Raw genomic sequence first — 57671 nt, 5'->3', positions numbered from 1 at the left:
GTAGCCGCACCCTTGAGTCTCACCGAGGACCAAGTCAGACTGGCTGTGCTTCAGCGATACTCGTGGATTCGCAAGCAGCAGGATCAATTTCGGAACGCACCTCGTCAATCTGAGCGGGAGATGACAACCGGCGAATCCCACTATGTATGGGGCCGTCGGCTGCGCCTCGCTGTGATTGAGCGACCGGGGCGGCCACACTTCGAGATCAGCGGTGATCGGTTGTTGCTCTACACCAATGGTGAGATGTCGCCCGATCAACATCGTCAGCTACTCGACCAGTGGTACCGACAACAACTCCGACACGCTCTGCCTCCGTTGATCGATACGTGGGAGAAGCGTCTCGATGTCGCCGTCCCCAGATGGAGCGTGCGACGGATGAAGACCAAGTGGGGCTCCTGCAACCGCGAGACTCGCCACATCTGGTTCAATGTTGAACTTGCGAAGAAGCCACCAGAGTGCCTGGAGTACATCGTCGTTCACGAGATGACCCACTATTTCGAGCGTGGGCACGGACATCGATTCATCGAGCTCATGGACGCTGAATTGCCCGAATGGCGTAGCCGCAGAGCCTCGCTTAACGCAGCCCCGCTTGCGGATGAGGAGTGGCTGCCCGGTGTGAAGTCCAGTCAGACTTGACGCCGGGCACTCCGGGCCGCATGCTGCTGCGTACTCGTGCGAGGTCCGCTTGGAGGTTAAACCAGTGGTCCAGCAAGCCACTAGTCATGCTTGGCGAAGAATCCGGGCGGCATCGAAGCCCGTAACGAGCGGTATCGTGATGCCGTTCGCTCGACCTCCTCGCCGAAGCTAATGAGTTCCGGATGCACGGGAATCGCCGACCTCGCGGCTTCGTCCGCAGATCGTTGGATCTCGGCGATTCTCTTAGTCTCGTCCTTGGGGAACAACCCCCGGGACGTCAGATAGTCCTTGATGCTGTTGCCGGAGACGGCTGGGTCATCATGTTTGCGCCACTCGTGAATGAGGTTGTCCCACTTGGGCAGCTTCTTGCGTGGTGGAAACAGCTTTTCCTCGGGCAGGTAGCAAACGATGTCGGGGCGCGTGAGGCCGATGATGCGAAGACGGTTTAGGCAGCCGTTGGACAGGGCAAGGTCACCGAGTTGGTGTAGGTACTTGCGTTCGCTGTTCTTGCCACCCGTGCGAAGCACCGTCAAGTTTCTTTGTGCGTCTTCGATTGCGCCGATTTCAGCAAGATCGACTGCCTGTTGCCAGAGGGGGGCGATTCGCTCATGGTCGAGGTTGTCCAATACGACCAGGATATCGACATCCGTGCCGTCGAGCAGGAGCCGTGCTTCCGCGAGAGAATGCGCTGCTTTGGCACCATGCATCGGGAATAGGCCGGCGATCGCTCGGTCCAGCGAATCCCGCAGCAGGCTCCGGAAAACGATCTCGTCATGGGTCCCTTCGACCACTACGGCGACGTTCATGAGCGTATTGAGTTCCGGTGCAGACAAAGACAGTTCAAGTTGAGTACGCTGTCGGGATTCCGAGTCGAGCACGCTGAGTGTTGTCGGACGTATTGCGGTGGTGCCACCACTTCGGTCGGCGTGGACGGCGTGTACGCGAGGGTTGGCGAGCATGTAATGGGAGTGAGTCGAGACGACGAAGGCCATCCCCTCGCGTCGACCGATCCTTGAGAGGATTTCAGGCAGATTTCGAGCAACTTGGACGTGGAGGCCCCGCTCAGGTTCATCGCACAGGAACAGCATTGGCGCATTGGACGACCGCAGTAGTGCTACGTCAGTGACCAGCGACGCCCAGCGGTGCTGTGTGTCTGAGAGCGCGGAGAGGGGCAGGGTCCGCTGGCCGTCGGTCGTGCCGCTCACCCATTGAGGAGTCTGTCCGGTGAACCAGTCCGGTGGACTGCCAACGTGGAACTGGAGGTTGATCCCGGGAAAGAAATCCCCCATGTCGGTGCGTGCGCGATCCTCGATCCGGGCAAATTCTTCAAGAAGGTCTTCGGCGACACTGCCTTGCTCGTCGATGGCAGGTCGGGATTCGGGTATTCGTTGGGCGAGTACTGTTTGGATAGCGGCGCCTGGGGACTTTGGGGCGTCGTGTAAGCCACCGCCCACTATGTCGACTACCGGAATCGAGATGCTACAACCCAACGGAAATAAGGGAAATGGTAGCCACTCGGGGACGTGCTGGCGGTCGAGGTCGACACGCTGCGCGTAGTCATGTGCGATTAGAAGGGCTTGTGGGTAAGTGAACTCCGTAAGGTCGAGCTTCTCACCGCGCGCGGTATCCTCGATCGCCCAACGCATTTCGGTATCCAGGATGCTGGATATCCAGACGTCCCAGGCGGGGTTTTCGGCTGTTCCGGTGGCGACTAGTGTGTACACACCCTCGTCGCACACGGCGACCAACTGATCTACGAATTTCTTGCCGGCCGGGCTGCTGAGCCGACCCGCACGCAATCGAACGTAGCGCTTGGCCAGTTCCGATAGCCAGGCGGTCTCAAGCGCGTCCTGGTCGGGATCGAACAATTCCTCGACGGGTGCATCTTGCGATGCGAGTTGTTCGCCGCGTTCCGCCGCCAAAGCAGCCATGAGTCCTTCCCATATCGCTCTCGTGAGCGCGCAGCGGAACACGTCGTCATCATCAAGGTCCGTCAAGTAGAAGTGTGTATGTGCAACGGGGAGGGGCATCAGCTTTCCCAGTGCAGTGTCGGGCTCGTGGGTGTCGAGCCGGACCCCTGTGAGCGCCGACTGGATCAACTTCAGTATCCACGTTTTGCCAGCGCCATTGAGACCGTACACAGCCTGGACACCTTCATTGAGTTCGATGTGAACGGTGTTCTCCACAGGTCCGGCATGTCCAACGCTTACCCCGAGTACTTCATAGTGTTGATTCCTGATGGACATTGCTGCTTTCTCCTTCTCGGCCTGGGATCTGGCCAATGTGGCCCACAAATAATGGACAGTTGTCAGGGCCGGCCTGCTGCGGCCCGCGGCTAGGTCTCGCGACTTCTCCGCTTGCCCGCGACCTTTTTCGTGGCCCGCCGTCCACCGGAGCGGCGTCCGTCCGTTGTTGCTGATTCTGAAGCGGGTTGGACCCGGAGCACAGAAGAAGCGAAGATCAACCACGCTTCGGCGTTGGCACCTTCGAGATCGTCAGTCCACATGAGGGTGCCCCGTGGTCCGCCGCCTTGGTCGTGGGGGAGGATGCCGTTCTCGGCGTACCACGTCTTCTTGAGCTCCCACTTGCGTGCGTAATCGGGCATGTCGAGCATGCCGGCGTGCTCCCAGTACACGACCTGTCCGTTGCCGAGCGCGATGGTGAAATCTGGGTGGATGACGCGGCCGTCGCTTCCCGAAAGGGGCTCCTCGTAGACCCACCGCCCAGGGACAAGTCGGTCGAGCAGGCTCGCGATGATCACCTCGTTCTTCGAGGCCATCGGTATCCCGTTGGCCGAGATATGCATTAGTTTGCGATCGAAACGGCGCTTCTCACCGCGTAATTCGAGCTGAATCGGTTCGGGTGCCGTGAAGAGATCAGTGAGTCGGCGCGCGGTCTCCGACCGCGACGGGTGGGTGAGTTGGCGGAGGTCGTCGAGGGTCCCGTTATGGATGATCACGACGCGGTCCTTTTGTCGTGTCAGCGCAGTGTAGAGCAACTCGCGTGAGACGTTGGCGCGGGCGGGAAGCACGAGGAAGGTGGTGCCGAATTCGGAGCCCTGCGACTTGTGAACTGTTACTGCCCAGGCGAGTTCGAGCATAGGGTCGTCGCTCTTGGAGGGCCAGTAGGAGTAGTGGAAACCCGGCTGCGAGGAAAACTCGACGTTCAGAGGCAGCTTGTCCTTTGGGACTGTCGACGCGGGCACTGTGCGGCCGATTCCAACCCCGATCTCACCGTTGGCTACGTAGTTCAGCGCTCCTTCCTTCGGCCGAGCGGACAGCTTCCGGTTGATGGTCTGCATCACTTTGTCGCCGCGGACGATCAGTTCAGGGCCGATCGGTTTCGGTATATTGCCGCGCTTGGTATAACGGTGGGCCCAGGCAACGTCCTCGGCCCGGTAGGTCCGCTTGATGTGTCGGTTCAGTTCGACTGAGCCGAACGCCCTTGACCGCGTGGGTGAGAGAATCTGCCAGTTTTCACACCGCGCGCCGGCTCCTGGCTCCCAGTTGAGGTATTTCCCGTTGAGTACGGCGCCGTAGGTGAGGGCGAACGCTCGGGCGGGGTCGGGGTCGCCTGTGAGATCAAGGTTGCGTTCCAACTCGTCAGTGAGCGCCTGGATCGGTGTCCGTTCGCCCCATTGAACGTAGCGCACTGTGGGAAGGTCGGGTTGCTTGCTGAGTTGCGTCCAGATGGACTCGTCGGCTGCTCCCTTGGTGTTACCGCCGAACCAGGCAGCGAGTTCGAGGTCATGGCGGTCGCCGTGGCTGCCGTCTGGGAGTTGTCGACGCGGCACCTGAAGCTCGACGTAGCCGGCCGCGACATGTACCCAAGATGCAAAGCTCTCGGGCCGGATCTTGGTAACTAGGTCGACGAACGGTCTTCCTGCCCCGATGGGCGGAAGTTGGCGGGGATCGCCGACGAGGATGAGGCGGTCTACATGTGCCAGTGAGTCCAGGGTTGCCGCGAGCATCTCCTCCGTCAGCATGGAAGCTTCGTCGATCACGACGAGACTGTGGTGATGCCGCGGTTGGTCGTCACCGCGCACTATGTACTGGCCAGTGTCGGGGTCGTAGCGGTGTGTGGGGAGTAGGTGCGATGCCAGGGTCTTGGCGGTTAGGCCCACCTTCGACGCGAGTTGGACCTTCGCCTTGCCGGTAGGGGCAAGCAGGAGAACGCTTCCCGGTGCCGGGTTGAGGTGCTCGACAAGGGCACGCAGGAGTGTCGTCTTTCCAGTACCCGCAGGACCGATTAGCACCGACAGCGGTGAGTCATGCAGAGTCGATAGACCCTCCGACTTCTCCGTCCGCGCGCGTTCTTCGAGGCTGTCAATCGCGCCGGAGACGGTCGAATTGCGATCGAGGGCCCGGTCGAGGGCCGCACGGGCGTCGGCGATCGGGCCCAGCGCTGCGTGCCCCTGCTGCTCGGTGATGCGGTCGCGGATCAGGTTTGCGGTCGCTTCGAATCGAACGAGCTTGAAGGCGGACGTACCGTCGCCCAGTTCGGTGGTGGTCAATGGTGACCAGATGCCCTGATCAGCATGATCATCGATGCCGTCGGCGTCGAGATCCAGCCCTGGCAGGATCGTGGTCGTCAGGTTCGGTGGCTGGGACAACTCTTCCGCGTTCGCCAGGTCAAGCGTCTCACCTTCTGGAAGAAGTGTGTCGCCTTGCGCTCCGGCCCGTTCGAGGACATCGGTGAGCAGAGCTTCGATGCGTCGGCGATCGAGATGGTCAGCGATCGAGACGCTGTCTGGGAGTGCCGGTGTCCAGGTGACGTGTGTGGGTGGGAAGAGTGCGCGGTCGATGGTCGTGAATGCGATGTGATCGGGTTGGCTGTAGGTGCAGATTGCCGCGAAGTATGGGTTGTCGAGCAATTCGGGAAGAGTCAGCTCGATGTCGGTGTCGCCAGCGAGCAGCATTTTCGCCTGGCCGGTGGAGATATCGAGCGCTGCCAGCAACTGGAGCGTGTCTTGGCGATCGCGTGGCAGCTTCTGCCAGATGCGAGCTTGCGTCTGACCGATGTGGCGGCGGACCGCTGCGCTGGTCGACTGGGGGTCGAGGAGGACCTCGTGGAGGACCTGCCAGGTGTCAACGCGGTCTCCTGCTTCGTCGAGCACGGCGCGTGCCCCCGCGTAGGGCTGCTGCACTCCGAGAATTGACAGCAGAGCAGGCAGGCCCGGGGTGGGCCCGCGCATCTGCCATAGTCGTTCGATTTGTTCGTCGAGCCACTGCAATCCCGACTCGGGCAGTTCAATGCCGAGTTCACGCATTCCTTGTGTCGCGGCCCGCAATGAGGACAGAGCTTCGATCGCTGCGTCATCGGATAGGTGCTCTGTGACGTAGGAAAATTCAGTGAGACGGCCCGCCGGTGCCCAGGCTAGTGCGGACTCGATGTTGACGCCATTGTCGTCGAGCGCCACGAGCTGCTGGTAGGGCAGCAGGATCCCGTCGGCCATCTCTGGGCGCAGGGAGTGTTCGACGATGGTCTCCCACATGGTTGAGGTGAACGGCGGCTGGCCGGCGCTTTGCCACATGCGCGGCGGTTTGACCGCGGTGACCCGGGCTGCGCCAACAAGTAGGCGGTCGGTGCGCTGGTCTTGGAGCGGAGAGTGCTTGAGGTAGGTGAACACCAGCGAGTCCCCGGGATTAACAGGTTCGAAGAACGCGTCGATGATCGCGCGCTGGTTGTTGCCGTCCATCACCCACACCGGCGAGCGGCCCAACGCGCGGTCTGCAGCGTCCTCGGCTTCCGGACTGAACCTCGGCACTCGTTCATGCCCGATCTCCTGGGCAAGGGACTCACGGCTCAGCCACCGGAACGGGACTGCCTCGAAGGCGTATCCGGGCAGGGAGACAGGGGTGTCGAGGAGTGTGCCCTTGAGGGGGCCGCTGTTGCGGTAGGGGTGTTGCTTGACGACGGTATAGCCGTCGGGGGACATGAACGTGGCGCGTTCACTCAGGCACGGCAATCGTCGCGTGTCGAGCCTTCCAATGTCGATTCCGGCATTGCCCCGCTCGTAGGCATCGTTTCGTTCGGCGCCGATCGACGTGAGCAATACACATGACGAGTTGTCCAGCGGATCGTCACACACAAACTGATCCCACGGCCGGTCGCGCCAGGGCACACGCATGGACAAGTGCTCAGTTCCTGCCATGCTGCTGTCTTTACCACGTCGAATCGGACTGTGTGGGGGTTCGGTGGTGCCCTCGGTAGTGGCAGGGGCGAAGTCGTCGTGCGGCGCCACGATTCGGATTCCCGGGGCTGGCGGGACGACGGTGACGCGAGCACTGTCTGCTAGTCGCAGATGTCCACACCGAAGTACTGCCACCAGTACTTCTTCTCGCCGTGGGTCGATAGATGTCGTAGGGCAAAGCTAACCTGACTCAGTCTCAGCTTCTGCCGATCCGCCATTGGAGTCCACAGTGCAACTCACCCGGTTCCGTGTCCGGAAGTTCCGCAACATCGTCGACAGCGACGACATTGTGGTCGATCCGCACGTCACGTGCCTCGTGGGTATGAACGAGGCAGGCAAGACCGCGATCCTCACAGCGCTACATCTCCTCAACCCCGTCTCAGACCAGACATTCTCGGTGCAGCGCGACTATCCTCGTTGGCTCAAGGCCAAGGATCAGCGATCTGGTGAGCTGGCGAATGTGCGGCCCATCGTTGCTGACTTCACGCTGACAGATGACGAACTCGCCGAGGTGGATGCGCGCTTCGGGGCCGGAGCCCTCGCGAGTAAGACCATCACTTTGTCCCGGGCCTACGACGATGGCAACCTCTATTACGTAGTCCAAGCGGAGGAATCCGCAGTGGTGCGCGCCCTGGTGGAGCGGCTCCAACTATCGAACCAAGTGACGAAGGCGAGCAAGAAAGCCGATACGTTTGATTCTCTACGAAGCGCCCTCGACGGTGTGGATAGCGAAGACGAGACCGTCGTAGCTGAGGTAGCTAGATTTCGCGATGAAATCACTGCGCTCGTCGGAGACGGTACAGCTGCGAAGGCGATCTGGAAGCACCTGTCGGCACTGGTCCCCAGCTTTTTCTACTTCGGTGAGTACAACCTGCTCGAAGGGCGAATCGACCTTGTGAAACTCGCCGGGGACGAGGAGACTGCGTCGAGCCCAGACCAGACCGCCCGTGCCCTTCTCGCTCTAGCCGACACCACGCCAGACGCACTCAGCGGAGACGACTACGAGGATCGGAAGGCTGAGCTTGAGTCCGTCAGTAATGAGCTGACGGACCAGGTCTTCGAGTACTGGAAACAGAACCCGCACCTGCGGGTGCGGTTCGACATCGACCGCACGATCGGAATGAACGTTCAAGGCAATCCGGTCGTGACCCAGAACTGTCTCGACATCCGCGTCGAGGACACGCGACATCACTTCACGAACAACTTCTCGCAGCGTTCGAGCGGGTTCCGGTGGTTCTTCTCGTTCCTCGCTGCGTTCTCGGAGTTCGAGCAGCGGGCGGACAGCCTCGTCGTCCTTCTCGACGAGCCGGGCCTGACATTGCACGGCCGGGCGCAGGCCGACTTCCTCAGATTCATAGACGAGAGGCTCGCACCGGCAGCCCCCGTCATCTACACCACGCACTCGCCGTTCATGGTCAAGACCGACCAGTTGGAGCGCGTGAGGATCGTCGAAGACAAGGGTCCGGAAGACGGGGCTGTGGTGAGTCAGGAAGTTTTGAACGTGGGCGCGAGCAGCCTGTTTCCCCTCCAGGCCGCCCTCGGCTATGACATCGCCCAGCACCTATTCATCGGCGGCGTCAACCTGTTGGTCGAGGGACCGAGCGATTTCCTGTATCTGGATCTGATCGGTAGGCATCTCGCGAGCCAAGACCGGCCCGCGCTGGACGAGCACCTACGCATCCTCACGGCTGGCGGCTCCTCGAACATCCCCGCGTTCGTAGCGCTGATTGGCCGCGAACTTGAGGTATCTATCCTCATCGACTCTGGTACCGAGGGTGCCGGCAAGTTGGACGCAGCTCTTGAAGCCGGCCACATTTCCAAGGGCCGGCTGGTGCGCGTCGGCGACGTTACCGCTTCGAAGCACGCCGACATCGAGGACCTATTCGCCATTGACGACTACCTCTCGCTGTACAACAAGGCATTCGGCAAGCGGGTCAAGGCAACCAACCTCGGCAACGGGGACCGCATCATCTACCGGCTGGAGCAGCTGCACGGCAAGTTCGACCACTACAAACCCGCTGAGGCACTGCTGCGTAACCCGGCGCTCCTCGATGAACTCAGCGCTGAGACGCTCGAAAACTTCGAGAAACTCATCCAGCGGATCAACGCGACCCTTCAGACGCAGACTCCGATCCCGCCATCGTGACTTCTCTTGACCGGGCCATCGGGGGACCTGACACAGCCGCAGGTACCTCTTAGGCTTCTCCGCCATACCTTGCAAGATGCCAACGAACAAGCGACAGTTGCTCTCTCAGAATGTATCCCATCTTGTTGTAACGTCCGGAGTGCTCGATTGCACGCTCCACTAGCTGGAGTCGGTTGAGAAGTTCTGAACGGGTTGCGGAGTATCGTTTCGCGCATCGATCTGAGCAATAAAGGCGTGGCCGGCCGACTTTGCCGCCCTTGTACGTGCAGAGTTCGTGGCAGTCGGGGTGTAGGCAGGTCGCGGGGGTATCGATGAGGTCTTGACTTGCGAGCAGGTCATCGACGGTGTGAGCAGGACTGACGCGAAGAAACGACATGATGCATCCCTATCCCCGTCCACCGACAAGATGCGGAGTGGTGGACGATTCAACAAGTGGGCTTCGATGTGTGTCTCAGACTCTACCGGAAGTCTGTGAGCTATCGGCATCGTGAAAGTGCTGCTGATCGCGGGGACACGCCGAAGCAATCAGGATGCTTTGCGAGCGAAATATGCAGCGATAGGTTGACGGCAGTGCCCAAGCTGCAAAGCGTCGGGGCGGAGGCAGACGCTGCGCCAACAGCGCCCGCCCCCTTCGGGCACCCGACTAGGAGGGAGCCCGCGTGGCTCATCGTAGTGCCGTCATGGCGCGCGTCCGCCCTGTGTTGGCGGTGACACCTGTAGGTGTGGCGTGGTGGTGCCCGCAACTGGGCATTCCCCCACCCATTCAAGTCGCGTCGAGTGATCGCGTTCAAACCCGACATTCGTCTGCATCACCTCTGTTCTGTGTCAGAACCGAGAGGTGTGTGCCGTGGGAGGGCCGGGGCCTAATCCGGCCCCCCACGGAGCGGCAGTAGCCGCCACCAAAAACCCTTTACTTGGAAGCTAGGAGACTTGGCATGTCTATTTCATCGTGCGCTCAGCACGAAAGCAATCCCATCCCGGTTGTGTCTCGGGGGTGGTGGTGATGGCGCGCAACGCCGGTGGGCCCATTCGGCCGCATCGCAACGACGGGGACAGCACACAGTCTCGTCGCAGTACCCGGACGGCGAGAACCGGTGAGGGCGAGGTCGTCGTGGCGGCGCTTTCCGCTGATCACCTCGATCAGGACCGGCTCCAGCGTTTGCGTGGGCTGGGGATCAAGGTCCGCCAGGCCGAGATCGGGGAGTTGGTGCGAGAGGACGCGGCACGCGCTCAAGCATCGGTCCCGTTTCGATCGGAGATCGTCGACCGCGACGCGTTCGGCTCGATTGTCCACCTGTTGGTGGCCTACTTCTACGACAATGGCCGGGTCGATCCGTTGCGCGCGCTTCGACGCAGCAATATCGACAGCTACCTGAGCACACGGGCCCGTCCGACCCGGAGAACGGTGCGATACCTGCTGTACGCGGCGGGACGCAGATTTCATCCGAATGAGTTCCCGCCGGCGTTGACTCTCGATGCGCCGCGCCAGAACCGAACGTCGCCCGCAACAAAAGAAGATATCGCAGCGTTGTATCGGGTGGCTCTCACGCTCGGTGAGAAGTGGGGCCCCGCACTGACCGTCCTTTTGGATCTGATGGTCGGGGCCGGAGCGCGACCCGAAGAACTCAAGCACCTGCGTCGCAGCGATGTTCGGATCGAACGGCACCACGGCCAGCGTTGGGTCATTGTCACTCTCCAAACGCCACGGACCGATCCCAGGGACGTTCCGATCATCGACGCAGAGATCGGCTACCGACTAGAGCGGTACGTCGCAGACGCACGTCATGACCATCTGCTCGCGTTCGGCAGCAATCCCACGGTGGAAAGAAACGGGATCAACCGCGTCAACGACCGTCTCGCAGAACGGGACCAACCTGAGCGCGTGAACAGCAAGGCCCTGCGGCACGCCTGGATGCGGGAGGCCGCCGGGGTATTTCCGGTGGACCAGTTCTGCTATTTGGCGGGTATCAGGAGTCTCAGCCACGTGGACGAACTGGACCTTGTCACGGACAGCACCGGCGCCGTCGACGAGATCACCTCCTACCTCGCGGACGGTGTCGAGTGAGCGTGCACCCGAGCATCAACCATCCCGAGGTCCATACCGGGGAGCGAATCTTCCTGCTGGCGGTGGGCATCGTCGAACGATCCGGAGTTACCGCCATGATCGAGCAGTGGCGACTCGAACGGATCGCAGCACCGCGAGGAGCGTTCCGGGGAGCACTGCCGTACACGGTCACATCGCTGCTCGTTGCACTGGCGTGCGTCCTGCTCAGGGGAGGTGCACCGACGATCCGCACGACGTTTCGGACGCTGCTGGATTTCGATACAGCGCAACTCGCTCAAGTCGGCATCGACGAGGCGGATCTGGTGGCGATCAGATCCGACGCCGACCGCGCGTTGAAGAGCTTCCGCAACTGGGTCGATCGCACCCTGGCCTGCCTGGACTCCGCACCCGACCAACCCGCCGAACGAATCCCTGTGGCAGAACATAAGGCGATCATTCGAACCCGCACACCCGAACAGGTCAGCCTCTACAGCACCGCGGCGCAACGACTATCGACCGTCGTCAACCGCATCCTCGCCGGCTCAATCCCCGCCGAGTACCAACAAGGTGGACGTGGTGACGTCGTGGTCGACGAGACGATCATCGACACCGCGGATGGCACCTACGAGCTTGGCGTCACCGACGACCGGAACCGGTCGGCCATCTACTTCGGTGGCTACTACCGCAGGGACTACCGCAATCGCGTCGACGCCGAGGGAGATCCCCTGACGAAGAAACGGGCGTGGGGAATCGGTGTCACTGCGGTCAGCAGCGTTGGACCTCCAGATGCCTTGCACAACCGGCCGATCCTGTTCACCGGCATAGCTATTCACCCACCGACATCGGGTTCGCTCGAAGGGCTCGACGAAGCCATCGAGCATCATCAGCGCAATGGGTTCGACAGTCGGCTCACAAGCCGCACCGCCCGATGGCCGCTGATCACCTTCGACATGGGGTATTTGAAGGACGGCCTTGACCGTTGGCAGTTCGACCGCAACTATGCTGCGGTCTACCGTTACCCCGACCACTGGCGGCGCGACTTCGAGAGCGTTCCGACGCAGCCCGGTGGCGTCAAGCCTGGCCCCGTGCAATTGTCGGGCGCTTTCTACTGCCCGACAGCTGCAGAGATCTCCATGGGTAAGGACTATGTCAAGCCCCTACGCGACGTGCTCAATAAGAACGAATGGGAAGCTCGAGAACGCCGACTTCGTCAACTCCTGCCACGGCTGATGGGCGTCGACAGGCGACTCATCGAGCGCAACACTCGACCAGGACGCCCCGCTGAAGGCGCCCAGCCCGACAAGGCGCTCAAGATGGTGCTGAGCTGCCCGGCCAGCCTCGGCAACGTCCGCTGTTCCCGCTGGCACAACCCGGACACCGAGGACCGGCTCGATCTACCCTACATCGGACCCGAGCCCGACATGCCGCTGTATCCGTGCTGCACACAACGCAGCGTCACGATCACGCTGACCGACGACCAACGCAAACGACAACAGCTCAGTCAGTGGGCACCCGGATCCAACGACCACGCGATCTACCACGAGGCCGCACGTGCGCTCACCGAGCAGAGGTTCAACTTGATCAAATCGCGGACAGTCGCCGGCCTTGTTCATCTCAAGTACGGGCCGCGGCGCGAACCGCTGGTCAAGCTCATCATCGCGATGGCCTTCGCCGTCGTGAACGTCCGCGAGATCGAGCGGTTCGAGGCATCGAACCGTGACCGTCCTGAATCAATCGCCGCGAAATGGCGCCGGCTCGAAGCGGACCTCGGACAGGCGCCGATCCGAATGCCCAACCGCACATGACCCCCTAACTCAACAACGGCAAACCTGACGAGGGCGGCCCCGAAGCCGGGGCCGCCCTCGTCGCGCTTCGGCTCGGAAACCAATCGAAGATTAACCGCCCATCCAGACGCCGGAACTCTGTGAGCGGCTCTGCGCCGGGCAAACCGCAGTACAGATTCCATGACCCCACCCCGGGCTATCTCCGCGACGACCAATCCAGGGCCCGCGGCCAGCACGCAAGGATCGGCTGGCCAACGGCCGAAAACTCGTCGGAGATTCGGCATAAACTAATCGGATATCAGCCCACGAAACACTACGACTGCAGGCATGATGAACTGGTCACCACGAGCGGTTCAGCTCACACACAACGCGGTCGGTTCTCACCGACGCGGTGGCTCTATCTTCACGCTTGCTTTGCAGTGACCGCGTGTATGCGGGAGCGCCGCGTCGACGAGAACCTCCCGCGTCAACGCTCGACGAGATCGACGCTTCTGCCGCTTCGCGCGGGTCCCGTTCGCTCACGCGGCGCCTGCCCACCCGCGCGGTCATTGCAAAGCAAGCGCGAGCACGGCAGCACCGCGTCGACGAGAACCACCCGCGCCGCCACGAAGTCCCGGGCCAACGACGCGAATCGCCGGATCAACCCACGACGATTGAGGCTGTGCGTCCACAGCTCGCGCGCAGAGGGCAAAGTGCGGAGTGCAGAGGGCAGAGTGCAGGCCACCCCGAAGGCGAACCGGTACGCCACTATCGCAGACCTCCCGTGCGCCGTCACGGAGGCCCGTTCGCGAACCGAGGTCAGCCGCCGTCGGGCGGTCAGGAGTGATCGTAGAACCCGCGGCCGGTCTTCTTGCCCAGCCGCCCGGCGCTGACCATGCGCTTCAGCAGCGGCGGCGGCGCGAGGTGCGGTTCGCGGAACTCCTGGTACAGCGATTCGGCGGTATCGAGGACGATGTCGAGTCCGACGGTGTCGCAGAGGGTGAACGGCCCCATCGGGTACGCGCAGCCGTTGATCATGCCGGAGTCGATGTCTTCCATTGTCGCGTAACCGCTATCGAGCATGCGGATGGCATTGACAAGGTAGGGCACCAGAAGGGCGTTGACGACGAAGCCACCGCGGTCGCCGGCCTTTGCGTGGGTCTGCGGCGTGCACGCCACCCAGTTCCGCTCGCGGCGGTGCGCAGAACCTCGGCGTGGCAGTCGACGTCGGTGAACTCGGAGAAGGCCCGGCGATGGACGTGCCGGTGTATGCCGCTTCGTGCGGCCGCGGATCAGCGCCATGCGCCGACGGTAGACAGCGAGAGCGCAGCTGCGTTGGACCCGCGCGTGAAGCCGGTACGCCATACTGTGTGTCCGACGTGTATTTCGTTCTGTGGAGGTTCCCATGGCCGGCGGCCTCGTTGCTCTGCTCGACGACATCGCAACCCTGACGAAAGCGGCCGCGGCGTCGATCGACGACGTCAGCGCTGCTGCAGGTAGGGCCAGTGTCAAGGCGGCCGGCGTGGTCGTCGACGACACCGCCGTGACGCCACGGTATGTGGATGGTTTCACCCCGGACCGTGAGCTGCCGATCGTCCGGAAGATCGCCATCGGGTCGATCCGCAACAAGCTGCTGATCATTCTGCCGGTGGCGATGATCCTCAGTCAGTTCCTGCCCGCGGCGCTGCCGTATCTGCTGATCGCCGGTGGCCTGTTCCTGTGTTATGAAGGTGCCGAGAAGGTGTACGAGGCACTCGGCGGTGGGCACGGCCACGACGATCCCGACGCCGCCGAGCCGGCCGCGGAGAAGGGTCCGGAGTTCGAGAAGTCGATGGTCAACGGTGCGATTCGCACGGACCTCATCTTGTCGGCGGAGATCATGGTGATCTCGCTGTCGTCGGTCGAATCAGAACCGTTCCTGACGCGGCTGGTGGTGCTCATCATCGTGGCCATCCTCATCACGATCCTCGTGTACGGAGTGGTCGCAGTGATCGTCAAGATGGACGACGTCGGGCTGTCGCTGGCGCAGCGTGAATCCTCGGTGAGTCAGCGCATCGGACGAGGTCTGGTCAAGGCGATGCCGAAGATCATGTCCACGCTCACCGTCGTCGGCATCGCCGCCATGCTGTGGGTCGGCGGTCACATTCTGATCGTCAACGTCGGTGAGGCCGGATTCCACTGGCCGGCCGACCGTCTACACGACATCGAGCATTGGTTCGAAGAACTCGCCCACGGATTCGGCGGCGTGCTGAGTTGGACGGCGGGGACGGTCGTCTCGGCGCTCGTCGGATTGGTGGTCGGTGCCGTCATCGTGGCGATCATGCACCTCGTTCCACGGCGCCGGCGCCGCCAGGCCAAAGACGTGGTCACCGATCCATCGGCGTGATCGACGTTCGGCCCCGCCGACCGTGGGGTCGTCCATCCCGCGGCTCCGTGTCGCAGCCATGCGGCTGACGTCCGCGACGAGACAACTCACAGCAGGAGTCAGCTTTCGGCGCCGCCCAGATGCTCACCGAAGAACGCGAACACGCGCTCGTACGCATCGGCGGTGGCCTGGGCGTCGTAACCGAATCCGACGATCCGGGCGATCGGCTGCCCGGGCATCTGATTGGCGAAGCTGTGCCCAACGCCCTTGTACACCTTGACGTCGTTGGGAATCCCCCTGCGGTCCAACGCTTTCGCGAGGCGCTTGCCGTTGCCGATGTTGAGCGGATCGCGGCTGCCGAAGCTCGCGACGATCGGGCACGCCCCCTCCACCAGCGTGTCGTAACGCGGAAGGATCGACGGATAGAACGGCGCCGACGCCCCAAAACCCCTCGGTGACACCAGAAGTGCGAATCCACCGCCCATGCAGAAGCCGGCGACGCCGATCTGTCCGGTGCAGTCGTCGGTCATGCCGGCGAGATGATCACGGGCGGCAAGGATGTCGTCGACGGACCGGCCGTTGCCGGCGATCAGATCCCGCATCACCGACCGTATGCACCGCGCGCGTCCGCCCCGCGAATACATATCCGGCGCGATGGCCAGATAGCCGGCATCGGCGAAACGCCGGGCGGTGTCGCGCAGGTCGTCGGTGACACCGAGGGCGTCGTGCACGATCACCACGCCGGGCCACGGACCGGGCGTCGACGGTGTCGCCAGCACCGCGTCGATGCTGCCGTTCGGCGTGGTCACCTGTGTGTCGGGCATGCCTTCTCCCACTCCGCCGAGGACTTGGTCAGTGCTCGCCGATCGTAATCGACATGGATGCACGGTCGGCGTGCTTTGCGGGACCGCCGGCGCCGCGATGCGACACACTCTTCATCGGAGCGCCTGGCGCGTGCCTCCCTGCGACATCAGTGCATCCCTGTCCACCAACCCATCCCGCGCATCGGGCAATCGCCGTGGTCGTTCGACCGCAGTAGCCGAACATCGTGCCGCCGGATTCGCTGATAGCTTCCCCGCATGGCCGCCCTTCACATCGACCAACCCACACCCGAGTCCCTGCGTCAACGGTGCCAAAGCCTGGCCATGCTGGACGCCGTGCTGGGCGCGAGCGCTGGGACCTCACGTTTCAGTGGACCAATCGACTACCTCGAACGATGGCGCCCGGGTGCCGCGCTCGTTCGCTGGGATGCGCAGATGGGTGCGGAATTCTCGATCGTCTTCGACGACACCGGTGTCTTCGTCCGGGGATTCGACCGCGACTCGTCCCACAATCCGTTCTGGGAGGGCAGGGAGAACGAGAGCATCGTTCCCGCAGTCCTCGAGGCCCTTCCCGCGCAGTTCGCCGGCTACCTCACCGATCCGGACGTTGATTCCTCACAGCGGTACGTGCCCGCAGAACAGCGAGTCCCGAACGTCACGGTCTGCAGCTGGTGGCTCGCCGGCACCCGTCGCTGGCAAGGCCTCGGAGATGAGTACCTCGACAGCTGGGACGACCCGTTCCGCGATGTCACCGACGACGACGAGGAAGTGGTCCAGGACTACCTCGACGTCCACTCGGCCGAGGTGGATCCGGACGTCGCGCTGCAGATCCTGAACCGAAAGCCGCTGACGTCGAGTCTCATTCGAGAGGTCAACCCCGATGCCGACATCGACGCGGTCTTCGCGGCGTGCATCGTCATCGGGTATCCGAGCTGAGATCGGATGGTCGTGGTGTCCCACGTGTTCCACGAGGCCACGGCGATATCGGTCACCACACGAGACAACACCACGCACCGCGGCCGCTTCAATCACCCCGAGATTTAGGAGTGCCTCACCTATAGTCTGACTTGACAGATATCGATAAGTCGGCGGAACCACCAGGTGGTGCACGTGAGCGTCGACACCGCGGAACCTGCGGCGCGGCCATCCGCGCCCTCATCCCCGGGCGCCCGGCTGGGATCGCTGTCGCATGCGGCGATCCTGCTCATCCTGATCGGCGTCGCGGTCGGCCTCACGTTCGTCGGCTTCTTCGTCGGATCCGGTGACTACACGATCGCCGACGCCTGGCACGCCCTGTTCAACACCGGCGACCCGACGACACTCGAGGTCATCCGCAACAACCGGGTGCCGCGGACCCTGCTCGCCCTGCTCGTCGGCATCGCCCTCGGCGCGGCCGGCACCATCATGCAGGGCCTGACCCGCAATCCGCTTGCCGATCCGGGCATCCTCGGCGTCAACGCCGGCGCCTACTTCGCGATGGTCGTCGCCACCGTCACGTTCGGGATCACCGGCACCACCGGCTACATGGTGGCGGGTGTGATCGGCGCCTTCCTGGCCGCCACGCTGGTGTACTTCGTCGGTTCCCGCGGCATGTCGGGCACCAGCCCGGAGAAACTCGTCCTCACCGGTGTCGCCGCCGGTTCCATCTTCAGCGGTATCGGCTTCGGGCTCACCATGATCCACCCGAAGTCCTTCGACACCATCCGCTCCTGGCAGGTCGGCACCCTCGACGGCCGCGGCTGGCCGGAGGTGTCGGCGGTCTGGATTCTGATCCTCGCCGCCGCGGTGCTGTCGATGATCCTGATCCCGTACCTCAACGGACTGGCGCTCGGCGACGATCGTGCCCAGGCCCTCGGTATCCCGGTGCGCCGGGTCCGCCTGGCCGGCTTCGTCCTGCTGACCGTGCTGTGCGGCACCGCCACCGCAGCCCTGGGCCCGATCACCTTCGTGGGCCTGATGGTCCCGCATGTCGTGCGCATCCTCTTCGGCCCGGACAACCGGTGGCTGTTGCCGGTCAGCATGGTGGTCGGCCCCATCGTGATGGTCGGTTCCGACCTCGTCGCCCGCGTCGCCACCGCCAGTGAGCTGCCCGTCGGCATGGTCACCGCCTTCATCGGTGCACCCGTCCTGATCGCGCTGGTCCGCAGGAAAGGAGGCACCGGCGAATGACGATCAAGGAGCCCGCACCCGAAACAGGGACGCCATCAACCGAATCCGCGCGATGGCCGCGACGCGTCCGGTTCATCCGAATCGCCGGGCTGAGCCTCAAGGTCGACATGGCGGCCCTGGCCATCTCCGTCTTCTTCGTCCTCGCGGCCCTGGTGGTCGCGGTGTTCTCGATGGGTGTCAGCACCACCGACAGCCCGAGCCTCGGTTTCGTCCAGACGCTGAAAGTGCTTGCCGGACAAGTCTCCGGCGCGCCCGCCGACCTCGTGGCCGCGGCCCTGCCCACCGTGGTCATCGCCATGGTCGGTGGCGCCGCACTCGCCCTGTCCGGGGCCATCTTCCAGACCATCACCCGAAACCCGTTGGGCAGCCCCGACATCATCGGCTTCACCACCGGCGCCTACACCGGCGCGCTCATCGCGATGCTGGTGATGAACCTCGACTACACCGGCGCCACCCTCGGCGCCCTCATCGGCGCGTTGATCACCGCCGCCGCCGTCTACTTCCTCGGCATGCGCGGCGGCACCAGCGGATACCGCTTCGTCGTCGTCGGCATCGGTATCAACGCGATGCTGGTCGCGTTCAACGGCTACCTCATCGCGACGGCCAACGTGCAGAACGCGGCGTCCGCGGCCGCCTGGGGGATGGGCAACCTGCACGACATCCGCATGTCCGACACCCTGCCCGTCATCATCAGCCTGATCATCCTCGTGCCGGTCCTCATCGTGGTGGCCCCGCACATGCGGATGTTCGAACTCGGCGCCGACTCCGCCCAGTCCAAGGGCGTCGACGTCGACCGCACCCAGGTGATCCTGCTGGTCCTCGGCGTCGGATTCGCCGCCGTCATCACCGCCATCGCCGGCCCCATCGCGTTCGTCGCGCTGGTGGCCCCCCAACTCGCGGCCCGCATCTCACCCAGTCCCGGCATCCCGCTGGTGACCTCGGCGGCGGTCGGTGCGGCGCTGCTGGTCAGCTGCGACGCCATCGCCCGCACCATCCTCGCGCCCACCGTGCAACTGCCCGTCGGCGTCGTCACCACCTCCCTCGGCGGGGTGTACCTGCTCGGCTTGCTCATCGCCCAGTCACGAAAGGCCCGGCCATGACCGCAGAACCGGCCGCACAACCGACCACCGCCGCGGCCACCGGGCGGCTCACCGGCGAGAACCTCGTCGTCGGCTACGGCGAGCACACCATCATCGACGGCCTCGACGTCGTCGTCCCCGACGGATCGTTCACCGTCATCGTCGGCCCCAACGCCTGCGGCAAATCCACCCTGCTGCGCGCGTTGTCCCGGCTGCTCGCCCCGATCGGCGGTGCCGTCCTCCTCGACGACAAGAACGTGAAGTCCTTCGGCGGCAAGGAGTTCGCCCGCGAGGTCGGGCTACTGCCGCAGCAGTCCATCGCGCCTGAGGGGATCACCATCATCGATCTGGTGTCGCGCGGACGGTTCCCGTACCAGACGATGTTCCGGCAGTGGACCGACGACGATCAGGCGGCCGTCGACTTCGCGCTCAAGGTCACCCGTCTCACCGACCTGTCCCAGCGGCAGGTGCAGGCCCTGTCCGGCGGTCAACGCCAACGTGTCTGGATCGCGATGGCATTGGCCCAGCAGACACCGATCCTGTTGCTCGACGAGCCGACCACCTACCTCGATCTCGCCCATCAACTCGAGGTGCTCGAACTGTGCACCACGCTCAACGGCAGTGGCACCACACTTGTCGCCGTGCTGCACGACCTGAATCAGGCCGCGCGGTATGCCACCCACATCATCGCCATGCGCAGCGGCGAGATCATCGCACAGGGACCACCGGGCGAGGTGATCACCGCGGAGATGGTGGAACGCACCTTCGGGGTGCGATCTCGCATCATCGACGACCCGGAAACCGGTACGCCGCTGGTCATTCCGCTCGGCGAGGGTGCGGTGTCCTTCGACGAGGTTCCCGGGGACACCGCGAATCTGCGTGCCAAATCCTGACATTCGTACCACCACATCGATCAGAGGAGATCACATGTTCCCATCACCACGACGGCTGCTGAGCCTGCTGGGAATCGTGCTCGCGGCACTGTTCGTCGTGACCGGTTGTGTGCAATCGGATTCGACCGAGAACCAGGTGTACTCGAATCCGTCGGAAACCCCGGACCTCGGCCTGCCGGACAATCCGCGCGTGGTGGCCCTGGGCTGGTCGGACGGCGAGATTGCGTTGAGCCTCGGTGTGAAACCGGTCGCCATCTACGACTGGATGTCCTTCGGCGAGGCCAACAAGGGTGTCGGAACCTGGGCGAGCGCCGAGTTCGGGGACTCGACGCCGACGATCATCTCCGCCGCCAGCGCCGGTGACTTCAACTATCAGCAGATCAAAGAACTCAACCCGGATCTGATCCTCAACGTCCGTGCCAAGGCCGACTCCAAGGTCACCGACAGCCTCAAGGCGATCGCCCCGGTGGTCACCGCCCCGGCCGATACCCCGGACTACGCGATCAACTGGAAGCTGCAAACCCAACTGATCGCCAACGCGCTCGGCAAGTCCAGTGAGGGCGAGCAACAGATCGCCGAGACCACCGATCTGCAGGCGCAGATCCGTTCGCAGAACCCGAACTTCGCCGGCAAGACCTTCGTCTGGGGCGCCAAGTTCGGTACCGCCTATGGTGCCTACCTGCCCGGTGACGCCCGCTTCGACACCATCGCCGAACTGGGCTTCGTCGAGTTCCCGCCGGTGAAGTCGCTGCAGGCACAAGGCTTCTTCGCCAGCGTCCCGGTGGAGAAGGTGTCCTCCCTCGATTCCCAGGTCGCGGTCTTCTCCACCATCGGCATGCCGCTGGCCGATCTGCAGAACGACAATCTGATCAACTCGTTGCCGGTGGTGCGCGACGGCCGGGCGATCGAGCTGGGGGAGACCGACCCGATCGCGCAGGCCATGTCGGCCGGCACACCGGAATCGTTGCGATTCGCGCTCAACGGATTGACACCGCAGTTGGCGGTGGCAGCGGCGAAGGTGCAGTAGGGCGCGGTGCAGTAGGGCGCGTCACCGTCCCGGTGTCGGTGGGCCACCGGGAGGGGTGTCCTTCGACGCCACACCGGGCCGGGCGATGAAGTCGGTCGCCGACGGGTCGGCTCGCCGGTGCGTCGGGGTCGCACCGGTCGGCGGGCCCGCGGGAGAACGTTCACTGCGATGCGTCGTCCAGCCACTGGTCTGCGGTGGGCGCGCGGATATGCGGGAGGCGGCATGGTGGTGGCCGACGGCCCGACCGCGGGTGTCGGTATCGGCGGCAGCGGAGCCGGGGCCGGGGGAGCGGGTGTCGGCGTGGGGGCGGGCACCGGCGGACCGGCAGCCGGGGAACTGGGCGCCGACGAGATGGGCGCCGGCGAAATGGGGGTCGGCGAGACGGGTGCCGGTGAACCGGGCGTACGCGACCGATCGACGAGCATCTGCGCCAGGATCATCTGGGCCATCGCCTCGACCTGCGGTCGTTCGACGGACGCCGCGGGTGCGGCAGAACTCTGGCCGCCGAAACTGCGAATCCGCAACCCCACCGATCCCGCGGTGACGATCATGATCACGCCCGCGATCCCGAAGAGGAGAAACATCACGACGCCGATCCCGTGCCCGACGCCGGCGATTCCGGGGAGGATCAGCATCAGCAATCCCAGGAGGATCGAGCAGGTTCCCCAGAACAGTCCCCGCGACGACGTGTGATTGCCGGCCGAGATATCGGAAATAGTGTGCAGCGGAACCGAATTCGCGTACCCGCCATGCGGTATCACCGCGAACAGGGTGTGCGGTTCGGACATGTACACCCGCTGATCGGTCAGGATCACCGTCACCTTGAGGTGCCGGAGGACCAGGCGAGGGGTGAACTCGGCATGGTGGATGACGCGTTCGCCGGGCAGTGGGGTGAAGATGGGAACCGACACGGGGCCTCCAGAAGTGCGATCGATGGAGATGTACTCCGGTGGCAGGGAGCGCCCGAAGAAGTATCACCCACGGATCGGTCGTCCGCGTGATAATTCCTTCGATCGGGGGAACGCCCGACGAGCCCTCCCGGTTTCCGTGCCGGCCTCCGCGCGAGACCGCCCGATCGGGCCACACGAGTAGTCCGCTACTCACATTCGGTGCAGGTCAGACCACGTCCCACAAAGAGATGAGTGAGTGGTGCGTCGAAGCGTGACCGCCTCCTACGGTGGGTGCACCCAACCACACCGAGCCCGAGAGACATCATGAGACCACCCCAGCAGCACCAGGGATTCCCGTCGTACCCGCTTCCCGGACGCCCAGTTCCCGGACTCGCCGTCCACCCGGCTCACGCCCACGGGGCCCAGCACAGTTGGTTCCAGAGCGGTGAGCCGACGGTCGTCGTCTCCCGAGCTGCTTCCCACGGCGCGATGGCCCAGCGATTCGACGCCCCACATCCGGCCGGCCCGATCCCGGCTGCGCGCGGCCACCATCTTCCGCCGTCGGCACCCGGCCTCACCGATGCGTCGCAACCTCAGGCGCCGGCAGCGGTGTCGCGGGCCGTCGGCGTGATCGCGTGGGCGATCGTCGGCGCGGGCCTGCTGACCGCCCTCGCCGCCTTCCTGCCCTGGGTCAGCGGCCTGATCACCGTCAACGGGATCGGCACCTCCGACGTCGGCGCCACCGACGGGATCATCACCCTGGTGCTCGGTGCCCTCGCCGCCGTGCTAGGCGTGGTGAGCGCCCTGATCCGGAAGCGATCGGCGATCCACCCGATCGCCGGCATCGTCGCACTGCTCGCGGGCGCGCTCATCGTCATCGTCGCGGTCGTCGACATCGGCAGCGTCGGAGATCTCGCCGTCCTCGGCGTGCACGTCGGGATCGGACTGTGGGTGACGGCGCTCGCCGGGATCGTCATGGCGCTCGTCGGGATCGGTGCCATCGTCAAACGACGGTGATCACTGCCAAACGACGGTGATCCTTCCCGCACCGAACCCTCGGCATCACGCCCCCACTTTGTTAGCGTGGCCTAAGTCGCTTCGGCGACGGACCACTGCAACGAAGATGGGGGCGTCATGTCACGTGGGTTCGGCGGAGCGGTCATGCGCGCGTTCGGTGCGCGCGACCATCTCGTCACGGTGACCGGAACCGAACAACGAACCTCGCACTGCATCCGGGTCCGATTCACCTCCGACACCCTCTTCGACGAGGCGCTCGCCGGCCCGACGTCGTGGGTCCGCGGCTGGTTCCCCGACGGCGAGGGTCGCGAGCACCAGCGCGGCTACACCTTCTCCGAGGCCGACGCCGACGCCGGGACCTTCGCCATCGACTTCGTCCTGCACGAACCGTCCGGTCCGGCGGCGCAATGGGCCCGTCAGGCCGAGCCCGGGCTGACGTTGTCGGTGACGTACATGAGTTCCACCCCGTTCGAGGTGCCCGAGGAGAACCGCCCCGCCGGCTACCTGCTCATCGGCGATTCCGCCTCCGTCCCGGCGATCAACTCGATCATCGCCGCCGTCCCCGACGACATCCCCATCGAGGCCTACCTCGAACAGCACGACCCGGCCGACCGTGACCTCGCCATCGTCACCCATCCGCGGCTGCGTCTGCGGTGGGTCGGTCGCGCGGACGCCTCCTCACTCGCCATGGCGCTGGAGAATCGTGACTGGTCCAACTGGTACGCCTGGGCCGGCCCGGAATCGGCCTCGCTGAAGGAGATCCGAAAGCGGCTCAAGGAGTTCGGCTTTCCCCGATCCGAGATCCACGCGCAGGCCTACTGGGCCCGCGGCAAGGCGATGGGCACCGACCGCAGTCCGGAACAACAGGGTCCGGAACAACAGGGTCCGGAACAACAGGGTCCGGAACAACAGGGTCCGGAACAACACGGCCCCGACACCAACGCTGACTCCGCCGGCGGCGACGTCGTCGTCGTGACGCCGGTGGTCGCAGCGGATGGTGCGCCGGAGGCGGCCGAGCCCGTCGTCGAGCACCCTGCACCCGAACCCGTGGCCGCGCAACCGGCGGCGCAGCAGGGTCAGTGGCGTGCGGCGGCAGCGGGCCGACTCCTCGCGCCGCTGCGGCCCACGCTGATGCTGGCCGGCGTGCTGCAACTGATCGTCACCCTCGTCCAGCTCGCGCCATACGTGCTGCTGGTCGAGCTCGCCCGGCGGTTACTGTCCGGCGCCGACACCTCACAACTGTGGTTCATCGGCCTGCTCGCGTTGAGCCTGCTGGGGGTGGGGGTGCTCCTGGAGACGGCGTTGCTGTTCTGGTTGCACACCGTCGACGCCCGGTTCAATCGTGATCTGCGACAGCGTCTTCTGACCAAACTCGCCCGAATCCCGCTGGGCTGGTTCACCTCCCGCACCGCGGGCTCCATCAAGAGCCTCGTCGCCGACAACACGCTCTCCCTGCATTACCTGGTGACCCATGCCGTCATCGACGCGGTGTCCGCGGTCGTCGCCCCGATCGCGGTGCTCGTCTACCTGTTCACCGTGGACTGGGGACTGGCCCTGATCCTGCTGATCCCGGTGCTGGGATACCTGATCACGCTGTACCGCATGGTCATCCAGTCCGCCGCCAAGATCCCGGTCTCGCAGACCTGGGTGGAACGGATGAACGGTGAGGCCTCGTCCTACCTGGAGGCGCAGCCGGTGATCCGGGTGTTCGGTGGCGTGATGGCCTCACGGTTCACAGAGCAGCTCAACGCCTACATCGAATTCCTGGAGGACTGGCAGCGTCCATTCATCAAGGCCAAGACGGTGATGGACCTCATCACCCGTCCCACCACCTTCCTGTGGCTCATCGCCGCCGTCGGAACCGGATTCGTCATCTGGGGCTGGATCACCCCGATCGATCTCATCCCGTTCCTGTTGCTGGGCACCACCTTCGGGGCGCGCCTGCTCGGCATCAGCTACGGTCTCGCCGGGCTGCGCGGCGGCATGATCGCCGCCCGCGACATCCAGAACGCACTCGACGAACCCGAACTCGCCACGCTCGAGCAGATCCCACCGCCGGCAGAGTCCGCCGCCGATCACGACGTCGTCTTCGACGGTGTCGACTTCTCCTATCGCCCGGGCATCCCGGTCCTCACCGACATCTCGCTCACCCTCGCGCCGGGCACGGTCACGGCGCTGGTCGGCCCGTCCGGATCCGGCAAGTCGACACTCGCCGCGCTGCTCGCGAGATTCCACGACATCGACGACGGCACCATCACGATCGGTGGACACGACATCCGGACGATGGACGCCGAGGAGCTGTACCGCCTGCTGGGATTCGTCTTCCAGGACACCCAGCTGGTGGCCGGCACCGTCGCCGAGAACATCGCACTCGCCGAACCCGACGCGACCCGCGAACAGATCGAACGGGCGGCGCACGCCGCGAACATCGACGACCGCATCCGCGCCATGCCCAACGGATATGACACCCTGCTCGGACCCGACGCCGCACTGTCCGGCGGTGAACGTCAACGACTCACCATCGCCCGCGCGATGCTCGCCGACCCGCCGGTCCTCATCCTCGACGAGGCCACCGCCTTCGCCGACCCCGAATCGGAGTACCTCGTGCAGCAATCACTGAGCAGGCTCGCCGTCGGACGCACCGTGCTCGTCATCGCCCACCGGCTGCACACCATCGCCGACGCCGACCGCATCGTCGTCCTCGACGGTGGTCGCATCGCCGAATCCGGCACTCACGACGAACTGATGGGATCGGCGGGCCGCTACCGAGCGCTCGTCGACGCGTCACCACAGGCAGGGGCGATCCGATGATCCGCACCGTCATCTCACTGCTTCCACCGGAGTCACGTTCGCGGGTCCGCCTTTTCACGCTGCTGACGATCGTGTCGGTGATCGTGCGTGCGGTCGGTGTGGTGATCCTGGTGCCGTTGGTGACCGCGTTGATCGACGGCCGGCACGGCGCTGCCCTGGCCTGGGTCGGGGCGTTGACGGTGGCGACGATCCTCGGGTGGGTCATCGACTGGGCCGGTTCCCGGGTGTCCTACGACCTCGGCTTCACCCTGCTCGACCGGGGGCAACGCACCGTCGCGCATCGGCTCTCCCGCACGCAGCTGACCTGGTTCAGTGCCGACCGCACCGCCGACGCCCGGCAGGCCATCGCCGCCACCGGTCCCGACCTGGTCGGTGTCGTCGTCTACATGGTGGTGCCGCTGATCGGGGTCATCCTGCTGCCGATCGTCATCGGGCTCGCACTGCTGCCGATCGCCTGGCAACTGGGTCTGGTGGCGCTGGCCGGTGTGCCGCTGCTGTTGGCGGCGCTGTGGGGCAGCGAGGCGATCAGTCGGCGCGCCGATCGGGCTGCCGACGCGGCAAATGTCGCCGTGACCGAGCGGGTCGTCGAATTCGCCCGCACCCAAACCGCTTTGCGTGCCGCCCGTCGTGCCGATCCGGCACGCGGTCTGGCCGGTGCCGCCGTCGCCGAGCAGCACGGTGCCACCCTGCGCTTGTTGCTCATGCAGATTCCCGGGCAGGTGCTGTTCAGCATCGCCGCGCAGGTGTCACTGTTCGCGTTGGCCGGAACCGCCGCGTGGCTGACCGTGAACGGAACGCTGTCGGCGGCCGAGGCGGTCGCACTGATCGTCGTCGCGGTGCGATACCTCGAACCGTTCACCGCCCTCGGCGAACTCGCCGGCGGACTGGAGACGATCCGGCTCACCCTGAACCGGATCCGCACGGTGCTCGACGCCCCGACCAACCCCGAAGGCTCCCAAAGCCATCCGACACCGAGCACCGCACCACGAATCACCCTCGAGGGGGTCGGTTTTCACTACGGCGATCCCGAGCAGCCGGTCATCGACAACCTCGACCTGGTCATCGAACCCGGATCCACGACGGCCATCGTCGGACCGTCCGGTTCCGGTAAGTCGACGATCCTCGGCCTGATCGCCGGCCTGTATCAGCCGACGTCGGGCCGGATCCTGTTCGACGACGTCGACGCCGCCGACCTCGATCACGATGCGCGGCAGGCACTGTCCAGTGTGGTCTTCCAACGTCCCTATCTGATCGAGGGAAGCATCTCGGCGAACATCAACGCCGGTGACCCAGCAGCTGATGGTGCCGCGGTCGACGCCGCGGCGCGACTCTCGCGGGTTGACGAGATCGTCGGCCGCCTACCCGACGGCGCGGAATCGGCAGTGGGGGAGGGCGGTTCGGTGCTCTCCGGCGGGGAGCGTCAACGCATCAGCATCGCCCGTGCGCTCCTCAAACCGGCGCCGGTCCTGCTCATCGACGAGGCCACGAGCGCACTCGACAACGAGAACGAACGAGCCGTCGTCGACGCGTTGTCGGCGGAGGACCGTCCCCGCACGCGGGTGATTGTCGCCCACCGACAAGCCGGAATCCGCCACGCCGACCGGGTGGTCGTCCTCGACCGGGGCCGCATCATCGAGGACGGTTCCCCCACCGAACTCCTCGCCGCCGGTGGCCTTTTCGCCCGCTTCGCCGAACACCAAGCCGCCGCGACACGCTGGAAACTCACCGACGCCACAACCTGAGCGCCGCCGACGTCGCTCCCGTTGGTCGACCAACCCGCGCTGGTCGAGCCGTCCCCACCCGCTGGCGAGCCGTCCCCACCCGCTGGTCGAGCCGCCTCGTGCGAGCTTGCGAGCCCGTGGCGTGTCCGCCGGGCCGAGCTTGTCGAGGTCGAGACCTCCGCAACGCGACAGCGAAACCAGCCAACCGCCAACCGAACACAGCTCAGCCGACAGTGACAGCATTCACCCCCAACCGATTCCGCGTCGGAGAAAGTTGTCGGTGGCCGTCGCTACACTTGACTCAGTTCAGTTGATCCGACCGAGCAGAGGAGGTGATCATTATGGCCACCAACACAATTGCCAGCTGCAAGGCGCCAGAACTGTCGATGACCCCCGACGACGCCGCCATGATCGATCACCTCCCCGCCGAAGCCGCCACCGCACTCGCCCGATCGTTGCAACGCCTTGAACGACAGGTCATCGCACGGAAAGTGTTGTCCGCGGCGCGGATCGGGCAGAGCGTCTTCCTCGACATGCTGACCTCGGGTCACGAAATCAAACTGCCACACCGACGACGGCGCCGACAAAGCCGCCACCAGCAAGATATCGACTGCCCTTGGGGTATCGGTCGCCAAGGCGAAAGCGTGGATGGCACTGAGCTCGGCGCTGTCGACGCTCCCGACGGTGACCGCAGCGTTCCTCGACGGTGACCACTCGTTGGAACGCATCCGCATCATCGCCGACGAGATCGTCGTCCTCTCCGACGACGACGTCCGCGCCTTCGCCGAAACCCGGGCGTTGGAGAGCGCCGAACGTAATCAGGCCGATACGACCCTGCGGGATCAGGTCGTCGAGATGGTGATCGCGCTCGATCCCGACGGTGCCGCGGACCGACGAGAAGAAGCCGCCGAACGTGACCAGAACGTACGGGTCAGTCGAGACACCAACGGGCACTGCAGCATCTCCGTCTACGCGCCCGGCGAAATGGGTGCACACCTGGCGGCACGGATCGCGAAGATGATCAACGCCCGCATCTGCGCTCGTGATCCGCGTCGTCGCGGTCAGCAGCGGGTCGCGGCGTTCGCCGAGATCCAAGGATTGCCCGGCGCGCATCTGTCGTGTGAGTGCGGACTCGACGATTGCCCGCGCGCGGTTCCGTTGCCGGAGGAACCTGCCGATCTCGACCCCGCCGGCGATCTGCCCGACGATGTCGATGCTGATCGCGCTGCGCAACTGGACTTCTCCGAACTCGACACCACTGGCAACGACGCCGACGAAGAGTCCGAGAGCGGCACCGACGGCGAGGCGGACTCGGACGACGATACCGATGCGCAGTTGCTTCTGGATCTGGCCATCGATCCGGTCGGGCAGCGCGAAGCCCGGTTGGCGGGCTTTGGGGTGATCGATGATTCCCATGCCGCTCACCTGATCCGCTCGGGATTGGTCAAGGTGTTCGAGTTCCCCGGGCTGGAGATCCCCCGGACCGCCGGCATCGTCACCTCGTTGGATCGGGTGCCCGCAGCGTTGCGCCGCCCCGACATCCCGTTCCCCGCGACACCGATCGACCCGACCGGACACGGCGGCTACCTCACCCCACCGAAGGGTGCACTCACCTACCGGATACCAGCCTGGTTGCGGGAGAAGATCATCGAACTCGATGGCACCTGCCGGTACCCACATTGCGGCCGGCCGGCCAGTGAATGCCAGATCGATCACGTGGTGAAGTTCGTGCACCGCGATCCGAGAACCGGTGGCTGGACCGTGGAATTCAACCTGATGCCGTTGTGCACCGCGTGCCATCAGCGAAAACATATGGGGTTGTTGATCCCCACCATGCTCACCGATCGGGCTGTCATCTGGCGTGACCCGATCACCGGGGACACCATCACGACCTATCCGCGGTAGGCGGCTTGCTGTCGGGTGGTGCTGTGCTCAATCGAGTTCCAGCGTCGTGGTGCGAAGTCTCGAGGCTCGTCGCCCAGGGGCTCCTCGCACCTCGACCGGCGGGAGTCATGTTGCGCTGCAGTCGGTTTCCAGCGTCACGTTGTGTGGTCTCGACCTCGACGAGCTCGGCCCGGCGGACACGCCACGGGCCCGCAAGCTCGCACGAGGCGGCTCGACCGGCGGGAGGGGTGCTGCTGCGCTATGGTCGGCTTCCACCGTCAAGTTGCGAGGTCTCGACGCTCGCCGTTTCGACGGAGTTCAACGCAAGGCCCCATGGGCGCCTCGCTTCTCCGGCCTTTTCGCTGGTCGAGCCGTCGCGAGCCCCCAAGGGCGAGCGGCGTGTCGAGGCCTCCGCAACGTGCGCTGCGATCGGTGTCCAGCTCCATGTTGCGAGGTCTCGAGGCTCGTCGCCCTATGGGCTCCTCGCACCTCGACCGGCGAGGAGTCACGTTGCGCTGCAATCGGTTTCCAGTGGGTTGCGTGCCTTGACCTCGCCCGGTGGATGGGGTCGCCTTGTCGGATGGGTCGCCTCGACTGGCGTGATGGGTCACCTGGACCGAGAGAGCTCACCCCCGCCGCGCGGCCCACACCCGCTCGGTCTCCCTCTTCCCGATCACCTTGACCAGTGGGATCCGGTCGATCTGGTCGACCGTCAGGACCGACTCGGGTCGCCCGATCCGGGACAGGTCCGCCGGCGACGGTTGTCGCACGTCGGCGGCGGCCTCGCAGAAGTCCCAGCCGGTGATGCTGTCGTGTACCCAGGTCCGGTCGTCCTCGGCGCGTTGATGATCCTCGGATACGAACCAATTCGCCACCAGCACCGCAGAATCCGGCAGCAGTGTCCACATCTTGATCCGGTCGATCCGCGGACGGGCATCCGGGCGGGAGATCGCCAGCCAGTGCACCGACTCGTCGTCGCGATCCAGGATCTGCCAGTACCGCCATTTGATGTCCACCACACGGCCAGCGTATTCACCTCACCATCTGGCACCCTGACTCCCATGCCCCCGCACGTGCCCATCCCCGACAACCCGGTCATCTTCGAGATCAACACCTGGCCGTGGCTGACCGGACTCGCCGCGACACTGGGCCGGCCGGTCACCCTCGCCACCGTGCCGGACAGCGTCTGGGATTCCATCGCCGCCGGGCCCGTCGACGTCGTGTGGTTCATGGGAGTGTGGCAGCGCAGTCCGGCGGGTGTTGCGATCGCCCTCGCCGACGAGCCGCTCATGCAGTCCTTTCGCGCCGCCCTTCCCGACCTCACTGACGCCGACGTGGTCGGATCTCCGTACTGCATCCGGGACTACACCGTCGACGACCACCTCGGTGGCCCTGATGGTCTCGCCGCCGCCCGCCGCGCCCTCGCCGACCGGGGCATCGCCCTGCTCCTCGACTTCGTCCCCAACCACCTCGCGACCGACCACCACTGGACCGTCGATCACCCGGAACGCTTCATCGCCGGAACCGACGCCGACATCGACGCACATCCCACCGAGTTCGTCCGCGTCGCCGCCGACGTGCTGGCCAACGGCCGCGATCCCTACTTCGCACCCTGGCGAGACGTGGTGCAGATCAACGCCTTTGACCCCGGTGCCCGGGCAGGTGCCATCGACATCCTGCACCGTGTCGCCGATCAGTGCGACGGCGTGCGCTGTGACATGGCCATGTTGATGTGCACCGACATCTTCGCGCGGACGTGGTCGGGCCGGGCGGGCGAGACCCCCGCCACCGAGTATTGGACCGAGATCATCCCCGCCATCCGTGCCGATCATCCGGAGTTCCGGTTCATTGCCGAAGCCTATTGGGGCACAGAGGGATTACTCCGCTCGCAAGGGTTCGACCAGTGCTACGACAAGGCATTCACCGACGCCCTCGAACACCACCCACGTGACATCGCCCGCATCATCGCCGACGCCTCTGACCGCGACGGCAAGGTGCACTTCATCGAGAATCACGACGAACCACGAGCGCAGGCGGTATTCGGCCAACGTCACCGGACTGCGGCGATCACCGCGCTCACCCAGCCCGGCGCGCGGCTGATCTACGACGGTCAGGCCGACGGCCGCACCATCCGCCTGCCCGTCCAGCTGCGCCGCGAACCCGACCACACCCCCGACACCGAACTCCGGGAGTTCTACCGGCGACTTCTCACGATCCTGTCCGAAACAGTGCTGTACACAGGCGATTTCACCGCGCTGCAGGTTCTGGGCTGGCCCGATGATCCCCCCGGACCGGGATTGGCCGCCTGGTCATGGAGCGGAGAAGACGCCCGCTGGCTGTTCGTGGTGAACCTCGACGACGCGCCCGGAGCGGGTCGCGTGCAGACGGCGTGGCCAGACCTCGCCGGGACCGCGGCCACACTCGTCGACCCGATCCACGAAGAGTCATTCGACCGTCCTGCCGATCCCGATCAGAACATCTTCGTCATGCTCGCCCCCTGGGCCGCCCACGTCCTGCGCGTCGACATCGAGAGCTGACCTCAGCTCCACCAGACGGGCACTGCGCGAGCACTCAGCAAGCCCCCGGAACGGAACTGTGATGCCCACCACCACGTGGGTGTACAGTCGTGCACACAAGCCACGCCGAGGGGAGCCCGATGAACCTTCTCCGCTGGAGCAAGCGGCCCGCGGCAGACGTCAGTGCCAAGAAACCGCAGGTCAACATCGTGCGGGGGCTGGTCGCGCGCGCCACCACGCCGCTACTGCCGGACGACTATCTGCACCTGATCAACCCGCTGTGGTCGGCGCGGGAACTGCGGGGACGCATCGTCGACGTCCGCAAGGAAACCGACGTCTCGGCCACCGTCACCATCAAGACGGGCTGGGGATTCCCCGCCGACTACAAGGCCGGGCAATATGTCGGCATCGGACTGGAGGTCGACGGCCGCTGGCACTGGCGCTCGTACTCGCTGACCTCGTTCGGGACCAACACCGACGACACCATCTCCATCACGGTCAAGGCCAACCCCGACGGCTTCCTCTCCACCCACCTCGTCGACGGCGTCGCACCCGGCACCGTCATCCGGCTGGCCGCACCGAAGGGCGATTTCCACCTGCCGGACCCGGTGCCCGACTCGATCCTGTTCCTCACCGCCGGCAGCGGCATCACCCCGGTGATGGGCATGCTGCGTTCGATGCGGGCCCACGCGCAAAGCCCCGACGTCGTGCACATCCACTCCGCACCCACCCGCGACGAGGTCATCTTCCTCGACGAACTCACCGATCTGCACGAGCAGGTGCCCACCTACGAACTCCAACTCCAACTCACCCGCGAGGACGGCAAGTTCTCCCTCGCCGACATCGACGCCCAGGTCCCCGACTGGCGGGAACGGACCTGCTGGGCGTGCGGACCGGTGGCCTTCCTCGACGACGTCGAATCCACCTACGAGGACGCCGGACTGCGCGAGCAACTCCACATCGAACGATTCGCCATCGCGCGCACCGACGTCGGCGGCGAAGGTGGCACCGTCACCTTCGCGAAGTCCGGAAAGACTGCCGAGATCGACGGCGCCACAACCCTTCTGGAAGCCGGCGAGAACCTGGGGATCCAGATGCCGTTCGGCTGCCGGATGGGCATCTGCCAGACCTGCGTCGTCCCGCTGGCGCAAGGGTATGCCCGCGACCTGCGCAACGGCGAGGAACGCCGCGAAGGGGAGCGCGTGCAGACCTGCGTCAGCTCCGTGTCGGGGGAGTGCACCCTCGACCTGTAGACCTCACCCGAGGGTGACGGTCCAGCCCACGGCCGTCGCGCCTCATCGTCCACCGAACCACACCCGAGGAGTCACATGGCGATCACCGACATCGACGAATACGCCCACCTCACCGAGGCCGACGTGGAAGCACTCGGCGCCGAACTCGACGCCATCCGCCGCGACATCGAGGAGTCCCGCGGCGACGCCGATGCGCGATACATCAAACGCATCATCACCATTCAACGATCTCTCGCCGCCGGCGGGCGGGTCGCCCTGCTGTTCAGCAACCGGAAACCGGCCTGGCTGCTGGGCACCGCGATGCTCGGCGTCGCCAAGATCGTCGAGAACATGGAACTCGGCCACAACGTCATGCACGGCCAATGGGATTGGATGAACGACCCCGAGATCCACTCGTCGTCGTGGGAATGGGACACCACCTGCCCGAGCGTGCAGTGGAAACACTCGCACAACTTCGTCCACCACAAGTACACCAACGTGGTCGGCATGGACGACGACGTGGGCTACGGCATCCTGCGCGTCACCCGCGATCAGCCGTGGGAATGGTGGAACATCGGCAACCCGATCTACAACCTGACCCTCGGCACGTTCTTCGAATACGGTGTGGCACTGCATCATCTGGAGACGGAGAAGCTGCGCAACAAGGAGAAGAGCTGGCGGCAGGCGGCCAAGGACCTGCGCATCATCGGACGCAAGGTCGGCAAGCAGGCCGCCAAGGACTACCTGATCTTCCCGGCACTGTCCGGGCCGAACTGGCGCACCACCATCACCGCGAACTTCACCGCCAACATCATCCGCAACTACTGGTCGTACATGGTGATCTTCTGTGGTCACTTCCCCGACGGCGCCGAGAAATTCACCGTCGCCGAGTACGAGGAAGAGGATCAGCCGCGCTGGTATCTGCGACAGATGTTGGGATCGGCCAACTTCCGGGCCGGCACCCTGATGCGGTTCATGAGCGGCAACCTCAGTCATCAGATCGAGCATCACCTGTTTCCGGACCTGCCGAGCAATCGGTACGAGGAGATCGGTGTGCGGGTGCGGGAACTGTGCGACAAGTACGACCTGCCCTACACCACCGGAAGTCTGCTGCATCAGTACGGCCAGTCGTTCCGCACGATCCTCAAACTCGCCCTGCCCAACGCGTTGCTCAAGGCGACGTCCGACGACGCCCCGGAAACCGCGTCGGAGTTGCGTTTCGCCGTACTCGACGGGATGAAACTGCACTTCGGTGTCGATCCGGACACCGGAAAGCGGCGCGGACTGCGAACGGCGTTGCGCGAATTGAAGAATGCTCCGTTGCACAGCACGCCGACATAACCTGGGGTGATGATCACCGGCGCCCACGTCGTCATCTCCAGCACCGACGCCGAGGCCGATCGCGCGTTCCTGCGTGACGTCCTCGGCTGGTCTCACGTCGACGCCGGCGGCGGATGGCTGATCTTCGCGCTGCCACCGGCCGAGGTCGCGGTGCATCCCGCCGAGTCGGCCGCCCACGAGCTCTATCTGATGTGCGACGACGTCGAGGCCACGATCACCGATCTCGCCGGCAAGGGCGTCACCTGCGGTCCGGTCAGCGATCAGGGCTGGGGATTGCTCACCGGTATCCCGCTGCCCGGCGGTGGGACGGTCGGACTCTACGAGCCGCGGCATCCGACCGCCGCCCATCCCTGATCGGGCCCGGGACCGGCAGCGTTCGTTGACGGGCGAGCTCACAACATGTGCACCTTGCGGTAGATCTTCGCCGCCGCCGGGGTGAGCAGCCCCACCTCGTCGAGGAACTCCATCAGGTGCGCACACCCGGTGCGCACCATCGACTGGAAGTGATGATTGCGGCGCATCTCGGCGATCGCCCGGTGATGGTCGAGGCCGGCATCCCTGTAGGCCTGCGGCCGAACCAGACTGGTGAAGATGTACGACGCGGACAGCGCGATGTAGAAGGCGCTCCACCGTCGGCGGATCGGGCCGACCTCACGCATCGCCACGCGCACCTGTTCACGCGCGAACTTCATGTGCCGGGACTCCTCGAGCACATGGATCTCGTTGACCGTGCGGATGAACGGCAGCACCCGTTCGTCGCGCATGCAGCCCCGCTGGAACACATCCAGGATCTCCTCGGCCACCAGGATGCCGGTGTAGGCGACCTCGTCGGACACCGTCGCCATGAAGAGCTTCCCGAACCGGCCCAGGCGAGGATGCGGTTTGTAGGACGTTCCGACCATCTTCTCGCTCGCCCTGGCGAACATGATCGAATGTCGGCACTCGTCGGCGATCTCGGTGAGTGCGAACTGGAACTCGGGCGTGTGATAGTCGCCGAGGTACTGATCGCGGATCACCACGGCCTGCAGCATCATTGGGAACCAGATGCCGATGGACATGATGGACGCGAACTCGTGGCGGGTGAGCGTGACGCGTTGGTCCTCGCTCAATTCGTCCCAGTAGGGCGTGCCGTAGAGCGTGGACCATTCCGGGCTGCAGCCGTACTTGGTGGGGTCCATCGGAGCCGACCAGTCGATTTCGGTCATCGCGTTGCGTGACAACCGCGCGGCCGAGTCCAGGAGCCGGGCGGAGACCTCGTCGGGACCGATGTCCACTCGGGACGTGGGAGTGACAGTCATCCCGCAATGACACCACCAACCGTGCCATTGGTCAATGGCGAAGAATGATCCGGTCTTCCCGTCCGATTATCGGCGGCCGACGGTCAGCGGCCGGTAGGTGCCGAGAGCCAGCCCGATCACCGCGGCGATCCCCACCGCCGTCATGATCTGCCGAGGCTCCGGGTAGGAGGTCCCGACCAGGATCGCGCTGCTGATGACGGTGAACACCCACGCCAGCGCGCGCAACGCGATCGCACCGCGCGGCGCGGGAGTCGCCGCGTACGGATCGGGCAGCAGGGCACCGAGCCCGATCACGATGAGCACCGAGATGACGATGTCGCTGGGACGATGCCAGCCGTCGGCGATCAGGCCGAAGGTAATCACCGACGCCCACGTTCCGCCGAGCGCGATCACGAACGGCCGCAGCCACTTCGGTGCGGCCGCGACGAGGACGACCACACACGAGGTCACCGCGGCGGCGTGGCCGCTGGGTGCGGAGTTCGACGTCTCGAGGATCCAGTCATGCAATTGTGGGCGGATCAGCACGACGTCGCGCAACACGCGTGCGATCACGGCGATGAGCAGGGGAAAGAGCAGAAGCGTCGCGGTTGTCGCGATCGACCGGCCCCAGCGCACCCGCCCGGTGAGCGTCGGTAGCGACGAGCCGACGATCACCAGCACGGCAGCGGCGAACCACACCCGGACGTCGGTCACCACGGCCACCGTCACCGGATAGGGCACGTGCGCCACCGCCGACGACCGCCGCACCGCGTCGAGGACGTACTGGTCGACGATCTGTCCCCACGACGTCCACACGGCCACCCAGTAGACGGCCGCCGCGAGGGTGAGCGCGACCACCGCAATGCCGACGGCGCCCCACGGCCGTGACGGCGCGGCGGCGTCGTTGCGCGGTTCCGCCTCGGGGGGCGCGGCCAGGACACTCATATGTCCACGGTAGGTCAGGTTTCTGGGAAGAGGCTGGGCGACAGGCCGAGCGTCCGAGGGAGGCGTAGATCTCACCTCAAGAAACATGTTTCGTGTGAATCAACACCGCGGTAATGCTCGCGTAACGCCTCAGGGGTCTACTAACAGGCAACAAGTTTCCTCTAGTGATCCAAACCGGGTCGCAGACCGATGAAAAGGAGAACACCATGACCGTCGACGCCACGAGTGCACTGGCCTTCCGGGTCACCAGCGACGCCTGGACGAACCTGCCGAAGATGCCCGACGCAGACTACCCCGGTACCGAGGGCTTCATCGGCGACGTGTACGAGAATCCCGACGGCAGCGAGATGTGCTCGGGCTACTTCGAACTGCGCCACACCGACGCCCCCCTCTACTACGAATACGAGTACGACGAGATGAAGGTCGTGCTCGAGGGTGAGTTCCTGCTGGAGAACAAGGAAACCGGTCAGAAGACCGTCGCCAAGGCCAAGGACGCCATCTTCTTCCCCAAGGGCTCCAAGATCTACTTCTCCACCCCGAGCTACGCGCTGGCCTTCTACGCCGGACACCGCGACTCCACCCTGCTCTGAACCATGACCTCCGAGCTCTCCGCCGGCACCGCCGCGCAACTCCCGTTCACCAGCCTGCCGGTGTGGGCGCGGCCCGCCCCGGATGACCCGCAGCGGGCGACGACCACGGGGCCGACCGTCACCGGCACGTCCTACGTGCTCGTGGGAGTGGGCGATGCCGCCCACGACGCGCAGGATCGCCGGGTTCCGGCGTTGCCTGCCCGGGCATCGATCAGCCGGATCCGAGCCGAGGATGCCGCAGACGCCGCCGAGCGCCTGCAGCAGGCGCTGGCGACCGCAACCGTCGGGGTGCGGGTGCTCATCGCCGGACCGGTCGGCGCGTGCCTCAAGGTGCGTGCCGCGGCGGTGGCGGCGGGACTCGAGGACGACGAGATCAGTGTCGACGTGGTCGGATCCGGGCCGATCGACGTGTTCTGCTCCCATTGCCGCACCGTCACCACCGCCGACGCCGGAATGGATGACCTCGTCGACTGCGCCGGATGTGGCCGAGAACTCCTCGTCTACTACCACGTGTCCCGGCGTAAGGGTGCCTTCCTCGGTTTCATGGCCGACGCCGAATCGATTCCGGACCCCACCACACCGACCTCCCAGGAGCTACCGGTATGACCACCGCCGCAGAACCTGCCGTGGACAGCCCGTCCCGCATGGCAGACGACGGCACCATGACGCTGACCGTCACCTCGATCACGCAGTCCGCGAGTGACATTCGGACGTTCACCTTCGCCGCCTCGGAGGGCGCGACGCTGCCGGGCTTTGTCCCCGGCAGCCATCTGGTGGTGCAGGCCGGCGAGCACGCCAACGCCTACAGCCTCGTCTCCGACGGCACCGCACCCACCGAGTACGCCATCTCGGTGCTGCGGGTCGCCGACGGCAACGGCGGATCACGGTGGATGCACGACGTCCTCGCCGAGGGCGACACCATCGCGGTTCACCTGCCGCGCAACGCCTTCGCGCCGATCGCCCGCGCTGCCAAACATCTGCTGATCGCCGGCGGTATCGGCATCACCCCGATGGTGTCGCATCTGCGGGCCGCCCGGCGGTGGCATCGCGCCACCCAGGTGCTCTACACCCACCGCGCCGACAACGCCGCCCACCTCGACGACATCACCGCGCTGACCGACGGTGCCTGCGAACTCTTCACCGCCCGAGACGCTTTCACCACCCGACTCGACGAAGTCCTCCGCGATCAGCCGATCGGCACCCACCTCTACGTCTGCGGCCCCGGCCCGATGATCGACGCCGTCGTCGACGCGGCCACTGCGGCCGGCTGGCCCGACTCCCGAATCCACTTCGAGCGCTTCGGCATCGACGCTCTCGATGCCGGCGATCCCTTCCGCGTGCACCTGTCGGGCAGCGACACCATCGTCGATGTGCCGTCCGGCACCAGCATGCTCACCGCGATCGAGAACGCCGGTGTCGCCGTTCCCAATCGATGCCGTCAGGGTGTGTGCGGCGAATGCCGCATCCCGCTGTCCGGCGGCACCCCGATCCACCGCGACCTGTACCTCACCGACGAGGAGAAGACCGCGGGAGACTGCGTGATGCCATGCGTCTCCCGTGCCGATGCCGGCGCCATCCTGGAGATCCCCCTGTGACCATCGAACTCACCGCACCCTCGGCCGCCACCGCGGAACTCATCGCCGGGTTCCCCTTTCCGTTCCCCGAGGACCGCTACCGCTACAGCACCAACGTGGAACCCGCCGGTGCGCCGACCACCACCCCGGCCGGCCAGTGGGGCGCCACCCTCGTCGACATCGACTCCGAGTACCACCACGAACTCCGTTCGCGCGCGGAGGTTCTCGCGTCCGACCCGACCCGCCACGCGATCCTGCCGCATATGGTGCCGGCCGCCTGGGACGCGATGCTGACGCTGATGCGGGAGCTGTCGACGGCCTACCCGGCCGAGATGCATCTGGACGCCACCGGTCCCGACACGTGGCACTGGCGCAATGATCTGCTCGGCATCGACCTCGACTTCACCTACGGCGACCCCGACACGCTGCCGGACGAACCGTTGCGCTACATCGCCTCCCAGGTGCAGGAGGACATCGCGCTGCTCGACCAGCGCGACGGACAGCTGTTCGTCGACGCCGGCGTGATCACCTTCGCCGCCGACTGGAGCTTCGGCTTCGACGTCGGGATGAGCTTCCTGGAGATCCACGGACCGGTGCCGCGGGTGAAGAAGCTCGGCGTCGTCACCCGCGCCCACGAATTCCTCAAGCGACTCCAACCGCACGAACCGTACCGTCGTACCAACTGGACGTTGACCATCGGACGCAGACTCGACGTGTCCACCGAGATCTATCCCGAGTGGGGCCCGGACCGCGAACGCATCCAGCACGTCGACGACGCCGAGTTCGGCAAGCTCGTCCACCTGCGCGTGGAGGTCCAGCACCTCATCCGCCTACCCGACTCGGGCGCGCTGATGTTCCTGATACGCACCTACATGCTCGCACTGGAAGACCTCGCCACCATCGAACCGTGGCGGCGTCGTGCCGCCGAGGTGATCGCCGAGTTGCCGGACGACATGGCCGATTACAAGGGCATCATCAAGTACCGGGAACGTGCCGCGGCATGGCTGCGCGCAGCCGCGCCGACCGTTCCCGCCGCCCAGGGTCTGCCGGACTGGCCGACCACACCACCCGCCGTCGACACCGACGCCGCGGCGTTCCTGATCGTCGCCGCCGGACACGACGACCACGCGTCGCACGTGGCGCGCACCTGGATCAACCAGGCATCCGAGGTCGGCCCGACCCGCATGCTCGTGCTCGATTCGCTTACCGACACCGCCGACGCGGACACCCTTCGGCAGGCGTTGGCGCAGGCCGTCACCGGAACCCGGTTCATGGTGACCGGTGGGCAGTTCGACGTGATGACGACGCTGGCCATCGCCCGTGCGGCCGGTGCGATCGCCGACGAACTCACCGCCTTCGTCACCCACACCGACGACCTGCCGATGTACTGCGCGCACTGCACCACCACCGCGCGCGTCGAGGGGCATCCCGGCGAGGTCGTCACTTGCCCGGGATGCGGGACGAGAGTCGAGATCCACGAGCATCATTCCTCCTCCCGCGGCAGCTTCCTCGCCTCCGCCGCCGAAGCCCGGGAACTGTCATGACCATCATCGACGAGCCCGGCCTGTCCGCCGAACTGCTCAATGGGCATCGGCACCCGGGCTATCGCACCGATGTCCGTCCGATGCGTGTCGTCGAGAAGCGCTCGCTGACAGCGGATATCACGCACTTCCGGTTCGTGCCGGCCGACGATCCGTCGACCGGAGCGGTCTCGCCGATGCTGACGCCGTTTCAGCCGGGAAGCCACGTCATCGTCTCCACCGGAGACGGACACCGCAACGCCTACTCTCTCGTCGACGACGGACTCTATCCCACCGACTACGGCATCTCGGTGCTCCGACGAGGAGCCGGCGGCGGCTCGGACTGGTTGCACGACACCATCTCCGAGGGTGACATCGTCGAGATCGAAGGTCCCCGTGCGATGTTCGCACCGATCCTCGATCAGCGTCACGCCCTATTGGTGGCCGGCGGCATCGGGATCACCCCGATCCTGTCGCACGCACGGGCCATCGCCCGCGATGCGGCGATCACCGGCGTCGGCGCCGAGATCATCTACTCGTATCGGCCGGGCGCGGCCGCCCACCTCGAGGACCTGCGCACACTGGCCGCACACGAGGCGATCACCCTCCACGAGGCGACCGGCGTCGAGGAGACGATCGCCACCCTGCGTGCACGACTTGCCGTGCAGCCCCTGGGCACCCACGCCTACGCCTGCGGTCCGGCGGCCCTGCTGGAGACCTATCAACTCCTCGCCACCGAGGCCGGATGGCCCGCGGCCCGCGTGCATCTGGAGCGATTCACCGCACCTGAACAGGATCCCGGCGACCCGTTCTCCGTGCGTGTGGCCTCCACCGGCGAGCGGATCGACGTTCCGTCGGGTGTCTCACTGCTGGAGAGGCTGCTCGAACACGATGTGGCCGTGCCCAATCTGTGCCGGCAGGGCGTGTGCGGCGAGTGCCGCATCACGGTCCGCTCCGGACCGATCCTGCACCGCGACTTCGTCCTCACCGACGAGGAGAAGGCCTGCGGCGACGCGATGATGAGCTGTGTGTCGCGCGCCGTTCCCACCACCGACACCACGACCGACTGCGATCTCGAGGTGGACCTATGACACTGACGACACCCGCCCGCACCGCCGAAGAGCTGACCCCGGCAGCGCAGCACTTCCTGTCCCAACCCGTCGATCATCTCGCCAACATCCCGTGGCCCTTCCCCGACGAACTCGAGGAGTTCTCCTACACCGTCAACGTCGAACCCGCACGCGTTCCACGACGCACCCGCGGCGGCGAGTGGGGCCGCAACCTGGTGGATCTCGGTGGGGCGGAATACCTCACGTACATGACCGAGCGTCGGCGGATTCTCGACGACGACCCGTCCCGGGCGCGCATCCGCCCGGGCATGGATGTGGCGTGCTGGGATCTGCTGCTCTACTACCTGCGCGACCTCGCGGCCGTCCACCCGGGCGTGATGCACCTCGAGGAGCTGCCCGGCCGCCGATTCCATTGGCGTAACGACCTTCTGGGCACCGATCAGGAGTTCGTGCTCGGCGACCTCACGACGCTGCCATATCACCCGATGGAGTTTCTGGCCCGTGAGGTACCCGACGATCTGCTGCTGATCGTCGAACGCGACGGCCGACTGTACTTCGACGCGGGCATTGTCACCTTCGCCGCCGCCTGGTCGGTGGCCTTCGACGTCGGCATGGACATGGATGAGATCCACGCTCCGGTACCGGGTCTGATCCGCAAGGGCATCGTCGCGCGTGCCGAGCAATTCCTCCGCCGACTCCCCGCCGACCAGGTGTATCGGCGCGTCAACTGGACGTTGTCGGCATCGGATTCACACCTTCTCGACGTCAGTCTCGAAAAGCTGCCGGCGTGGGGTCGTGATATCCCGCAGATGGTCGCCGACGGCGACTACTCCCGCGCCCGCCTGCGCATCGAACTCGAACACTTCGTGCGGCTGCCCACCTCCGGCGCGGTGACCTTCAACATCCGCACGTTCATGGCGTCGCTCGCCGACGTCCGGCGCATCCCGGAGTGGGCCGGGCAGCTGGCCACGGTCATCGAGAACCTCGACGACGACATCGCCGCCTACAAGGGATTTCTGGACTACCGCGACGACGTCGTCGCCTACCTCCGCGGGTAAACCACCCATCAGCGCAACTGCGTAACCACCTCTACTGCAAGGAAAGTCATGGATGTCCTCGCCGCGCACGCGGATCTCGCCTGGATGCTCGCCGCATTCGCATTTCTAGTCCTGATGATCCCCGGACTCGGGCTCTACTACGGCGGCATGCTGGGCGGACGCAACGTCCTCAACATGATGTCGATGGTGTTCGCGACCCTCGGCATCACCTGCGTCATCTACGTCCTCTACGGTTACGGCCTGGTGTCCGGGCCGTCGGTGAAGGGATGGGGAATCATCGGCAACCCCGCCGACTACATCGGTCTGGGCAATCACCTCACCGACGACGGCTCTGGCGGCATCCAGGTGCTCTACATCGCGGCCTGGTTCATCATGTTCGCCGCGATCACCGTGGCCATCGTCGCCAGTGGTGCCGCCGGCCGAATGAAGTTCAGTGCCTGGCTGGTGTTCGTCCCGATCTGGCTGACCCTGGTGTACTTCCCGGTGGCGCACTGGGTGTTCGCCGCCGACTCCGACGCGGGCGCCGGTGGCTTCCTGCTGAACAAGATCCACATCCACGATTTCGCGGGCGGCACCGCGGTGCATATGAACTCCGGAGTGGCGGCGCTCGCTCTGGCCATGGTCCTGGGAGCGCGACGTCGTCGCGCCGAACGCCCCCACAATGTTCCGTTGGTCCTGCTCGGCGGTGGTCTGCTCTGGTTCGGCTGGTTCGGGTTCAACGGCAGCTGCGCGGGTGGTGCGAACTTTCTGACCCAGTACGTCGTCCTCAACACCCTGCTCGCGGGCGGCGCCGGAATGCTCGGCTTCTGGGCCATCGAGAAGTGGCGGGAAGGTCACGTGACCGGTCTGGGTTCCATCACCGGTGCCATTGCCGGGCTCGTCGGTATCACCCCGTCGGCCAACACGATGACACCGATCGGAGCCCTCCTCGTCGGTCTCATCGCCGCCGGTGTGGTCGCGTTCTTCCTCAGTTTCAAGCCGAAGTTCAAGGTCGATGACAGCCTGGACGCCTTCGTCGTGCACGGCATCGGCGGCATCGTCGGCACCCTGTGCATCGTGTTGTTCGCCGCGGGCAGTGCCCCGGCCGGCATCACCGGCATCCTCTTCGGCGGCGACGCCGACATCGTCTGGCGTGAACTCGCCGGCATCGTCATCACCTGCAGCTTCTCCTTCGTGATGACCTGGCTGATCGCGAAGGCCCTCGACAAGACGATCGGTCTGCGCGTCGACCCGGAGACCGAGACGCAGGGCCTGGACTCGAGCATCCACGCCGAATCCGCCTACGAGATCCCCGCAGCCGGCGTCGGACACGGTGGACTGTCGGGCATGTCAACCGCCCAGGCATCACGATCGGTCGAGAAGAAGCTCGCCGAGTCGGTCGACGACGACCTCGCCGACTCCCGCGCCTGATAACCACGGACAGCGCTCCTCGCATCCCGCCGGTCGGGGTGCGGGGAGCGCTGTCTTTCCGGTCCCCGCGCAACGTTGACGGCGCTCTCGTTCACGTTGACGGCGCTCTTGCTCGCGTTGACGGCGCTCTTGCTCGCGTTGACAGCGCTCGCGCTCACACTGACAGCGCTCTTGCTCGCGTTGACAGCGCTCTCGCTCACACTGACAGCGCTCTCGTTCACACTGACGGCGCTCTCGCTCACTCTGACGGCGCTCTCCCCGTCACCGACAGGGTGCTACCGGAGAGGCTGTTCGCGCAGTGGTCGCCGCCCCATATCCGCCCCGATACTCGCCTCTCACAACCGCGAAACACGGTCGCAACAAAACGGGGGTCTACTACAAGTAGACAAGAGTTCATCCGAGTAGACATACTGGTAGCACCCCACCCGACCGGAGCATCGCAATGACTGATACCAACCACGATCTCGCCGCCCTCTGCCAGGCCAGCGGAACCAAGTTCATCCTCGCGATGTTCGTCGACCTGCGCGGCAAGCCCTGCGCCAAGCTGGTGCCGGTCGAGGCGATCGACGAACTGGCCACCGACGGAGTGGGATTCGCGGGCTACGCGGTCGGCGCCATCGGTCAGGAGCCCCGCGATCCCGACCTGATCGCCGTCCCGGACCCGAGCTCCTTTCTGCCGATCCCGTTCATCAAGGAGGGCCTCGCGCTCGTCCACTGCGATCCGCACGTCGAGGGCAAACCGTGGCCGTTCGCGCCGCGCAACATCCTCAAGGCCCTGATCGCGCAGGCCGACGACGCCGGCTTCGAGCCGTGGGTCGGCGCCGAGGTCGAGTACTTCCTGCTCAAGCGTGCCGCCGACGGCTCGCTCGTCACCGCCGACGACGCCGACGACTCCGATCAGCCCTGCTACGACGTGCGCGGCCTCACCCGGATGTACGAACATCTCACCGCGGTGTCCACCGCGATGAACCAACTCGGCTGGGGCAACTACGCCAACGACCACGAAGACGGCAACGGACAGTTCGAGCAGAACTTCGCCTACTCCGATGCCCTGACCACCGCCGACCGTGTCATCACACTGCGTTACCTGCTGTCGGTCATCGCCGCCGAAAGCGGGATGGTCGCCACCTTCATGCCCAAGCCGTTCGCCGAGCGCACCGGCTCCGGCCTGCACCTGCATCTGTCGCTCACCGCCGGCGGCAGGCCGGTGTTCCCGACGGACTTCGATGACGAGCGCGGCCTCGGAATCTCCGACACCGCCTACGGCTTCGTCGCCGGAGTCCTCGAGCACGCCTCCGCGCTGCAATCGGTGATGGCCCCGACGGTCAACTCCTACAAGCGAACCGGTGCGACCGCCACCCGGTCGGGAGCGTCGTGGGCACCCCGCGTTCCGACCTACGGCGGCAATGACCGTACTCACTACATCCGCATCCCCGACAACCAGCGGGTCGAGTTGCGCGGCGGCGACGGTTCGGCCAATCCGTACCTCGCGATCGCCTCGGCCCTCGGCGCCGGACTCGACGGGATCAAGCGGAGCCTCGACCCGGGCGCGCTGGGCTCCGGACCCGATCACATGAGTCCCCTTCCCCTGACCCTCCTGCACGCGGTGGAGGCGCTCGAAGCCGATCCCGTGGTGACCGCGTCGCTCGACGCCGCCATGCCCGAGGAGTGGCCGGCCGACAAGCCCAGCGTCTCAACCTACTTCAGCAAGCTCAAGCGCGAGGAGTTCTTCGCCTGGCATTCGGCCGTCTCCCCCTGGGAGATCGACCAGTACCTCACGGCGTTCTGACCTCGCGTCCCCACCACCTCCACCACCCACCAGAAAGGACCACACCATGTGCGGAATCGTCGGGTTGCATCTGCGCAACCCGGATCTGTATCCCCGACTCGGCGAGCTGCTCGCCACCATGCTCGGCGAAATGCAGGACCGCGGAGCCGATTCGGCCGGTATCGCCGTCTACGGCAACACCGACTGGGCGCCGGCCGACCACGGCTGCGTCAGCCTGCTCGATCTCGATGTCGACGCCGCCGATTCCGCGGCGGCACTGAGCGAGTCGCTCGGCACCCCGGTCTCGGCCCAGTACGTCGACAACACCCTGGTGATCAGCGCCGAACTTCCGTCCGAAGAGCTGCTGGCCGCCGCCCGCGCCGCCTACCCGGGTGCCCTCGTCGCCGGCTTCGGCTCCGACCTCACCGTGCTGAAAGGCGTTGGCGCACCACGAGATCTGACCAAGCGGTGGGACCTCGTCTCGGCCCAGGGCTGGCAGGGCGTCGGACACACCCGCATGGCCACCGAATCGGCCGTCACCCCCGCCGGCGCCCACCCCTACGCCGTCGGACCCGAACAGTGCCTGGTGCACAACGGATCGTTCTCCAATCATGCGACCATCCGTCGCGAACTCCGCGCCGCCGGAGTCGAATTCGACAGCGAGAACGACACCGAGGTCGGTGCCCGATTCGTCGCCCACCAGCTCGCGCAGGGCAAGGACGTCGAGACCGCCCTCAAAGAGGTGTGCGCCACCTTCGACGGCTTCTACACCCTGGTCGTCTCCAACCGCGACTCGTTCGCGGTGGTGCGCGACGCCATCGCCTGCAAGCCCGCCGTCATCGCCGAGACCGACGACTGGGTGGCCATGGCCAGTGAATACCGCGCCCTGGCAGACCTGCCGGGCGTCGAGAACGCTCGTATCTGGGAACCGGAACCGGAGGTCGTGTACGCATGGACACGCTGAACAACACCGACACGCAGGTCTTCGACCTGGCCTCCACCCCGCTGCGTGAGGTCAATTCGACTCTGCACAAAGAGATCTCGGGAGAATTCGAGATCAACAACCCGGCCGGCGCGCACAGCGTCGCAGCCGGAGTCAACGCCCCCGTCAAGATCACCGTCAACGGCCATGTCGGCTACTACGCGGCCGGCATGAACCAGCAGGCCGAGATCGTCATCAACGGCAACGCCGGCACCGGCGTCGCCGAGAACATGATGAGCGGCACGGTCGTCGTCAAGGGCAACGCCTCGCAGTCGGCCGGCGCCACCGCGCACGGCGGACTGCTCGTCATCGAGGGCGACGCGGCCGCACGCTGCGGCATCTCGATGAAGGGCGTCGACATCGTCGTCGGCGGAAACGTCGGCCACAACAGCGCGTTCATGGCGCAGGCCGGCCGGCTGGTCGTCCGCGGCAACGCCGGTGCCGGACTGGGAGATTCGATCTACGAGACCCGGATGTACGTGCGCGGCACCGTCGAAGGCCTGGGTGCGGACTGCATCGCCAAGCCGATGGAGGCCGAGCATCTCGAAGAGCTCGCCGGCCTGCTCAAGGCCGCCGGTTTCAAGGACGACGACCCGAAGACCTACACCCGCTACGGCTCCGCGCGGAAGTTGTACCACTTCCACAGCGACCACTCGTCGGCGTACTGAGTCGGCGTACCTCGCCGACCCACCGAGCCAGGGCCCACCACCCACACCCGCCTCATCCACCTCCACCAGGAGCCCGCCATGACCGAACTCACCAACGAGCAACGCGGACTGCGTGAGTCCGCGACGTTCGACCGCACCACCATCGCCGCCATCCAGCGTGCCGCCGACACCGGCATCTACGACATCCGCGGCTGGGGCGCCAAGCGCAAACTGCCCCACTTCGACGACCTGCTGTTCCTCGGCGCGTCGATGTCGCGCTACCCGCTCGAGGGCTACCGCGAGCGCTGCGACACCGATGTCGTCCTCGGATCGCGTAACGCCAAGTACCCCTTGCATCTCGACACCCCGGTCACCATCGCGGGTATGAGCTTCGGTGCACTGTCCGCCGGTGCCAAGGAGGCACTGGGCCGCGGTGCCTCCGAGGTGGGCACCTCCACCACCACCGGCGACGGCGGGATGACCCCCGAAGAGCGTGGACAGTCGAAGAACCTCGTCTACCAGTACCTTCCGTCGCGTTACGGGATGAACCCCGACGACCTGCGCAAGGCCGACGCGATCGAGGTCGTGCTGGGGCAGGGCGCCAAGCCGGGTGGAGGCGGAATGCTGCTGGGGCAGAAGATCTCCGAGCGTGTGGCGGCCATGCGGACGCTGCCCCAGGGCATCGATCAGCGCAGCGCCTCGCGCCACCCGGACTGGACCGGCCCCGATGACCTCGCCATCAAGATCAACGAGTTGCGCGAGATCACCGACTGGGAGAAGCCCATCTACATCAAGGTGGGCGCCACCCGCACCTATTACGACGTGAAGCTCGCGGTGCACGCCGGCGCCGACGTCGTGGTGGTCGACGGCATGCAGGGCGGCACCGCCGCCACCCAGGACGTGTTCATCGAGCACGTCGGCATCCCGACGCTGGCCGCCATTCCGCAAGCGGTGCAGGCACTTCAGGAGCTCGGAGTGCATCGCAAGGGGGCGAGCGGAGCGACGGGGGATGGTGGAGTACAGCTCATCGTCTCCGGCGGCATCCGTAACGGTGCCGACGTCGCCAAGGCGATGGCACTCGGCGCCGACGCCGTCGCGATCGGTACCGCCGCCCTGATCGCCCTCGGCGACAACGATCCTCGCTGGTCGGCGGAGTACGAGGCGCTCGGTTCGGCCGCCGGTTTCTACGACGACTTCCAGGACGGGAAGGACCCGGCGGGCATCTCCACGCAGGACCCGGAACTGTCGGCACGCTTCGATCCGATCGAGGGTGGTCGTCGCCTGGCCAACTTCCTGCGCGTCATGACCATGGAGGCCCAGACCATCGCCCGCGCCTGCGGCAAGGCACACCTGCAGCACCTCGAGCCCGAGGACCTCGTCGCCATCACCATGGAGGCCGCCGCGATGGCGCGCGTCCCGCTCGCCGGTACCTCCTGGATTCCCGGAACGGGAGCAGGACTGTGAGTCAGAGCGCATCCGTCGTCATCATCGGTGGCGGGCTGGAAGGCGCCGCCACCGCATGGGCCCTGGCGCAACGCGGCATCACCGATGTCGTTGTGTGCGAACGAGATACCGTCGGCGGCGGCATGACCGGCAAGTCGTCAGGCATTGTCCGCTGCCACTACGGGGTCAGCTCGCTGGCCGCGATGGCCGCCGTCGGCCTCGAGGTCTTCGAGAAGGCCGAGGAGATCTTCGGCACCGACATCGGGTTCCGGCAGACCGGCTACGTCGTCGGCGTTGGCGAACCCAACGTCGACAACCTCCGCAAGAGCATGGCCGCGCAACGTGAGGTCGGGGTGCAGACCGAGGAGATCGGTCGCGACGAGGTGGCCACGATGTGGCCGGCCGCCGACCTCGAACCGTTCGCGGCGTTCGGCTGGGAGGAGCGCGGCGGATACGGCGACGCCTATCAGACCGCGCAGGCCTTCGCGGCGTCCGCCCGCGCCGGTGCTGTCCGAATCCGGCAGGGCACCAGCGTCTCCGGGCTGCTCGTCGACGGTGATCGGGTCACCGGGGTGACCCTTGCCGACGGTGACACCATCTCCGCCGACACCGTCGTCGTCGCCACCGGTGTGTGGACCCGCCCGTTCCTGCAGGCATACGGCATCGATGTGCCGATCCAGGTGCACCGCGAGCAGATCGTGATGATCCATCCCGGCGTCGAGATCGGCGAGGTCCCGGTGTTCTCCGACCTCGTGTCCCTGCAGTACGTCCGCCCCGATGTGCGCGGCGAGATCCTGTTCGGCAACAGCGATCTGCAGGAACTGGAGATCGCCGACCCGGACGGCTACCTCAACCGCGCCGACGAGGCCTTCCTCGATCTGACCGTCGACAAGGTGGGCACCCGCTTCCCGGACTTCACCGAGGCGGCCATCACCGCCAGCTACGCCGGTTGCTACGACGTCACCCCGGACTGGAATCCGATCATCTCCCGCGGACCGCTCGACGGACTGGTGATCGCCGCCGGCTTCAGCGGCCACGGGTTCAAGATCTCGCCGGCCGTCGGTCGTCTCGTCGCCGACCTCGTCGTCGACGGCCGCAGCAGCGACCCACGGATTCCCGAATCCGACTTCCGGTTCACGCGTTTCGCGGAGAACGACCTGCTCAAGACCCGTTTCCCGTATGTCGGGGCGGGCGAGATGAGGTGAGTGCGTGTGCGCACGCAACCGCGGTGAGCGAGGCGACGGTGTGGTCGCCGAGTTCCCGCGGTTCCTTCTGGCCGACTCCTCCGGGTTACCGTCAGTGGACGACGTTTCCCGATATGCTGTCGGGATGGACCAGACCGACGACGCGATCACCGTCGATCCGGCGACGACCGACGCGGATTCGGGGTCGTCCGCGGATGCCCTGATCCGCAACCAGTCGGGAACCGCGCGCGATCGCACTCCCGATCAGTCCGTCGAGGAACTCGAACTCGAGACCGCGATCGCCACCAACGTCCGCCGGCTGCGTCAGCAATTGGGGCTCACGGTGGGCGAGATGGCCATCCGTGTCGGCATCTCCAAGGCGATGCTGTCGAAGATCGAGAACGCGCAGACCTCCTGCAGTCTGGCCACCCTGGCCCGGCTGGCGACGGCCTTCGACATCTCGGTGACCTCGCTGTTCCGTGGCGCCGACGTCGAACGCTCGGCCGTATTCGTGAAGTCGGGGGAGGGCTCGCGGATCGTGCGCGCCGGCTCGCGGGAGGGCCACGACTACGAACTGCTGGGGTCGCTCCGCGGCGAGCACAAGCGCCTGGAATGCCTGATGGTCACCCTCAACGAGGACTCCGTCACCCAGCCGCTGTTCCAGCATCCGGGCACCGAGTTCCTGTACATGATCGAAGGCGTCATGGAGTACGCGCACAGCCGGTCGGTGTATCGCCTGTCACCGGGTGATTCCATGCAACTCGACGGCGAGGCCCCGCACGGTCCGGTCGCACTGATCGAACTCCCGGTGCGCTTCCTGTCGGTCATCGCGTTCCCCGATTCGGCGGTCTGACAGCCATCCCGCTGGGAGTGGCCTCATTGCGGCGGTCGACCCCTTCTCGCTGGGGTTGGTCTTACTCCGGTGGTCGAGCCGGTGAGGAGCGCAAGCGACGAGCCGTGTCGAGACCCGGCGAGATGGGGCTGGAAATCGTTGGGCGGGTCAGTATTTCTCCGTGGTCTCGAGGCTCGTCGCCCTGGGGGCTCCTCGCACCTCGACCGGCGGGGATAGCGGTGGGACGGAGTCTCTTTGGGTTGTGGCCTACCCCGCTGGTCGACTCCTCAATCCGGCGGTCGAGCCGGTGAGGAGCGATAGCTGCCGCGTTGAGCTCCGTCGAAACGACGAGCCGTGTCGAGACCTGGCGAGGTAGGGCTGGAAGCTGTTGGGCAGGTGAGGTAGTCGGCATACGTGGTCTCGAGGCTCGTCGCCCTGGGGGCTCCTCGCACCTCGACCGGCGGGAATAGCGTTGGGACGGAGTCTCTTTGGGTGGTGGTGGCCCTGACCCGGTTGTCGAGCCGTGTCGAGGCCCGGTCCCAAGGTACGCAAGAATAATCCATTGCGTCCGCCCGCCCGGACATGTCACAGTGAGTCGCCGGCGAAAACCCCACTCCCGCAAGGAGGACCGACCCACTGGAGACTCCGATGATCCCGGACGGCCCGATGCCCGACGCCGACGTGCCCGCGACCGCCCCCACCGACCGGGGCTCCACGCTGGCGGATCTGCTTGCCGCAGAAGACTACTGGGTCCGCAAGACCGTGACGTTCCTCGGTCGGCTCCTGTCGGAGACGAGCGAGACTCGGGCGCAGGGATTCTCGGAGTTCCTCGCCGAGCATCTGGGTCATCGTCGGCACGAACTGGTGGCGCACATGCTTCCGCTGGCACCGGCCACCGTGGTGGCCGCCGGCCTGGTGCTCGCCGATCTGATCGAGGAGGGCCGGCCGCGGATCGGTCCGGACGAGGACGACGGTCCGCCGAGCTGGGCTCATCATCGGGTCGGTTCGTCGGAGTACTCGGCGCCGGCCGACGCCACCTTGATCTTTCTCGGCGACAACCCCTTCGGGGACACCGCACTCGCGATCGCCTGCTCGGTCAACACGGACCGTCCGAGCTCGAGCCTCACCGTGCTCGTCGCCCCGGGCCACGACGAGGTGGCACGGGCGGCGATGTCGGAGATCCGGCGTCGCATCGCGGAGCGTAACCCGCTGCGGGGCCGGGTGCTGTCGGTCGGACAACACTACGGTGCCCTGACATTCAGTGTTGTGGAATCCATCTCGGCCGGCCGTGCGCGGGTCTCGGTTCCCGAATCGGTGTGGCGGGAAATCGATCTGGCCGTCGACGCGGTGACCGAACGCAGCGACGCGCTGCGCGCCGCCGGCCTGTCCACCAGCTATGGCGTCCTGATCGCCGGGCGGCCGGGTGTCGGCAAGACCGCGGTCTCACGAGTGGTGGCAACCGAACTCGCCGGTGACTTCACGATCCTGATCCCGACGGCCACGGCCGCATCACAGGCGCTCGCCGAGATCTACGAACAGGCAGCGACTTTCGGTCCGTCGGTGATCATCCTCGACGACATCGACCTGTACGTGCGCCGCCGCGGTGACGGCGACGACGCCGGGCTGGGCGCGTTGCTCGCCGCCCTGGACGGTGCGGCCAAGTCCGATCGTGTCCTCACCTTGGCGACGACCAACGATCCCCGTGCCCTCGACGGCGCGGCCACCCGGGCGGCGCGCTTCGACAGCATCATCGAACTCGATGCGCCGTCGGATGCGGCGGCCGCCACCATTGTGCGTGGACTCCTCGACAAGGTGCCGGGTTCCGACGTCGACGTCGAGCGGGTGATCGCGGCATTTCCGGACGGACGCAACGGGGCCGACATCGTCGAGACGGTCCGACGCGCCATCCTGCTCGCCGGAGCGCCCGTCACGACGGGCTCGCTGCTGTCGGTGATCGATCGGCAGGAGTACGCCTCGTCTCTGCCGATGGGCACGTATCTGTGAGCGGGTCCGGCACGGAAATCGATCGCAGCGCGAGGGAAATCGTGCCGGTGGCAACCACGTTGGCCGGCAGTTCGGCGTGCACCGTGCGGCGGTGACCGTTGAGGTCGACGACGGTCACGTCCATCATCCGCGCGCCCGCCAGCGTATTGCCCGGAAACGCGAGGTCCGCGACGGCGGTGGGCAGCGGCACGGCCGCGTCGACATGAAGGATCGCCCGGCCGCCGGTGATCTGGGCGGAGCGCACCCGGGTCACCAGCACCGGGAACCACTGTGTTGGCGCACATAGTGATTGGCACACCGGCTGACCGTCGTCGTCAAGGTAGAACGCGAGCTTGCGGCGGCATGACTCCTCGCGCAGGTCGAGTTCGCCGACGCGAATGTCGGCTCCCGTCGAGGTCATCGGGAGCGGCCAGGTCAGGGGATCGAACGAGCGGGTCACCAGAACCCCTTTCAGCGAGGGCAGTAGATCGAACAGACTCACCGTTCCGGTCTACCCCCGGTAATCCACTCGCCGTAAGCCCTCGACGCGACAAGAGTTCGTCAAAACTCATCGGTCGGTGACCCCCCTCACATGCGCAATCCCGACAGCAGTCTGACAGCGCACGGCCATCGTGCGGGCAGACCGGCCGGTCATGGTGGAGCACGTCAGAGAGAAACGCACACAGCCGATCTCACCCCGAGTACCGAGAAGGAGCTCCCCATGGCCGCACCGCGCCGCACCACCAATCAAGCCCACGCCACGCGTCGTCGCCGCGTTCGTCGCTACGACCCGCGCAGCCGTCAATGGCTGTGGATGTGGGTGTGATCCGACGCCGGCCCCCCCGATGTGATGACCCCGAAGTGATGACCCCGATGTGATGACCCCACCCGATCTCGGGTGGGGTCATCGTCGTCGAAACGCTCAGAGGCGCAACCTCACCCGGCCGAGGCCGCCACGATCATCAGAATGAACATGATCAGCAACAGGAACATGCTGACCGCGAAGATCGCGATGGTCGCGCCCATGCCGTTGTACTTCTGCGGTGCGGGGCCCAGCGATCCGCCGCTGAACACCCACACCGGCGCGCGGTATTCGAGTTCCACCGGCTGACCGGGATGGACCATGACCGGCAGGTCCGCCGGCCCGATGCGCGGCGGCAGCAAGTAGGGCACGTGCACGTGCAGATGATGCTGGCCGGGTGGCAACGGGATCTCGTTGCGGCCCCACGACGTCACCGGCAACTCGTGGCCGTCGACGCTGATCTTCGGCTTGAAGAATGCCAGCATCCACGACAGCGGGAAGTACTTGGTGGTCAGCGCGATTCCTTGCTGCTGACCCGCGACTCCCTGGGGTCCGGGATGGGCCGGCGGGGCGGCGTGACCGGCCGCCGGATAAGACTGCTGCGCGGGCTGTTGCGCGGGAGCGCCGTAACCGGCCGGCGCCGCGCCATATGCGGGGGATGCCGGTGGCTGTCCGTACTCCTGCCCGGGCTGCCTGTACTGGGGTTGCCCGTGCTGGGGCTGTCCGTGCTGTGGTTGACCGTACTGAGGCTGTCCGTACTGGGGCGGCGGCCCGTACTGCGGTTGTCCCTGCTGGGGTTGACCGTACTGGGGTTGACCGTACTGGGGCTGGCCATACGGGGACTGGCCCTGCGGTGGTTGCGGACTGTTCACGGTTGTTCCCCGCTCCTGTGTGATACCTCGAGCGCGGACCCGGCACCCGGCCCGCAGTGGACCCAATGTAGCGCGCAGCGCGTCGAACTCAACCCGGACGCTGGAACTGCCGGAATTGTCGTGTCACCAGGGTCATTCGGAAGACCCACCACGGAAGACCCACCACGGAAGACCCACCACGGAAGACCGCGAGTACGTCGGGTCAGGGCGACGCCTGCGCCGCGCGGAAGGCGGCAACCACCTCGGCGGAGATCCGGCCCCGATCGGACACGGCGATCCCCGCCGCCCGTGCCCACGACCGCACGACGGCCGGAGCGGGCGGGCGATCCGCGCCGGAGGCGTCAACCAGGGACGCAGCCGCCGTCTCACTCAACGCCGTCTCACTCAGCGCCGTCTCACTCAGCGCCGTCTCACTCAGCGCCGTCTGACTCAGCGCCGTCTCCGACGACTCCGCGGTCCGGTGCAGACGCCACTCGCTCAGGCACGCACCGAACCAGCGGTACAACCACTCCTGCGCCAACGCGCGCGTCTCACAGAAGACGATGGGTACGGATGGAAACCGGGCCTGCGCCTCGCCGACCGCATCGGCCACCGCGGACGCCGACACGTGTTCGAGTTTGAACAGGGCCGAGTACCCGGAGTCGACGATCACCGCCCCGCGGGGTTGTGCGGAGAGGTCGGCGAGCACGTAGGTGAGCTTGCCCGACAACAGGCTTGACGCGAGATCGTCGATGCTCTTGCGTTCGGCGGTGGCCACCAGCGCGTCGTCGTCGAACACGGCGTAGTCACCCACCGGCAGGCTGCGGCGAACCACCTGGGCCTGCTGCGCGGAGAATTTGTAGGCATAGCGTTCCCGGGTGTCGACGACGATGTCGAGCGCCAGGCCGTGCGCCCGAGCGGTCGGCGTGGTGACGTTCGGCCGCGCCTGCTTCGCAGTGCGGCGGGACTGCCAGAACACCATCTCGCGTCCCCGCGCGCGGGTGAGGACGAACTGGGAGCGGTTCTCGCGACCACGATCGAGGACGAGGTCGATCGCTGCACCACGCCGCGTGATGGACCGGATGGCGACCCGTTCGATGATCTCGGCGTCGTCGGGCCACCCGACCACGCGGTGGCAATACACCTTGGACGTGCGCGGCCAGGTCTCGCGCGTCTTCAGCACGATTCCGTCGTCACCGAGCGGCAGCCGCACGAGGTAGGGCAGCGTGGTGCCTTCCTCCGGGTTGTGCGCGATCAGCAGTTCGTCGGACATCGCCTCCAGCATGCCTCACACACCACCCGCCGACCTGCCTCGACGCGACGCCGGGCACACCGGATACCTCACCGGCAACTCCTTAGGCTAACCTAAGCACTCGTTGGACCCAGTGCCAGTGCGTCGAGTGATCTCCTCGACCTCGCGCCGACGATGACGAAGGGGGGACCTGCCACGTGCTTCGCAAATGGGTGGTGGTCTTGAGTGTGTTGCTGATCGGGTTGATCCCATTCGTGGGTACCCCCACCGCGTCGGCCGCCCCGCAGCCGACCACCACCGCCAAGCCCGGTGCCGGCACGGTGATCAGCTCCACCGACATCACCGACCAGCCCGATGCGCGCATGACCGGCGCCAAGAAGGTCATCGCCGTCACCTACCTCTCCGAGAACGCCCAGGGCGACCTCGTCCCGGTGAAGGCCACGGTGTCGATCCCCGAGACCAACCCGCACGGCCGGTACCGCATCTTCGCGTGGGCCCACGGCACCGCCGGACTCGGCGACGAGTGCACCGTGACCGACCGGATGGGTGTGCGCATCAACGGCAAGGAACGCTGGCACGACTGGATGGGACCGTGGTTGAGTGACGGCTACGTCATCGTCGCCTCCGAGTACGCAGGTGTCGGCGGACCCGGTGTGCACGCCTACTCCGACGGACAGATGCAGGGCAAGAACGTCATCGACTCCGTCCGCGCCGCGCGCACCGTGGTCGAGCGGTACGGCGACGGAAACACCGCCGGCACCGGATACCTCACGTCGGGTGGCTCGCAGGGCGGGCAGAGCGCCATCTTCGCTGGCCATCTCGCCCCGACCTACGCACCGGAACTGCGCAATGTGGGTGTCAGTGCCCAGTCGGTGCCCGTCGACATCGCCGAGATGCTGGCGGTTGTCGCGCCCGGCGTGCCCCCGATCGCCATCCCCGACTACGTCACCTACGTCTCCTATGTGCTGGCCGGCCTCAAGGTGTCGCGTCCCGACATCGACGTCGACTCCTACCTGACGCCGCTGGGCAAACGACTCGTCGACCAGGCCGCCACCGCCTGCTACCCCGAGTTCAGCCCGGCGACAAGCCAATACAACGTCGGCCAGATGGTGTCCCGGCCGCTGTCGGAAGGACCGCTGCTCGACGCGGTCCGTGCCAACTCCAACGTTCCCGACTCGGGGTATGAGGCCCCGATGCTGATCCAGCAGGGGTTGCTCGACCCGATTGCACCGGCCGCGTTCACCTCGGCGTGGGTGGATCGTGCGCGGGCCAACGGTGCCCGCATCGACTACCGGACATACCCGGGGGCCACGCACGGTCTCGGTGCCTACGCGGAAACCGAGGCACACAAGTGGGCCGACACGCTGGCATGGCCGACGAGCTGACTTGCTGAACGAACTGACTTGCTGAACGAACTGACGCCGCGGGTGGGAGACCCGCGGCGTCAGCCCGGACGACGTGCCGTCAGCCGTCAGTGCGCCGTCGGATGCTGGTTGGTGCCACGTTCGGCGACGTGATCACCGGTCAAGGCGATCACCCGCAGTGCCGCACGAAGTTGGCGTGCGGTCGCCGCCCACGCCTCCCATTCGGCGCGGCATTCACCTTCGCGGGAGTCGGCGCCGGCGATCGCGGCATCGTCGGCGGCGTGGGTCCAGATCATGTATTGCTCCTCGGCGATGCCGAGGTGGTCGAGGATGGCGGTGGCGTCGTGGTCGCAGATCGCGGCCACCTGTTCCGGTTCGAGCGGGCATTGTTCGCTGTCGAGTTCGATGAGCCTGATGAGCGCTTCGGGGAGGTCGGCGGCGAGCAGGGTGAATCCCCCCGGGTTTCGTGCCGCTTCCTTTTGAGTCAGGAAGGATGAGCGGTATGCCCAAGAAGATTGATCCGGAGGTCAAGGCGCGTGCGTTGCGGATGTTGGCCGAGCATGGCGGGGAG

Annotated in this window: 45 protein-coding genes and 1 pseudogene (1 of these 46 running past the window's edge); 34 read left to right on the top strand and 12 right to left on the bottom strand. The window is 65.8% G+C overall.

Annotation, left to right across the window (positions count from 1 at the left end; translation table 11 throughout):
* On the top strand, nt 1-636 hold the 3' portion of the coding sequence (locus tag ABLE92_RS14020; protein WP_137809111.1) for a M48 family metallopeptidase. It extends 138 nt beyond the left edge of the window; the window shows 636 of its 774 coding nt (coding positions 139-774); the start codon falls outside the window, past its left edge; the stop codon is at nt 634-636.
* Between the two features lie 80 nt (nt 637-716).
* Here the strand turns inward: ABLE92_RS14020 and ABLE92_RS14015 are convergent, their stop codons facing one another.
* Together ABLE92_RS14015 and ABLE92_RS14010 are read right to left on the bottom strand one after the other, a co-directional pair.
* Nucleotides 717-2882 (bottom strand): ATP-dependent nuclease, encoded by a 2166-nt coding sequence (locus ABLE92_RS14015; protein WP_137809110.1) that lies wholly within the window; start codon nt 2880-2882, stop codon nt 717-719.
* Nucleotides 2883-2971: 89 nt separating this feature from the next.
* Nucleotides 2972-6790, bottom strand: a complete 3819-nt coding sequence (locus ABLE92_RS14010; RefSeq protein WP_348805393.1) for an AAA family ATPase — start codon at nt 6788-6790, stop codon at nt 2972-2974.
* A gap of 268 nt (nt 6791-7058) precedes the next feature.
* On the opposite strand from ABLE92_RS14010, the gene ABLE92_RS14005 reads away from it, so the two are divergent.
* The 3 genes from ABLE92_RS14005 to ABLE92_RS13995 all read left to right on the top strand — a co-directional run bounded on the left by ABLE92_RS14005 (nt 7059) and on the right by ABLE92_RS13995 (nt 12824).
* Nucleotides 7059-8975 carry an ATP-dependent nuclease gene (locus ABLE92_RS14005; protein ID WP_137809108.1) on the top strand — a complete coding sequence of 639 codons (1917 nt, stop codon included), beginning with the start codon at nt 7059-7061 and terminating at the stop codon, nt 8973-8975.
* A gap of 1003 nt (nt 8976-9978) precedes the next feature.
* Nucleotides 9979-11040 (top strand): site-specific integrase, encoded by a 1062-nt coding sequence (locus tag ABLE92_RS14000; protein ID WP_348805392.1) that lies wholly within the window; start codon nt 9979-9981, stop codon nt 11038-11040.
* Between the two features lie 563 nt (nt 11041-11603).
* A complete protein-coding gene (locus ABLE92_RS13995) occupies nt 11604-12824 on the top strand; it encodes a hypothetical protein (RefSeq protein WP_348805390.1) in 1221 nt (406 codons plus the stop codon).
* A 795-nt stretch (nt 12825-13619) separates the two neighbouring features.
* Here ABLE92_RS13995 and ABLE92_RS13990 read toward each other — a convergent pair.
* A pseudogene (locus ABLE92_RS13990) lies at nt 13620-13934 on the bottom strand (3-hydroxyacyl-CoA dehydrogenase family protein); the annotation flags it as partial.
* Between the two features lie 253 nt (nt 13935-14187).
* Here ABLE92_RS13990 and ABLE92_RS13985 point away from each other — a divergent pair.
* Complete coding sequence (locus tag ABLE92_RS13985; protein WP_348805389.1) at nt 14188-15168, top strand: DUF808 domain-containing protein; 981 nt, start codon at nt 14188-14190, stop codon at nt 15166-15168.
* 98 nt (nt 15169-15266) lie between these two features.
* Here ABLE92_RS13985 and ABLE92_RS13980 read toward each other — a convergent pair whose 3' ends face one another.
* Nucleotides 15267-15971: a dienelactone hydrolase family protein gene (locus ABLE92_RS13980; protein ID WP_348805388.1), complete on the bottom strand. Its 705-nt coding sequence runs from the start codon at nt 15969-15971 to the stop codon at nt 15267-15269.
* A 255-nt stretch (nt 15972-16226) separates the two neighbouring features.
* On the opposite strand from ABLE92_RS13980, the gene ABLE92_RS13975 reads away from it, so the two are divergent.
* The 9 genes from ABLE92_RS13975 (at nt 16227) to ABLE92_RS13935 (ending at nt 27596) form a co-directional block, all read left to right on the top strand.
* Entirely contained in the window at nt 16227-16904 is a 678-nt protein-coding gene (locus tag ABLE92_RS13975; protein WP_348805387.1) for a hypothetical protein, read from the top strand.
* 174 nt (nt 16905-17078) lie between these two features.
* The gene (locus tag ABLE92_RS13970; RefSeq protein ID WP_348805386.1) at nt 17079-18137 is read left to right on the top strand and encodes a FecCD family ABC transporter permease; all 1059 of its coding nucleotides are present in this window, start codon (nt 17079-17081) and stop codon (nt 18135-18137) included.
* Entirely contained in the window at nt 18134-19237 is a 1104-nt protein-coding gene (locus ABLE92_RS13965) for a FecCD family ABC transporter permease (RefSeq protein WP_348805385.1), read from the top strand. Before ABLE92_RS13970 ends, ABLE92_RS13965 begins: the two co-directional genes overlap by 4 nt.
* Nucleotides 19234-20109 carry an ABC transporter ATP-binding protein gene (locus tag ABLE92_RS13960; RefSeq protein ID WP_348805384.1) on the top strand — a complete coding sequence of 292 codons (876 nt, stop codon included), beginning with the start codon at nt 19234-19236 and terminating at the stop codon, nt 20107-20109. The genes ABLE92_RS13965 and ABLE92_RS13960 overlap by 4 nt, the downstream gene beginning before the upstream one ends.
* Before the next feature lie 34 nt (nt 20110-20143).
* Nucleotides 20144-21136, top strand: a complete 993-nt coding sequence (locus ABLE92_RS13955; protein WP_348805383.1) for an ABC transporter substrate-binding protein — start codon at nt 20144-20146, stop codon at nt 21134-21136.
* A gap of 168 nt (nt 21137-21304) precedes the next feature.
* Nucleotides 21305-21829, top strand: a complete 525-nt coding sequence (locus ABLE92_RS13950; RefSeq protein ID WP_348805382.1) for a hypothetical protein — start codon at nt 21305-21307, stop codon at nt 21827-21829.
* Between the two features lie 521 nt (nt 21830-22350).
* A complete protein-coding gene (locus ABLE92_RS13945; protein ID WP_348805381.1) occupies nt 22351-23043 on the top strand; it encodes a hypothetical protein in 693 nt (230 codons plus the stop codon).
* 117 nt (nt 23044-23160) lie between these two features.
* Nucleotides 23161-25854, top strand: coding sequence for an ABC transporter ATP-binding protein/permease (locus ABLE92_RS13940; protein ID WP_348805380.1), 2694 nt, complete (start codon nt 23161-23163; stop codon nt 25852-25854).
* Nucleotides 25851-27596: an ABC transporter ATP-binding protein gene (locus ABLE92_RS13935; protein ID WP_348805379.1), complete on the top strand. Its 1746-nt coding sequence runs from the start codon at nt 25851-25853 to the stop codon at nt 27594-27596. The genes ABLE92_RS13940 and ABLE92_RS13935 overlap by 4 nt, the downstream gene beginning before the upstream one ends.
* 269 nt (nt 27597-27865) lie before the next feature.
* Here the strand turns inward: ABLE92_RS13935 and ABLE92_RS13930 are convergent, their stop codons facing one another.
* Nucleotides 27866-28210 (bottom strand): hypothetical protein, encoded by a 345-nt coding sequence (locus tag ABLE92_RS13930; RefSeq protein ID WP_348805378.1) that lies wholly within the window; start codon nt 28208-28210, stop codon nt 27866-27868.
* A gap of 13 nt (nt 28211-28223) precedes the next feature.
* On the opposite strand from ABLE92_RS13930, the gene ABLE92_RS13925 reads away from it, so the two are divergent.
* On the top strand, nt 28224-29480 hold the full coding sequence (locus tag ABLE92_RS13925; RefSeq protein WP_425476197.1) for an HNH endonuclease signature motif containing protein: 1257 nt from the start codon (nt 28224-28226) through the stop codon (nt 29478-29480).
* A gap of 605 nt (nt 29481-30085) precedes the next feature.
* On the opposite strand, the gene ABLE92_RS13920 is transcribed toward ABLE92_RS13925, so the two are convergent.
* The gene (locus tag ABLE92_RS13920) at nt 30086-30478 is read right to left on the bottom strand and encodes a hypothetical protein (protein WP_348805377.1); all 393 of its coding nucleotides are present in this window, start codon (nt 30476-30478) and stop codon (nt 30086-30088) included.
* A 42-nt stretch (nt 30479-30520) separates the two neighbouring features.
* On the opposite strand from ABLE92_RS13920, the gene ABLE92_RS13915 reads away from it, so the two are divergent.
* The 4 genes from ABLE92_RS13915 to ABLE92_RS13900 all read left to right on the top strand — a co-directional run bounded on the left by ABLE92_RS13915 (nt 30521) and on the right by ABLE92_RS13900 (nt 34902).
* Entirely contained in the window at nt 30521-31996 is a 1476-nt protein-coding gene (locus ABLE92_RS13915) for an alpha-amylase family protein (protein ID WP_348805376.1), read from the top strand.
* Nucleotides 31997-32115: 119 nt separating this feature from the next.
* Nucleotides 32116-33228 (top strand): ferredoxin reductase, encoded by a 1113-nt coding sequence (locus ABLE92_RS13910; RefSeq protein WP_348805375.1) that lies wholly within the window; start codon nt 32116-32118, stop codon nt 33226-33228.
* Nucleotides 33229-33303: 75 nt separating this feature from the next.
* Nucleotides 33304-34548: a fatty acid desaturase family protein gene (locus ABLE92_RS13905; RefSeq protein WP_348805374.1), complete on the top strand. Its 1245-nt coding sequence runs from the start codon at nt 33304-33306 to the stop codon at nt 34546-34548.
* Between the two features lie 9 nt (nt 34549-34557).
* The gene (locus ABLE92_RS13900) at nt 34558-34902 is read left to right on the top strand and encodes a VOC family protein (RefSeq protein WP_348805373.1); all 345 of its coding nucleotides are present in this window, start codon (nt 34558-34560) and stop codon (nt 34900-34902) included.
* A gap of 38 nt (nt 34903-34940) precedes the next feature.
* Here the strand turns inward: ABLE92_RS13900 and ABLE92_RS13895 are convergent, their stop codons facing one another.
* Nucleotides 34941-35846, bottom strand: coding sequence for an AurF N-oxygenase family protein (locus tag ABLE92_RS13895; protein WP_348805372.1), 906 nt, complete (start codon nt 35844-35846; stop codon nt 34941-34943).
* A 66-nt stretch (nt 35847-35912) separates the two neighbouring features.
* On the bottom strand, nt 35913-36770 hold the full coding sequence (locus ABLE92_RS13890; protein ID WP_348805371.1) for a phosphatase PAP2 family protein: 858 nt from the start codon (nt 36768-36770) through the stop codon (nt 35913-35915).
* A 167-nt stretch (nt 36771-36937) separates the two neighbouring features.
* Here ABLE92_RS13890 and ABLE92_RS13885 point away from each other — a divergent pair, with 167 nt between their 5' ends.
* The 14 genes from ABLE92_RS13885 to ABLE92_RS13820 all read left to right on the top strand — a co-directional run bounded on the left by ABLE92_RS13885 (nt 36938) and on the right by ABLE92_RS13820 (nt 52852).
* Nucleotides 36938-37360 carry a EutQ-related cupin domain-containing protein gene (locus ABLE92_RS13885; RefSeq protein ID WP_348805509.1) on the top strand — a complete coding sequence of 141 codons (423 nt, stop codon included), beginning with the start codon at nt 36938-36940 and terminating at the stop codon, nt 37358-37360.
* Between the two features lie 3 nt (nt 37361-37363).
* Nucleotides 37364-37966, top strand: a complete 603-nt coding sequence (locus tag ABLE92_RS13880; protein ID WP_348805370.1) for a dimethylamine monooxygenase subunit DmmA family protein — start codon at nt 37364-37366, stop codon at nt 37964-37966.
* Nucleotides 37963-38955: a PDR/VanB family oxidoreductase gene (locus ABLE92_RS13875; protein WP_348805369.1), complete on the top strand. Its 993-nt coding sequence runs from the start codon at nt 37963-37965 to the stop codon at nt 38953-38955. The genes ABLE92_RS13880 and ABLE92_RS13875 overlap by 4 nt, the downstream gene beginning before the upstream one ends.
* Complete coding sequence (locus ABLE92_RS13870) at nt 38952-40478, top strand: heme-dependent oxidative N-demethylase subunit alpha family protein (protein ID WP_348805368.1); 1527 nt, start codon at nt 38952-38954, stop codon at nt 40476-40478. Before ABLE92_RS13875 ends, ABLE92_RS13870 begins: the two co-directional genes overlap by 4 nt.
* A complete protein-coding gene (locus ABLE92_RS13865; RefSeq protein WP_348805367.1) occupies nt 40475-41545 on the top strand; it encodes a PDR/VanB family oxidoreductase in 1071 nt (356 codons plus the stop codon). The genes ABLE92_RS13870 and ABLE92_RS13865 overlap by 4 nt, the downstream gene beginning before the upstream one ends.
* Nucleotides 41542-42582 carry a heme-dependent oxidative N-demethylase family protein gene (locus tag ABLE92_RS13860; RefSeq protein WP_348805366.1) on the top strand — a complete coding sequence of 347 codons (1041 nt, stop codon included), beginning with the start codon at nt 41542-41544 and terminating at the stop codon, nt 42580-42582. Before ABLE92_RS13865 ends, ABLE92_RS13860 begins: the two co-directional genes overlap by 4 nt.
* A 48-nt stretch (nt 42583-42630) precedes the next feature.
* Nucleotides 42631-43992 (top strand): ammonium transporter, encoded by a 1362-nt coding sequence (locus ABLE92_RS13855; protein ID WP_348805365.1) that lies wholly within the window; start codon nt 42631-42633, stop codon nt 43990-43992.
* Between the two features lie 442 nt (nt 43993-44434).
* Nucleotides 44435-45781, top strand: a complete 1347-nt coding sequence (glnT, locus tag ABLE92_RS13850; RefSeq protein WP_348805364.1) for a type III glutamate--ammonia ligase — start codon at nt 44435-44437, stop codon at nt 45779-45781.
* Nucleotides 45782-45827: 46 nt separating this feature from the next.
* Nucleotides 45828-46724, top strand: a complete 897-nt coding sequence (locus tag ABLE92_RS13845) for a class II glutamine amidotransferase domain-containing protein (protein WP_348805363.1) — start codon at nt 45828-45830, stop codon at nt 46722-46724.
* Nucleotides 46712-47410, top strand: a complete 699-nt coding sequence (locus tag ABLE92_RS13840) for a GltB/FmdC/FwdC-like GXGXG domain-containing protein (RefSeq protein WP_348805362.1) — start codon at nt 46712-46714, stop codon at nt 47408-47410. The genes ABLE92_RS13845 and ABLE92_RS13840 overlap by 13 nt, the downstream gene beginning before the upstream one ends.
* 78 nt (nt 47411-47488) lie before the next feature.
* Nucleotides 47489-48853 carry an FMN-binding glutamate synthase family protein gene (locus ABLE92_RS13835; RefSeq protein ID WP_348805361.1) on the top strand — a complete coding sequence of 455 codons (1365 nt, stop codon included), beginning with the start codon at nt 47489-47491 and terminating at the stop codon, nt 48851-48853.
* Nucleotides 48850-50037 (top strand): NAD(P)/FAD-dependent oxidoreductase, encoded by a 1188-nt coding sequence (locus ABLE92_RS13830; protein ID WP_348805360.1) that lies wholly within the window; start codon nt 48850-48852, stop codon nt 50035-50037. The genes ABLE92_RS13835 and ABLE92_RS13830 overlap by 4 nt, the downstream gene beginning before the upstream one ends.
* Nucleotides 50038-50161: 124 nt before the next feature.
* On the top strand, nt 50162-50869 hold the full coding sequence (locus ABLE92_RS13825; RefSeq protein WP_348805359.1) for a helix-turn-helix domain-containing protein: 708 nt from the start codon (nt 50162-50164) through the stop codon (nt 50867-50869).
* A 627-nt stretch (nt 50870-51496) separates the two neighbouring features.
* Nucleotides 51497-52852, top strand: coding sequence for an AAA family ATPase (locus tag ABLE92_RS13820; RefSeq protein WP_348805358.1), 1356 nt, complete (start codon nt 51497-51499; stop codon nt 52850-52852).
* On the opposite strand, the gene ABLE92_RS13815 is transcribed toward ABLE92_RS13820, so the two are convergent.
* The 3 genes from ABLE92_RS13815 to ABLE92_RS13805 form a co-directional block, all read right to left on the bottom strand.
* Nucleotides 52776-53333, bottom strand: a complete 558-nt coding sequence (locus tag ABLE92_RS13815) for a hypothetical protein (protein ID WP_449743306.1) — start codon at nt 53331-53333, stop codon at nt 52776-52778. The two genes, ABLE92_RS13820 and ABLE92_RS13815, sit on opposite strands and share 77 nt — an antisense overlap.
* A 434-nt stretch (nt 53334-53767) precedes the next feature.
* The gene (locus ABLE92_RS13810) at nt 53768-54505 is read right to left on the bottom strand and encodes a hypothetical protein (protein WP_348805357.1); all 738 of its coding nucleotides are present in this window, start codon (nt 54503-54505) and stop codon (nt 53768-53770) included.
* 202 nt (nt 54506-54707) lie between these two features.
* A complete protein-coding gene (locus tag ABLE92_RS13805; protein ID WP_348805356.1) occupies nt 54708-55757 on the bottom strand; it encodes an ERCC4 domain-containing protein in 1050 nt (349 codons plus the stop codon).
* A 176-nt stretch (nt 55758-55933) separates the two neighbouring features.
* Between ABLE92_RS13805 and ABLE92_RS13800 the strand changes: the two genes are divergently transcribed.
* The gene (locus tag ABLE92_RS13800; protein ID WP_348805355.1) at nt 55934-57121 is read left to right on the top strand and encodes a lipase family protein; all 1188 of its coding nucleotides are present in this window, start codon (nt 55934-55936) and stop codon (nt 57119-57121) included.
* An 86-nt stretch (nt 57122-57207) separates the two neighbouring features.
* Here ABLE92_RS13800 and ABLE92_RS13795 read toward each other — a convergent pair whose 3' ends face one another.
* On the bottom strand, nt 57208-57546 hold the full coding sequence (locus tag ABLE92_RS13795) for a hypothetical protein (RefSeq protein WP_496560805.1): 339 nt from the start codon (nt 57544-57546) through the stop codon (nt 57208-57210).
* Nucleotides 57547-57671: the final 125 nt, after the last annotated feature.

Origin of the sequence: Gordonia oleivorans, from assembly GCF_040044975.1 — a bacterium.
In the GTDB taxonomy this organism is placed as follows: Bacteria; Actinomycetota; Actinomycetes; order Mycobacteriales; family Mycobacteriaceae; genus Gordonia; species Gordonia oleivorans.
This window is presented reverse-complemented; position numbering and strand designations above follow the sequence as displayed.

Bases quoted from the DNA above. Each gene is read 5' to 3' on its own strand.
- ABLE92_RS14015 (WP_137809110.1), bottom strand. From the start codon at position 2,882: ATGTCCATCAGGAATCAACACTATGAAGTACTCGGGGTAAGCGTTGGA.
- ABLE92_RS14010 (WP_348805393.1), bottom strand. From the start codon at position 6,790: ATGGCAGGAACTGAGCACTTGTCCATGCGTGTGCCCTGGCGCGACCGG.
- ABLE92_RS14000 (WP_348805392.1), top strand. From the start codon at position 9,979: ATGGCGCGCAACGCCGGTGGGCCCATTCGGCCGCATCGCAACGACGGG.
- ABLE92_RS13985 (WP_348805389.1), top strand. From the start codon at position 14,188: ATGGCCGGCGGCCTCGTTGCTCTGCTCGACGACATCGCAACCCTGACG.
- ABLE92_RS13980 (WP_348805388.1), bottom strand. From the start codon at position 15,971: ATGCCCGACACACAGGTGACCACGCCGAACGGCAGCATCGACGCGGTG.
- ABLE92_RS13975 (WP_348805387.1), top strand. From the start codon at position 16,227: ATGGCCGCCCTTCACATCGACCAACCCACACCCGAGTCCCTGCGTCAA.
- ABLE92_RS13965 (WP_348805385.1), top strand. From the start codon at position 18,134: ATGACGATCAAGGAGCCCGCACCCGAAACAGGGACGCCATCAACCGAA.
- ABLE92_RS13960 (WP_348805384.1), top strand. From the start codon at position 19,234: ATGACCGCAGAACCGGCCGCACAACCGACCACCGCCGCGGCCACCGGG.
- ABLE92_RS13955 (WP_348805383.1), top strand. From the start codon at position 20,144: ATGTTCCCATCACCACGACGGCTGCTGAGCCTGCTGGGAATCGTGCTC.
- ABLE92_RS13950 (WP_348805382.1), top strand. From the start codon at position 21,305: ATGCGTCGTCCAGCCACTGGTCTGCGGTGGGCGCGCGGATATGCGGGA.
- ABLE92_RS13945 (WP_348805381.1), top strand. From the start codon at position 22,351: ATGAGACCACCCCAGCAGCACCAGGGATTCCCGTCGTACCCGCTTCCC.
- ABLE92_RS13940 (WP_348805380.1), top strand. From the start codon at position 23,161: ATGTCACGTGGGTTCGGCGGAGCGGTCATGCGCGCGTTCGGTGCGCGC.
- ABLE92_RS13935 (WP_348805379.1), top strand. From the start codon at position 25,851: ATGATCCGCACCGTCATCTCACTGCTTCCACCGGAGTCACGTTCGCGG.
- ABLE92_RS13925 (WP_425476197.1), top strand. From the start codon at position 28,224: ATGGCACTGAGCTCGGCGCTGTCGACGCTCCCGACGGTGACCGCAGCG.
- ABLE92_RS13915 (WP_348805376.1), top strand. From the start codon at position 30,521: ATGCCCCCGCACGTGCCCATCCCCGACAACCCGGTCATCTTCGAGATC.
- ABLE92_RS13910 (WP_348805375.1), top strand. From the start codon at position 32,116: ATGAACCTTCTCCGCTGGAGCAAGCGGCCCGCGGCAGACGTCAGTGCC.
- ABLE92_RS13905 (WP_348805374.1), top strand. From the start codon at position 33,304: ATGGCGATCACCGACATCGACGAATACGCCCACCTCACCGAGGCCGAC.
- ABLE92_RS13900 (WP_348805373.1), top strand. From the start codon at position 34,558: ATGATCACCGGCGCCCACGTCGTCATCTCCAGCACCGACGCCGAGGCC.
- ABLE92_RS13895 (WP_348805372.1), bottom strand. From the start codon at position 35,846: ATGACTGTCACTCCCACGTCCCGAGTGGACATCGGTCCCGACGAGGTC.
- ABLE92_RS13890 (WP_348805371.1), bottom strand. From the start codon at position 36,770: ATGAGTGTCCTGGCCGCGCCCCCCGAGGCGGAACCGCGCAACGACGCC.
- ABLE92_RS13880 (WP_348805370.1), top strand. From the start codon at position 37,364: ATGACCTCCGAGCTCTCCGCCGGCACCGCCGCGCAACTCCCGTTCACC.
- ABLE92_RS13875 (WP_348805369.1), top strand. From the start codon at position 37,963: ATGACCACCGCCGCAGAACCTGCCGTGGACAGCCCGTCCCGCATGGCA.
- ABLE92_RS13865 (WP_348805367.1), top strand. From the start codon at position 40,475: ATGACCATCATCGACGAGCCCGGCCTGTCCGCCGAACTGCTCAATGGG.
- ABLE92_RS13860 (WP_348805366.1), top strand. From the start codon at position 41,542: ATGACACTGACGACACCCGCCCGCACCGCCGAAGAGCTGACCCCGGCA.
- ABLE92_RS13855 (WP_348805365.1), top strand. From the start codon at position 42,631: ATGGATGTCCTCGCCGCGCACGCGGATCTCGCCTGGATGCTCGCCGCA.
- glnT (WP_348805364.1), top strand. From the start codon at position 44,435: ATGACTGATACCAACCACGATCTCGCCGCCCTCTGCCAGGCCAGCGGA.
- ABLE92_RS13845 (WP_348805363.1), top strand. From the start codon at position 45,828: ATGTGCGGAATCGTCGGGTTGCATCTGCGCAACCCGGATCTGTATCCC.
- ABLE92_RS13840 (WP_348805362.1), top strand. From the start codon at position 46,712: ATGGACACGCTGAACAACACCGACACGCAGGTCTTCGACCTGGCCTCC.
- ABLE92_RS13835 (WP_348805361.1), top strand. From the start codon at position 47,489: ATGACCGAACTCACCAACGAGCAACGCGGACTGCGTGAGTCCGCGACG.
- ABLE92_RS13825 (WP_348805359.1), top strand. From the start codon at position 50,162: ATGGACCAGACCGACGACGCGATCACCGTCGATCCGGCGACGACCGAC.
- ABLE92_RS13820 (WP_348805358.1), top strand. From the start codon at position 51,497: ATGATCCCGGACGGCCCGATGCCCGACGCCGACGTGCCCGCGACCGCC.
- ABLE92_RS13805 (WP_348805356.1), bottom strand. From the start codon at position 55,757: ATGTCCGACGAACTGCTGATCGCGCACAACCCGGAGGAAGGCACCACG.